This is a genomic window from Spirosoma panaciterrae DSM 21099, assembly GCF_000374025.1.
Lineage (GTDB): Bacteria > Bacteroidota > Bacteroidia > Cytophagales > Spirosomataceae > Spirosoma > Spirosoma panaciterrae.
Genome location: NZ_KB893186.1, coordinates 1 through 57671 on the forward strand (window position 1 = coordinate 1; position 57671 = coordinate 57671).

Consider the following 57671-nt stretch of genomic DNA (forward strand, 5'->3'; position numbering starts at 1 on the left):
AGCATGGCGGAAGCTGATAATCCCTATCAAAACGCGCATGCTGAGTCTTTTTGGGGACGCTTAAAAGCCGAGTTGCTGGAGGATGGCTGTTTTATGAGTCTAGATGATGCCCGTGCTGAGTTGTTTAACTATATTGAAGGGTATTATAACGTGCGTCGGCTGCACTCGTCGTTAGGCTACCGTTCACCGATTGACTTTGAAAACCAATTTTATCAAACTGTTTTGTCAAACTCTCATAAGTAAAGTGTCCGGCTAAACGGGACCACCCCACATTGCCCCCCAATGACTTGAAAATTCCCCGTCTATTCTGCGTTTTATTAATCCGTTGGTAAATGAGCGATCAACTGGCTGTCGAGCTTCTCGCAGTTGAATTTCCTGACGAATTACTTCTTTTTCTTCTGAAGAGCTTATTGACCATAACATGTATAAAGCAGGCAACAAACCCTGAGCACGCTTAAAACACTGGATTGCCTTTTCGTTTTTATCTCCATAGGTATATAGGATTAATCCAGCGTAATAGAGTTCAATTAAATCAATGGGAGCTGGTAAATTCAATATTTCTTCAGCCCCTTCAAGGGCATCTTCCCGTAAGTGTGTAATACTTGAATCATTTATAGATGAAAACAAAGCCGATTGTACATAGTAGTAATGGCCCATCAAACTCAATGGATAAACCTGATCGATCTCCTCATCAAAGATGCGGAAGGACTCAGCGGTATCGCCCATAAAATACTGACATAGGGTTAAAAGGTGTACAAACTGTTTGGGGTTTTGATTAGTCCAACCACGTAATTGACAGAGATCTAGGTAATTTAAAACAGGCTTGCACTTTTCCTCAACCTGTAAAAAAAAACTTTGATAAGATTGAAGATCTTCAAGTGCAGGATATTGCTGCAACAATTTTGTAACCACAAAAGGAACATCAGCATAATCTCGAAAGAAAGAAAGTATTCTTAGTAAAGTTCTAGTTTCAGGCTTATTTAAGAATACATTCCGAACATAATCTGATTGCGCTTGGCTATCTTTACCAATAGTAACAAAAATATCCCCTCGATTAAAATAAGTCCAAGCGGACTGTGGGTCAAGCTCAATCGCTTGTGTATAATCCTTGATCGCTGATGGGTAATTCTTGAGTTCATAATAAACTACTCCTCGATTATTATAAGCTAATGCATCAAGTGGATCAAGTCGAATCGCTTCTGTATAATCTTTGAGCGCTGACGAGTAATCTTTGAGCTTCATATAGACATCGCCCCTATTTGAGTAAACCCAAGCATCTTGTGAATCAAGGGCAATAGCTTTTGTATAGTCCTTAATTGCTAATGAGTAATTATATAGCTTTGCATAGGCATTTCCCCGATTATTATAAGCCACAGCATCAAGTGGATCAACCCTAATCGCTTCTGTATATTCCCTGATCGATGAGAGATAGTCACCAAGCTCTGCATAAACATTTCCCAGATTATTATATGCTCCTGCATAAGTAGGATCAAGCCGAATCGATTCCGTAAAGTCTTTGATTGCTAACTGATATTCCTGGAGGCTTAAGTAAATGTTCCCCCGATTATTATAAGCACTATTTTTAGTAGGATCAAGCCAAATCGATTTCGTATAATCTTTGATCGCTAACTGATATTCCCGGACATCATTATAGAACTTTCCCCTATTATAATAAAATCCTGCATCCTGGGGACTGATCAGAATGGCATTTGTAAAATCCTTTATTGCTGACGGGTAATCACCTAGCTCTCTATAGACATTTCCGCGATTATTATATGCTCCTGCATAAGCAGGATTGAGCCGAATCGATTCCGTATAATCTTTGATTGCTAACTGATATTCGTGGAGATGCTGATAGGCATCTCCACGCTGATTGTAAGCCCAAACGTCTAGTGGATCAAGCCGAATCACTTCTGTAAAATCACGGATTGCATCTTGAAAGTGGCCTTTATTAAATAAATAAAGCCCCCGGTTTTTATAGTATTCTGCGTCAAACGAATCCATTGTCAAGGTTTAGTAAAGTTGAACGCTTGAAAATAAGCAAAATACCTTAGTCCTCTCTTTCACCTTTCTAGATTAATTCTTCGGTTCGGCATTCCGTCTGTTACACGCCTAGCCCCTGCCTAAGCCCAATTTGCCGACCACTTTCTATCAGTCAGACAAATGATCAAGGTGGATGCGATGGTTCGGGAAATGCGTAAAACGGTGGGACTTAAGCAGCCCAAGCCGTTTTCCATCATCTACTGTACCGCCAGCCGCAAACGAAAAACGGGGGGGCAGTTCCGGGAGCTTCACAAAGCTATCCTGCTGACCAAACACATCGCGGAAGACCGCGTGCTCACCCTACAGCCACTGGGCACTAACGAGGCAATAAGCGTCCACCTTGATCTGATTATCTATTTCAACGGGCAACCAGTAGCATGAGCAGCCTTCATTATTTCGCGGGTGGTGGGTTTGACGTGGCCATATTGCCCCAGGTGGGCATCAGTGTGGCCCTGGAAAACGACAAACCTCATCAGGCGAAAGCAGGCCGTTCAGCCGGCTCCCAGCCCGGTGGTAAACCCACAGCCGTCGTTCCGGATTGGACGCAGTACGCCACACCCGATGGCGATATCATGCCCTGGGGAGACGGTAATGATTTCCCCCAGCGCATTACCCAGCTGTACCGTAAAGACCCTATTATCCCCACCACGCTCGGCAAAGTGTCGTCGATGCTGGTCGGTAAGGGCGTTCGGCCCGTGCTGGAAGATATCGACGAGGGGGGCGATGAACTGGACCGGGCACTGCCTAAAAACCATCCCGTTACCAGGGAAATCACGGCTTTTCTGAACAACAACCTGTTTCGGCTCTACCTGCGCGAAATGGCAGGCGATGCAGCCTGGTACTTCAACGGCTTCCCGGAACTGATCGTCAGCAAAGACCGTAAAAAAATTACGCACATCCATCCCTTGAACGCGGAGGAAGTGCGCTACTGCCGGATGACCGATACCGGTGATCTGCCGTTTGTATACCTGAATGCCAATTGGCCCCACGTCACTACCGAGGATCCCCGCACTAAGAAAATAGCGGCCATCGATCCCTACCGCTGGGATCGTACCGATTGGCTGAGGGAGAAAAGTTTTTATAACTGCGTCTATCCCATCTCCTATCCGACGCCCGGCTCTCGTTTCTACAGTCTGGCTCACCACTACAGCATCGTCGAATCCGGCTGGCTGGACGTGCACCTGGCGGTGCCGGCATTCAAGAAGTTTCTGCTCAAAAACCAGATGTCCATCAAATACCACATCAAAGTGGATAAGGACTACTGGAAAGAGCGCTTCGGAGCCGAATACGTGAATGGCAACGATGCCAAAAAAGAGGAACTGCGCCGGCAGTGGATTGCAGAGGTCACCAAGATGCTGACCAATGTGGAGAATGCCGGAGCCATGCTGGTCACCGAAATTCAGCAGTCACTCGACGGCAAAAACGTCAAGGATTTCGTAACGATCACGCCGGTGACCGATGCCATGAAGGATGGCAAATACATCGAAGACAACCTGGAAGCAGCCGCCAATATTTTCTACACCCTGGGCATTGATCCGACGCTGGTTGGCTTTGCGGGTGGCGATAAGATGGGCGCTCGCAGTGGTGGTTCGGACAAACGGGAAGCCTACCTGATCGCTCTGGAGATGCTGGCGCCATTTCGGGACATGCTGATTGAACCCCTTGAATTTGTGGCCGAATACAACGGCTGGAAACAGGCATTCCCTGATCTCCGATTCCGCTTCCGTGATAAAATTTTGACTACCCTGGATACCGGAGCCGGTACCAAAAAAATATTAAGCTAATGGCCCTCTTCGACGGAACGACCGAACAATTTCAAAAGCTGGTACCGGGCCTGACGGCCAGTTTCACCCTGGAGAACGCCATGCCTGAGCTTTTACTGACCCAGGAGGCTATTCTGCCCCGATTTTTGGGCGCAGATGTCGCTGAGCAATTGACTGAACTGGGGGACGAGGTTGCTCAGGAGGATAAAGACCTTCGGCAGGCGCTCTATCTGGCCCAGGTAGCTATCGGCCGCATTGGTTTTGCGGGCTATTTCCCGTTTGCAGAGCTTCAGATTGGTGATGATGGCATCACCACACCAGCCACACCTGACCGAAAAGCGGCCTTTCAGTACCAGACCAATTCGGCAAAAAAAAGCCTGCTGGAGACGGGCTGGCGGTCGCTGGATGAACTCATTCGCCTGGTAGCCAGCAAACCCGATCTGTTTCCCGGCTGGACCGATTCGCCCTACTACCAGGAACATCAACAGGCGATGTTCAAGTCGCCAGCCGAGTTCAGTAGCTACTATCCCATTCAGGACCGTTGGCTTACGTTCTGGGCACTTCGGCCCTTCATTCGTTTTGTTGAAGAAGAGAAAGGCGAACCAGCACAGGCCCGCATTGATGCGCTGCCCGATACGGTTTCTTCTGATCAAAAAAGTAAGCTTCAGCGGAAGCTGCTTCGGGCGCTGGCCTATGAAGCGGTCCTGGAGGCTGCCCCCAAACTCTCGATTGAACTCGATGGCGTCAACGTGAAAGTCAATTACGCTTCTCAGTATGGCCAGACCGATTATTACCAGGCTCCAGGCAAGGATCATCTAAGCTGGGTGATGGACAACCTAAAGTCGACGATCGCTGTGGCCTGGAGTGCGTTTGAAACGGCCTTGGCCCCTCTTGAAAATCCATCCTCCCCCTCAACTGATACCGACAAAGGCACCCTCTACGGTAACGGAGCCGTCGTGATGATCTAACCAACTACCGCTATGACGCTCTCAACCGTACTTCTCGCAGTTCTTGCCAGCTTTCTTTTTCGCCGTATTTGGGCCTTTTTCTTCGATGATGAACTGGTCTTAATCCGGGAAGTCATCAGTTTACTGCTCATCTCGATCATTCTTAATTGCTCCGGTTGTCAGCCCAAAACCAAAGTCGGTAACTCGGCCGTCATTCGTGTCTCTGGTGATGCCAATCGAATCGAGCTGAAGCAAACTGCCGATGGCTCCGCACAGGCTGTACAGGTCGCAAAAGACCATTCGGATTCCGCTAAAACCCAGTTCAAAAAAGACCTTAGTCACTATGATTCGTTACAGATTGATCTGCCTTAAAGCAGCCTGGCTGCTGCTTGCCCTTTTTATTGGCTTGCTGTTATCGGTGCTGCCCGCGGATGGCCAATCGGTACAGGCGATGGTCAAGGCCCAGCCGTTCCCCTACGCTCAGGGTGTGGCCATGGATTCGCCCCTGTACCGTTCCGTTAAAGCTAAACTCGAAGCGGCCGAGGATCTCCGCATCAGTGCCCAGCATACCATCGATGCACTCAGTACGGAAATTGATGCCTCCCGAAAGGCCTATGCCGATCTGCAGGCACTGGATCAATACGATGCAGCCAGGGCCGATTCGCTTCGGCAGGTAACAGCCGTGCTGGAGCAGCAATTAACCGCAGCTCAGGGCAAACTAAACCAGGCTAACCAGGCAACCGATTCCGTCCTGCAGGAATTGCCCCGACGCGTTCGTAAAACCCTGAAAGACGCTTCGCCGGAGCAGATCGCAACGGCCGTCGTCGATTATATCCATACACTTCAGCAGCGCAAATGGACCTGGAGTGCTGCATCGGTGCTGGTTGGCATTGGCGTGACGCTCGTTAAAGTTTTTCTCTAAACCCTTCAATAAAATGGATTACATCGCATCACTTTTACCTGACCTGGCTAAACAGTCCATCACGGCGGCAGTACTGTTTGTCATCTGGGTCATTACCTGGCGCTATTTCACGGCTCGTCAGGAAAAATCGGACGAAATCGCTCAGAAGAAAGACGAGGCTATTTTTGGTCTGGTCAACGATCACAGCGAAAAATTACTGGTCGTTCAGGAAAAAACGCTGGAATCGAATGGAATTCTGAACACCACTCTGGTGAAGCTGGGGGATAAACTAGACAGCAACCACCAGCAGGTCCTGCGTGAACTGGATGATCTGAAACCGAAAAAAAACGGTACGGTTCGTCCCCTCATAAACCGAACGACTGAACCGGCAGAGTCCATCGCCAAAGCCTAATCCAGCATGAAACCGGTTCTTTCACCTATTGATTTCGAACGGGCGGCTGCTTCGCTGGGATGCGAAGTGGCCGTCATTCGCGCGTTTGCTGAAAAGGAATCGAAAGGGGGTGGTTTCATCGCTGGCCAAATCCTGACGGTTCGTTTTGAGGGCCATATCTTTCGCCAGAAAACGGGCGGAAAGTTTGACAAATCGAATCCTACCCTGTCGCATCCCTACATGCGCAATTGCCCCTTCAACCTGGGCACGATCGGCGACTGGAATCGACTCGAACAGGCCCGCAAACTGGGGGGCGATATCGCCTTTGAGTGCGCCAGTTACGGCCGGTTTCAGACGATGGGTTTTCACTGGAAATTGCTCGGCTATGCGTCGGCCTATGCCCTGGTGCAGGCCTTCAATGCGGGTGAAGCCGCTCACCTGGAGGGCTTTGTTCGATTCTGTCAAAAACAGGGGCTTGTCCCCTACTTAATCGCTAAAAACTGGGCAAAACTGGGCCTGCTCTATAACGGTGTCGACAACCAGGGAGCCAACAACTACCCGGCTGAGCTTCAGACGCTCTATGAATTCTTTCGTACTCACCCTTAATCCACCCCGGGCGAAGGCTGAAAAGATCAGTCTGAACGGCCCTTCCTGCTGGAAGGAGCTTACGGATCCGCAGTCGGTGGCCATGATGCGCTTCCGGCAGAAGGTCGAAGCCAATCCCGCTACGCAGTTTGCCGTTTTGAAACTGCTCTATAATCTAAAGCCCCGCCATCAGCAGTGGTTATTCGACATCAACTTCTTACGCCGTCAGGGCATTGATCCTGCCGATCAACTCCTGTTTCTGGAGTATGGTCAGCAGATCCTGGACACCATCGCCTGGCTTGGTCAGGATGACCCTGATGCGACGTTCGTTCAACGCTTTAACGCGTTTGGTAAAACCTTTCAGGGGCCACAGGCCGCTCTGGGCGACTGCAACTTTGATGAGTTCATGGCGGCCGATAAAGCCTTCCGGGATAACAACCTGCCGGTGCTGGCGGCCATTCTCTACCGAACTCGAGATGGTTCCGGTAAACGCGTAGCTTTCGACCACAAAGAGGCCAAACAGGTGGCTACCCGGTTTGCTAAACTGGACAAGGCGATCCTGGAGCGGATTGCTTTTAGCTTTGGCTGTACACTGCTCCGTCTGGGTAAACTCTTCAAACATGTCTTTAAACCGGGGCAGGACGACCAGACCCTGACGGGCAAAAAAGGCAAAAAAGCGCCGGGTACCTGGCTGGATGTGGTGATTGGTATGGCCAAATTCGATGCCACCAAGATTGTCCAGATTGAATCGATTAATCTCTATCTGGTCCTCAAAACGCTGGATAGCCAGGTGCAGCAGGCGGCCGAAACGGAAGCCAGGCTAAACGCCCTAAAACAGAACGGTCATGTCTGAAAGTGAATACGTCGATTACTTTGAAGAGCTGGCCCGCCAGCATGTGGCCATCAAACACACGGCCACTGTTCCCCGCTTTCTGGTCGCTCAGGACAACAACAAAACCGTTGTCGATAAGCAGATGAGAAACGCAAAATTCCCGCTGGTGCTGCTTGATCAGTACTATGATGACATCGACCGGACGAACGATAATTACCGGCTTAACGTGATGGGCGGCATTTCGGTCGTTGTCAAGTGCAAAGCCGAAGACCCGACCGATGTGCGCCGGGCCCGCACGGAGGCCCGTTCGATTGCCCTTCAGTTTATCAATCGTATGTTTTTTGACTGCCGGGATTCAACTGGTTTACTCTTTAGTAAACGCATCACACCCTCTACTCAGTTTGAAGGGGAACCAACCCCCATTTTTGGCGGAACGGCCGCTGGCTGGGGCTATCCCTTCGAGTGGAAATTACCAACTACGGTGGCCGTCGATAGGTCGGTTTGGGGGGATTTAGCCCTGTAGCGGCATTCCGTTTGTTACGGGATTAGCCCATCGCCCACGGCAATTTCGTGGCTATGGCCGACGTCACCCTTGTTTCTCATCCAGATCTGCACGCCCTGACCAAAGGGGGCCGAATGGATTTCCAGTTCGAGGGAGCAGGCCAGTTCATCACCCAGGGTGCCAAAGCCCAGGCCGTGCTTTTTTTCTCCAGTGCGATTCCCGATGGGTTTACCCTTAACCTGCGCTGGAACGGCAAAACCGTTCAGCTCGTTTTTCGCACCTCACCAACTCAGGTCAATGAGTTCCCCTCGGGAAATGGTCTTTCCGCCTACGTCGATCAGCTGGTTGAATGGCTGGCAGGCTACTATCCCCTCAAAAAGGATTTTGTCGTAACCCGCTACGATCCAACCCAGCTTCCCGGTGTTCTGCTGACGGCCCGCCAGCCTGGTACGGCCTTTAATTTAAGTGTACCCAACCCGCCCGTTGGCAGTCCCATTACCATTGCCAATCCCGTCAGTGGTGCCGACCCCATCAAGCGGATCAAGTACAGCATTTACACCGAGGTGTATCTGCAAACGCCCGGTAACGATGGCTCTGACCTGGACGCGCATTACCAGCTCGTTTACGCCAATCCCAACGAAACTGATTCGGATGGAGGAGTTCGGTTTAACGTGGGCAACATCCTGCATTCCTTCCTGACACCCGACTGGCCCGCCTGGGGCTTCTTAAATCCGTCGGGCGGACCAAACAGCCACCGAAAATATTATGTGGCCTACGGGGAGGCCTGGGGTTCTCCCATTCAAATCGGGCGGCTCAAACGGGATTCCGTGCGGCACGCCTACCTGGGCGGAGCCGATTTTCGCCACCGTTCGTCGAGCGGCTATTTTTTGAACCGCTTCGATTCATCAGCAGGGGAAAATAAGGCCCTGCGTTTCGGGAGTCAAACGCGCTATGTACTGCCGGATGAACCTCAGTTCCTTACGTTCGTCAATCAGCGGCCTACTGTCCTTTCGAATCTGAAGCTGGTCTGCACACTCACGTTCTCCGACAATTCGATTCAGGTTTTCGACGATAGCTACGCCCCCCAGAATCTGCCGGTGGGTGAAAAAATATGCTTTGCAGTAGGAGCCACCCAACTTAACCTGGCCACCCGGGCAGGCAATAAGGTGCTGAAGGAGTATTCAGTTAAACTGGTAATTGGCGTTGATGACTGGAGCTTATCCTACCGTTACATCCTCAACGCCAATTACCAGCCCTACACCCGGCATTTTGTTTATCTGAATTCGTTGGGTGTGGTCGAAACGCTGACCACCTACGGAAAAGGCTCTCATGAGCTTTCCCTGTTTTTCGAGCAGGCAGAACGTTACCTGCCCATCCATTACCAGGTGCAGGATGGCCAGTTTGTCAATTATGATCTCTCCCTTCAGCAGCAGGTAACGGTAGCCACGGGCTTCTGGCCCGAAGCTGTAGTCCAGACCTGGAATGATTTCTACCGGTCCCCTTTCCGGTTCCGACTCGTCGATGGACAGGCTCTGCCTATTGGTGTTGTGTCCAAATCCATCAAGCAGGCAAAGGACGGTGATACCCTGTTCGGACACCAGTTCGAATACGTCTACCTATATAAGGACGACTTCTATACCGGCCAGGAATCCGATGAAATTGGGGATGGCACCCCGCCCCTAAATTTCAAAATGATGGGTGGTACCGTCGTGATCAATCAACCCACCGTTACCCGCAACATCGACGATACCGTGCCTAATGTCGTCCGGGCCATTACGCCGGACGACATAAATGCCTGGACGCAGGCGGCCCTTCGACCCAACCCACAAAACCTGGGCTTTCTCACCCAGGGCACCGGCAATACACTCTATCGCCAGAAAACGCAGCTCATCGACTGGCTGGCTGATGTGGGGGGTAAACCCACCACCCGCGACCAGCTGGGCATTGCTGAACTGGCCACCAAGCCTGAAGCCCTTCAACTCATTTTTAACTCGCTGAGCGTAAAGCCCAAACTCTCCAGTTGGACTACGGCTCAGGAACCATCGTAACTATGGCTGGAATTCGTGTAAATACCCCCACCGGGGCTGGCTGGAAATACAGCCTCGACAATGACACCTGGCAGGACAGTCCCGTCTTCGCCACCCAGATCGGGGGCGCTGCGTTCGTAGTCGGCATGACCTATTTGATTTACTGCTGGCACCAGGCCGCAAACGTCATCGCCATTGCCCCCATCGAGTTTGGTAAACCTACCAACGAAGACGATCTGCAAACCGTCGCTTCACGGGGCGCTAAAACCAACATCATGCTCAGCCTACTGGGTGGGCTGATGCTGGGCAATATTCCTGTCACAACGCAGGATTTGCCTGTTTTAGTGATCGACACCGCGACAGGCCGGGTCTATCAGAAAGGCGGCACGGTGGTGCTACCGCCTGAGAAAACGATTGTGTCGATTGGCGATCTGTATACCCTCTCCGAGCTTCAATGGATGATGCGCTTCGATGTTAACAACTGCGTCGATATGCGTGGCTGGGCATTTGACCCCAGCAATCCATCCACTCCTCCGCAGGTAGTCATCAAACGGGATGGTGTGGCCGTGGGGACGATTACCTGCAACATTGAGCGGGCTGATGTACGGGACTACCTCATTACGCAGGGCAAACTGCCTGCGGGTAGTACGTTTGCGACCTACGGCTGGGCGTACATCAAACCGTCGGGCGATCAGGATGGCCAGGAGCATACTTACCGGGCCTTTAATCCGGCAGGGAGTGTGCAGGCTACCTCCGACGTGGGAGCACTCAACACCGTGCGCTGTAATGCGGCTGTTAATCCCCCGCCGGTGCTGGTCAACGCCCAGGGGCCTGTACTGATCACTCAACTGGGTACCCAGACTATTCCGGCACCCAACAACGAGTTCGTCGATAATGCGGGGGATACCGGGCATCTGCTCGGTTTCCGCCACGTTTCCGAAACCAATACTGACTGGCCATTGCCGCTGGGTGTTTCCTTCGATGAGACGACAGGCATCTTTACGATAACGACAGATTGCGTCGATCAAACCTTTATGCTTCGTCGTCAGTATGTAGACAGTGCCAATCAGGTTGCCAATGACGACTTTACGGTTGTCGTAGCACGCAATCTGGCCTACGCGGTCGATTACGACGTTATTGCGGGGTATCAGGCTGGCTTCTACTTACGGTGCCCAGCCGATTGGCAGTATAAGTTCAATAATGGTCCCAACTGGAATAACCTGGTGGCTTTGTCGGGGGGAACGGATAGCAACGGGTTTGCCTATGGCGCGTCGATTGGCTCCCTCAGCAACGGAGCCACGGTCACGCTGAACCTGAAAACCAGCAACGGCACCCAGATCGATCTGCCGGTAAATATTTCGGGTACCCGTGCCAGAGCCAACCTGAAAACCTGGAATGACCTGGCCCTCTCTACCGTGTACGGGGCAGTGGCCAGTGCGAGCACCAGTTACGATTCGAATTATTCTGCGCTGAGGACAAACGACGGCAACGTGAGTGATTTTGGCCAGCCCTACTGGGCCTCAGCCTACGTCTCCGGCACGCCCAACGAGCATGTGGACATTGATTTTGGTCGAACCTGGCCCATCCGGCGCGTGGTCGTACACATGATTCCAGACAATTATGCGGGCCGTACAACTCCGCTCACCAATACGGAAACCTTCACCCAGAACGGTCTGACGGCCTTCCGCATCCAAGTTCCGAATGGTTCGGGCGGGTGGACTACGGTTACGGGTGGTACGGTAACGGGGAATACCCTGACCAAAAAAACGGTCAGCTTCGATACGGTCACCACCCAGAAAATACGGGTTCAGATCGATGCGACAGCACCGAGCCAGAACTATGCACAAATCATGGAAATCGAAGCCTTCTCTACCTCAACCGACGCTCTACCGTAATGCCTTCCCCAACCTTATCTCTGCTCGGTTATAAATACCTGGCCTGTACCATGTCTGATGGTACGACCCAGTACCTGCCCGTTTCACCCGATATGACCTGCGAACAGCGGCCCAGTGTGGCTCAGGCCCAGGCCCAGGTAAGTCTATTGCTACCCGCTTCGTTTGTGCCATCGGGGTATTTCCTTGACAGTATGGGCTGCCTGCTGCCAGGGGGCGGCTCAGGCGATCCCGATACCACCGATCCGGGGTCGGGCGATCCCGGCAGTGGCTCGGGCAATTCCCTGGTCGACACCGACGTATCGGGCGCTACTTCTGTCTCCGTTAAAGAACCCTCGTAACGACTATGAACCGATTCCTGCTTCTTCTCTTTCCTCTTTTGTGGAGCCTGGCTGGCTCCGCGCAGACGATTTCCACCTACTGGAGCCTCACCCAGCCTAATTCGTCCACGGTCGGTTTTGCCGCCTACAGCGATGGGCATATGGAGGTGGTGAATACCATCCCATCGGGTCTGGTCAATTCCCGAAAAGGTGGTCGGCTGGTGCTGAATTATGCCCCCGAAGCCAAACGGGTATTCAATCCCGGCCAGTTCGGATCGGGTAAATACTACGCGCCACCCAGCACATTCCGGTTTATTTCCGACTGGAATCCGGGGGGCTTGACCGTTGCCCAGCGCAAGGCTTTAGGGGTCAATAGTTTTAATCACTGGTCGCTCTCCAGTACCGATAAGCAAAACCTCAGCTACGGCGATGGCGTGCTGTATTTGACCGAATCGGGCTTCCATCAGGAGTACGAAGGCGCGCTGTACTACGAAAAATCGCTGGCCGACTACGAAGCCAAAATCTGGTCTACGCTACCCAGTGCGGGTTACGGGGCTGATCCGGGCGTTAGTCTGATCATTTTCAACATCGAGCAATCCAACGGCTGGGGAAGGGGCAACTATGGCGCTAATTCGCACTGGCCCAGCTGGGAATCCTCGAAGGGCCATAAGGTGCAAATGGAGTCGGTCTCGGGGGAAATGACCCTGGAGCAGATCGACAACACGCCCGGTCTGTGGGCGCAGGAAACGGCCGTCCGACGGGCCAACCGGCTGCACATTCTGTTTCAGGCGGCTAGAGCCAAAGGAAAGCCCGGCCTTCAGATCAGTTACGGGGCCAGCATGTATCAGGGATTGCCCCGAATGGATTTTGCTGATAACTCGCACGGTATTTTTCAGGATGGGTTTGCCGACGTGAGCCGCATTGGGGGCAGTGGCGGTACGATCGTGCTCAACGGGCGCACCTATACGGGCGTTACCGGATCGCACTGGAGCAAAGAAGACATTATGGACGGGTATTACTACCTGTTCGGAAAGGACATGCCCCAGAGCGAGTATCAGAAGATCTTCGTCGATAAGGTGGATAGTACCCAAAACTATCCCTACCTATGGAAACAGGTGCGCACCCGCCACATTGTAGCGGATGAAAAAGGCTACTGGCAGCTAAACTGGAAACGGCAGATCGACCGGCAGGGACAGAAGCGCGGCATCATTCGCCAGATCGAGCCGCAGTACGAGAGCGATCAGATTTTCCTTTATTCGGGCGATACCTGGACGGGGCAATCGGTAAATTCCCGCATCACCTGGAATGATTTGCAGCCAGGCATTACCGGCGACGGGGAAGCCCCCAAGCAATGGCAGGAGCCCTATCTGAACTATTCGCGGTATGTCGTCGCCCGGATGATGGCAGGCAATAATCCCGGCAACGGATTTTATCTGTTTCCTCCAGCTAACCCCAACTGGGTGAATCTGGACCTGAGTGCAACGCCGGTGTTCAATCACCACCTGCACAGCATCACCGCGATCTATCAGGCCAGAGCCGATATGCAGCCCTACGAAGCCTGGTTCAGTGGCTCTACGCTGGTCGAAGATCCGGATGTGCAGCTGAACCAGACGGGTAGTTTTCTAAACTACAACGGTACGGAGGCTTATAATTACAACGGGGGTGTGCAGGGTACTCAGAAACCGGCCTACATCCTGCGCTATAAAGCGCAGACCAACGGCGATATCCGGGTGCTGATCGTGGGGGGCATGAATCAATCCTGGACGAGTGAACGCACCGATATCGTACGGGCCCCATCCAGTTTTACCGCATTACGGGGCAATCAGTTCAAAATGAAACTGCGCGGCCCCTCGGCCCAGATGGCCGAGTTTTTAGTCCGGGCGTCGGATTCAAATCAGACCTATGAAGCCGTATTTTCGGCCAACCCCAGCTGGGAGCGGCCGGGCTACGGAGGGCGGGTCGCAGCATCGACGCCCACCTCGACGACGACTGGTACCGTCTCCACCACGACCGTTACCATTGCGGCCTTTAGTCAGAATATTCCCTATTCGGCAGCCGCCAAATCGGACTTTCTCTCCACGTCGGGCGGGGGTTCCCATCCCAACCAGTTTATCACCTCGGCCGACTGGGCGGATTATACCATTACGGGCGCACCCATCACGGCTGGTGATTATACGTTAACGTTTAACTACCAGACCAATTACGACTGCTCGGGCTGTGGATCGGGGTCGTATAAGATCAACGGCGGGTCGATGGTCAATTTTACCATGGACGGGGCGGCTGGCGGCACGCGCACCAAAACGTTTACGGGTATTAGCTTGAATGCGGGTACCAATACGATCCGCTTCCAGGGTAACGGTGGGGGCACCTATTTTCAGAACTACGTTACAGTAGCCAGAGCCTAATCGACGACAACGATCTCCACAACGGTTTCGTCGGGTACCACCTGCGCGTTCACGGTATCAGCCGGATCGAACGTCACTGTCAGTTGTGGCGGTTCTGTTACCCTGTCAGCCTCCGCTTCAGGCGCAGGCGCCACGGGCCTTGCCTACAGCTGGAGTCGTCCCAGCTACTCCGCATCGGGCCAGTCGGTGACGCTGGTTGCTCCTTCGACCTCGGGCACGTTCGATTATATGGTCTCGGTCAGTAAATCGGGTTGTGCCACTCAATCAGCTACGAAGCTGGTCAGCGTAACGGGCTGTAGTAGTCAGCTGGCTGTAACGAATAAGCCCTCATTCGATACCTTCGACTACCAGCCGATTACCAGCAACCTCAACGCCTGGCCTGAATACGACAATACGGTTCACCGGGGCGTTGCCATTGGCGAAAAAGTAACCCTCAGAAACAGTCAGATCGAAATTCAGGTCTGGAAGAATTTCGGGGGAGCCGTCGCGCATGTGTCGGTGCCCTATGGCCCCAACAAGATCAACCAGAACGACTGGGGGCGTGGGCTGGCCACAACGATTTACCGGGGTGGCCGCACCCGCCAGATTGAAAGCCAGAACAAGGATATTCAGACAGCCTGGGCGCAGGCCTGGGGCACGACAGCTTCGGGGGGTGGGGTCGGCAACAACCCCATTCAGATCGGGGATACCTACGATAACCCGGCTGTCGTCGTGCAGATGGGCTATACAGCCAATATGATCTACACCAAAAGTGTGATGATGAACTGGGCGGTTAGGAATGACCCCACCGATGTGATCCTGGAGCAGTGGGTATGGCTGGATGGCCCGGCCGCTCGCGTGAAAGTCAAGATGACCCATAACCGGGTAATGGATCAGACGGCCTACGAAGCCCGGAGCAATGAGTATCCCAATTTTATCGTCAATGCCGCTTATAAGTATAACGCGCACGTGGGACCATCGGGTAACATTGAATACCTGACGGGCTGGAACCAGACGCCCGTGCCCAACGGGGAGAACTGGTGTGCAATGGTGACCGATGCCAGCCCAGCCGCGCAGGGCGTAGGCCTGTGGCGACCCGGCTTTTATTCGACGAGTCAGTTTCGCTACGCGCCTTCCGATCATGACGGCGAAGACCCCAACAGCCCTTATGCGTTTCTAGCGAATCCGGCGGTGTATTCAGTCGCTAACCAGAGTATCATCTGGGACTGGAACGGTACCTACTATAACGAATATGCGGTGCTGGTGGGCAGTGCCCAAACCATTCGGAGCTGGGCCAATGCGCAGGCTGACCCCCGCAATACGCTGGCCTGGAAGTTTAACTCGAAAAACGGAAGGGGCTGGTTCCACTACGGCAAAGCGGTCGATACGGGTTATCCCACTCCGGATACGGGTATTGAAGTGACACCCATCTCGGGCGGCACCTTCGTCGATATCCACTGGCCCCGCGTGGCCATTGCCGCCAGCAGCGTTTCCAGCCTGTACATCCGTTACAAAGCCTCGTCTACCTGGCCGACTTCCAATGTACTGAAGGCAGGTCGCATTGGTCAGGCTGCCAATGAGTATGATGGCCAGCAGGCAGCGGTGAACCTGGTCTGCGACAATACCTGGCGCACCGTGCAGATTCCGGTGAGCAGCATATCGGGCTGGAGTGGCAAAATTCAGAACGTTCAGCTGACCACCCTCAGCGTACCCGCCGGGGCGAAACTGGCTATCCAGTGGATTAATACCGTAAACGCTGACCCTGAACCGTAATGACTACCAAAGCCCCCATTCTTCGCTTTCGGGAACAAAACCCGAACCAATTCCAGCTTCAGCTCAGCCGGGCCAATACCCCTGTAGTGCCGGGTGTTGATCTGGCCCTGAAGCTGGAGTTTCGTACCGATCCCAAAGGCCGCGTGCTCTCCGTGCTGGAGCTAACTAAACCTACGGCCAGCGCAGTCCTGGTGGCCACGATCTCAGCCTTGACGGCGGGTCTGTACTACGTCGATCTGGTGCAGGTGCCCACGAACTCACCTGCGCACCGATCCGGTTTGTGCCTGGTAGAAATTCTGCCGATCGGCAGTCTGGAAACCCTGTCGGATGTGGTGGGCCTGACGGCTACCCTCGACGAATCGAGCCAGATCCTGAGCGGTGTCCTCGATGCTTCGCCCAGTGCGCAACTGGCCGCTGCTTACGCCAATCAGGCCCAGGCGGCTCGGGATGCAGTACTGGCCGGGCAGCAGGTTCTTTCGGATCAGCTGGAGCAGGCCAATCAGTCGGCAGCCCTCATTGCGGACTCAATCAGCGATGCCCTGGCTGCTGCTTCGGCCAGTGCCGCCAGTGCGTCAGCCGCCAGTGGTTCAGCTACCCAGGCCGGTGCCAGTGCCACCTCAGCCGCTAACTCCGCCACCGCTGCTGCGGGGAGTGCCAGTACGGCCAGCGGCTCGGCTACCCAGGCTGATACGAAAGCTACGGCAGCGGCTACCTCAGCCACGGCAGCGGCCAGTTCAGCCTCGAACGCCAGCAATAGCGCCACAGCGGCCGCTAACTCGGCTACGGCCGCTGGTACCTCGGCTACCAACGCCAGTACCAGCGCCAATGCGGCAAATACCTCCGCGACCAATGCAGGCAACAGTGCTACCGCTGCTGCGGGGAGTGCCAGTGCGGCAAATACCTCCGCGACCAATGCCAGTAACAGCGCTACAGCCGCCAGCACGTCGGCCATCAATGCGGGCAACTCTGCGACCGCAGCAGCCAACTCTGCGACAGCGGCCGCCAATAGTGCCCTGAGCGCCAACCGGGTTATCCGGCACGACAATCAGGGAGGCTATGACTACATGGGCGTAGCTCCGGGCGGCTCGGCCGATACGACGCCTGCCTTTATCATTACCCGTACCAGCCGCAATCCAGACGGCAGTACGGCCAGTAAACTGAAGGCTACGGGTGTAGCCTGGACTTCTCGTTTAACCGCAACGTATTTGTAAGACAATGACAAACCCTTATCCCTTTGAGCTTGGCGGAAAATACTGGACCGAGTTCACCATGCAACTGGTTATCAATAAGGCCATTCGGCCCAACGACCAAAACCCGAACGAAGATTTCCTGTCTGCATCGATGGTGCTGGTTTTAATTCCGATGCGCCGGGAGGATGGCAAAATCATCGAATTGCTGGAGCCTGCCTACTATCAGACCTTTATCGTTAGCGATCTTTTTCGGTCAGTAGATCAGAATTTGCTACAGGGCGTAGGTACTGCCCAACAGGCAATTCAACTATTCATCAACGCTCAGCCCAAACCCTCATGGCTTTAGTATATGCAACAAAAGCAGGGAACTGGTCGGATACGACGGTTTGGAACACAGGAGCCTTACCTGGTTCGGGTGACGACGTTTTCGCGTCAGGCTGGGCTGTAACGATCAATCAGAACATTTCGGCACGTAGCCTGAATACCTATGCGTCTGGTTCTGCCAGTGCAGGTGGTGGGTTCACGAATGCAGGAGGGTATACGGTCAGTGTTACCAATGGTTATAATGGCGGAACAACGACGTGTTTAACGCTTGGGGCGTTAGGTTGTTCGGTAACAGGTGATTCTACAGGTGGCCCTACAGGTGGGGCAATCGGTATAAACGTGGCTTCGTCTCTGGTGGGCACTGTAACCTATGTGGGTAACGCAACTGCGAACGGCACAGCAAGTTACGGCCTACAAAATCTGGGAACCGCGACCGTAAACATGACGGGCAACGCAACAGGCTCAAACAACACTACAGGCACAGGGGTGAATAATGCCAGTACGGGAACGATCAATATGACGGGCAATGCCTACGGGGGAACCGGGAATGGAGCGCACGGTGTCAACAATGGGGCTGGTGGTATCGTAAACGTTACAGGTACGGCAACGGGCGGAGGCTTTAGCAATGCCTATGGTGTTAATAATGCCAATACAGGCACCGCGACCATTAATGGCATTGCTATTGCTGGGTCTGCTGCCCCAGGTGCAGTTAACGTTAGCACTGGCACAATGCGAGTAACCAGGGCCGTAGCGTCTACAGGTTCTTCTATTAGCATTGCGGGTGTTACTGGTTCGGTTGTAGGGGGCTTAACCGTGGTGAAAGAACTCGAATTTGGCACAGGTGGTCAGGTTCCTGTTTCGGGCTTTGTCAAATTCGATAACTCGACGGCAATCAAAGCACAGGTTCGTAGGGAGAATAACACCAACGTTAACCTGATTGATACGGCTTCAGGTGGTTATCCTGCCAACTCAGACGTTCGGTACGGGGTTACGAACGGTTCAGGGACCGGAACAATGCGAGTGCCATTACCCAATCAGACACAGGCCGGGATATTAGTTGATAATACAGTTGGTACAGCCGCGAACCTGACTACTGCCGACATCGTATCCGCTGTTCAGAGCGCCTTGCCCCGTTTTGTTCATGCTGCCACCGAGCAATCGGTAGGCGATCAATTAGCCGCTACCTTCTCAGCCTCATGAAGCACCTGATCAACTTTGGTCTGCTGATCGTAGCGATCGGGCTGGCCATTCCGTTTTTTCCACTAGGTTTTGTGGTTGCGGTTGGTCACGCCTGCTGGCAGGTTGATTTTTTTAAGGTGGTCGAGGCTTTGTCGACCTTCTCGCTTAGTCTCGCCTATGTGATCGACGTAATGGGCAACGTGATCTGTGGTCCGCTGCTCAATCTCATCCTGAAAAAAAATGGTGGCTATGCCTTCGGTCAGTTTCCCGACACGATAAGTCGCTGTTTAGGCAAGAATAAGCAACTGGGCACTTTAACGAAGACTGGCCTGGCCCTGGCCGCTCTCTTAAATTTTATTCAGCCGAACCACGTCGAGCTGGCGGCTGCTGATTATTAATTATGCTTGCTATTACCAACGATACCGGCGATACCCTGCATCTGGATCCTGATCAGAATCTGGTCACTGAACAGAATGCCCCCTGGCTAACCGACGACGAGTTACCAGGGGAGTATTCCTATTCGATCGATGCGCCACTAAGTGATAACAATAAGCGCTTTGTCCGTCACGCGTACCGGCCTGATCTGGCTCTACCAGTCTCATCGATGCCGGTGCACGTAGCCATGGACGGCGTGCTGTATCGACAGTGTACGTTCTGCTTTCGGATTAACGGTGGAAAATTAAGTGGGTACCTGAAAATCGACGCCAGTGAGTTTTACGATAAAATCCGGAAAATGAGTTTGCTGGATCTGCTCAGTGAACCGTTTTACCTGGGCGATGGGCTGATGCATAACCCACCCATTAACCTGGCGGGTCGGCTTAAGCAGATCGCCCAGATGAAACCGGGCGAGTTTCCCTGTACGTTCTTTCCCATCCGGGATGACATTTTCCTGGAAGATGATTTTACCATCACCTCGACAGTGCCCACCGATCCGGCCCAAATTGGCGGTGCGGCCGGTATGACGGATCTGGGCTTTCAGCGCAAAGCCTACGTCAACAACTGGACAAAGCTACCGGATGGTAGTTTCGGTTTTCTGGTCGACGATCAACTGCCCGCCCGGTATGGCTACCTGATTTGCCCCCAGTTTTATTTAGCCTGGGTACTCCAGCAGATCATAACCAAGGCTGGCTTTAGCATCGAATCGGACTGGCTGGCCTCAGCCGACGTGCAGTGCATTACCATCAAGAATCTGACGGCCATGAACCAGGCCGCTGGTTCACTGGGGGAGCTGGTGGCGGGCCACAGTGTGGTACCCGGTATGTTTCTGCCCGACATGACGGTTGGGGAATTTCTCAAAGCCGTCAAAGGTCGATTCGGACTGCTGTACACCTACAATTCCAACGACCGGATTTGTTACATCACCCAGTTCACCAGCGCCGTTGCCGCCGGAGCGGCCATCGACCTGACCGACTACCAAACGGGCACCTACAGTACCGATTATCCGGACCTGAAAGGATTTACGGTGTATGATTTTGTGGATGATAAAGACGACCTCTACAAGGATTCGTCAGGCAACACCATCAAACCACCCTACCAGGTCGTTGGCGCAGGCGAAACCGAAATTAACCTGAAGGCGGGCACCTGCCAGCTGGTTCGGGAAACCTCGCCCCTGGGAGCAGGCGCCCTCTGGTTTGTACCCAAGGTGCGCCAGGCCGGCAATGTGCTGGACGCGATGTACAAAAAATCGGATCGCTACCTGACCTCAGAGGGTAAACGGCCTAACAATATCGGTCTGTGTTTTCTTTCCTACCGGGGCATGACCACCGATAGTAAAGGCAACCCGTATCCTTTAGGTACGCCCGGCGTACTGGACGGCCAGCAGGTCAGGGTCGGTTCCCAGGCTCTGACGCTGGGTGGCCGCTACGGGGCCTGGCGTAGCTATCTGAACGCCTATTATCAGTTTCGAAACCAGACGCAGCGGATTACCCAGCCGATGCTTATGCCGGTGGCCACGCTGGCCAGCCTGCAACTCCATCGATCGGTATTTCTCACGCTGGAAGATCAGATCCGCCGGTCGTATCTGATCAGTAAACTACAGGCCGAAATGCCGGGCATCGATGGAAAAGTGCGGGTTCGCCTGGAAGCCCTGACGCTGCCGTCGGGCATCGATCAGGTGGTAGATGTCGATGCACCCATCGTCTGGATTCAACTGGAGCAGATCAATACGGCTAAACAGCCCATTGGCGACACCAACGTATCGGGCTACGAAGTGTATGCCAGCCTGACGTTTCGGGCCTGGAGTAATCCGGCCAAAACAGGGGCTGCATCGGTAGCGAATCTGGTGCTGCAACTGCGTCGCATTCAGAAAGGAAAATCAGTACTGACTGACCTGGCCACACCGGCCGATACCAGTTACACCGAGTCGGTGGAATACTATACGATGAAAGGTAACACGGCCGTCTTTGAAACCAAACTACTCGTCGAAACCAAACTGGTCAACCACGTGCGCGACATCACGCTACTGGATTTTTCACTTGCCTACAGTCTGGATCCAGGCGAGGGCTATACCCTCATTAATTAAATGGAAGAGCCTAAGGTCGATATTCATGCCAGGATCAACATGCGCGGCCTGGTGGCCGACTGGCTGAAATACAACCAGGAACGCTTTCAGGAAGATCTGGACAAAAAAGTGTATGGCCTCCGGACCAATAGAAAAGGGGTTCAGCGGACGCAACTCGGCAAGGATTACAAATTTGGCTCCGGTACCCGAAAATCGTCGCGGACCAATACCCTACGCACGGCCTGGCGCTATAGCCTGGGTGGATCATCCGACCAGGTGCAGGCCGATTACAGTTTTCCCCTTTACGGCCGGTTTGTCGATATGGGCGTCGGGAAAGGCACTGATTATGCCTTATCGAAATACCAGTCGATTCGAAAAAATGGGGAACCCCGCACGCGCAGGCCCGTTCGCTGGTATTCAAAACGCAAAAGTTATGAGCTTCACCGTCTTCGTGAGCTGATGACCAAATACCACATCGATGTAACGCTCGATTCGCTGGAAACAGCCCTGACGGCCAAAGTCGAGGTGATTGTTTAAACACACTTAACTGATTCGCCTGGCTTGCCTAACCGCAAGCTGTATGGCAACCCAAACCGAAAGAGCCGTCGTAGACCTGGTTATCAATGGTCAGTCGGCGAAAACCACCCTCAAGGAAGTCAGCCTGGAGGTAACCAAGACCCGCTCCGCCCTCAATAAAATGAAGGAAACCGATCCGGGCTACAAAGATCGGCTAAAAGAAATGCATGCCCTCATCGACGCGCAGCGGACGATGACGGCCCGTATCAATGATACCTCCACCGCCTGGGGCCGCTTCAAGAAAGAAGCAGCTACCGTGATGACGGGTGTTGTTGGGGGCAACATTGCCACCGCTGGCCTTCAGGCCCTGGTGGGTCTGATTCCCGATACGGTACAGAAAACCCTTAAACTCAAAGATGCCTTTGCCGATATCGAGAAGGCCACGGGTCTATCGACGGCTGGTGTTGAAAAACTCAACAAGGAGCTTAAAGCCATCGATACCCGCACAACCAACCAGGAGCTGCGGGATATTGCCGTCGCCGGCGGTCAGTTAGGCGTGGCTAATGACCAGCTTTTAGGCTTCGTCGAAAACGTCGATAAGGCCGTTGTCGCTCTGGGTGATGAGTTTACCGGGGGCGTCGATCAGGTCGCCAAAGAAATTGGCGGGATTGCCAAGCTGTTCGACGAAACCAAAACGATGCAGATTGGCCCGGCCATCAACAACATTGGTTCGGCCCTCAATGAACTGGGGGCTGCTGGCTCAGCGACCTCGCCAGTTGTTGCCGAGTTCACCACGCGCATGGGCCAACTGGGTGATCTGGCTCCAAAACTTTCCGAAACGCTGGGTCTGGGGGCAGCCCTTCAGGAACTGGGCTTATCGGCCGAGATTGGTGCCAGTGGCCTATCGGGTCTGCTCTTAACAGCCGCCAACAACTCAGATTTGTTTGCCCAGCACCTGGGCATGAGTAAAAAAGCGGTCGAGGACCTGATCAACACCAGCCCAAATGATTTTTTGATGACACTGGCTAAAAGCTTTTCGGGCCTGGCACCCGTGCAGGTCGCTCAGCGTCTGAAGGAATTAAAAGTCGAATCCCAGGAATCCATCAAGGTCATGAGCCTACTGGCTGACCAGACGGATTTCGTTGCCCAGAAACAGGCGCTGGCCGCCAAAGCCATGCAGGAAGGCACAAGCCTGACCGACGAGTTTAGCAAGAAAAACCATCAGCTCGCCAGAGATTTAAAAGACCTCAACGAGTGGTTCAACTCTTTATTCTCCAGCAAGGCCCTTCAGGAATTTCTGGTCTCAGCCACGCACAATACCGTCGAATTCTTAAAAGCACTGCCGCAGCTGGGCCAGTGGCTCAGCAAAAATTCGGAGTATGTCTATATCCTGGTAGCGGCCACGGCCGCCTATTACGGGGCCATCATCAAAGCCACGGTCGCGGCTTGGGCCAATACCACCGCTGAGATTGCCCGCCGGGTAGCCTACCAAGCCGGGTATCGCTGGCTCCTGATTTCGGAGGTGGCCACCAAAGCCTATGCCCTGGCCACGGGTGTACTGACCGGGCAGATCAGTCTTCAGACGGCGGCTGTCACCCTGGCCCGAGGGGCCTGGTCGGCGCTAAGTGCGGTGTTTCTGGCGAACCCGATCGGGCTGGTCATCGCGGGCATCACAGCCCTTGGTTATGCCGTAAAACTGTATTCGGATAATACAAAGGAAGCCCTTCGGCTGGAGCAGCTTCGCCAGCGGCTGCAATTCGACATGAGGCTTTTGACCGAACTACAGACCCGGTCCCTGGAGAAATACAATGAGCAGATGCAGAATTACGCTGGCTTAAGCCAGCAGCAGCGGGCTGAGCTGGTCAAAAATGTAGCCGTTGGTAAACTGGAGATGGAAAGCCGACTCGCCCGGATGCAGGTCCGTCAGAAAGAAATGGAAATGCTGGCCCTGGAGCCCTCGCTTTGGGAAAAACTCTGGGCCGTCATCAAATCAGGCGGTAATCTGGCGGCCGTCCCAACGGGCATCCTGCAGGCGGGCCTTCAGCAAATGCAGGCTGTTCGGGCGCAGTTCGAACAGCAGGTCGCTCCTATTAAAGCCAATATCCAGCAGATGCAGGGTATTCTCAACCAGGTAAGCCAGTTTGAACAGGGCAGCGTCAAACCCACCGGTACCGGAACGCTTAACACCCTAACCGATCCGGAGAAGAAAAATAAGAAAGCGCAGCAGGCCGCTGAGGACCTGGAGAAAATGCTGGCCGAATCCCGTCAGCGTATCATGGCCGGGGAGGAGTCGGATTACGAGCGTGAAGTAGCGGCTTTTGCGGCTAAGTATTCAAAAATGTATGAACTAGCGAAGGATAACCAGGCGAAAATCGACGAGATCCGCCGGCTTAGCCTGCTCGAGTTCGAACAGATCGACAACAAACGGCTGGAAAAAGAAGATGAAGAGCGCCGTAAACGTCAGCAGAAAGAGAATAAAGAGGGCTTCCATGCGTCGTTGAACCTGGCAGAACAGACCCGTACCGATGGGCAGGCCCCCATCGATCAGGGGGTAGTCACCCATAAACTGGGTGAAAACGAAGCCCAGATGATGGAGCTTCAGGCTGACCAGGCTTTTCTGGAGCAGAAATTAGTACTGGAGCAGACGTTTGCTCAGGAATCGGCCGAAACCCAGCGTCAGTTAACTGAAAACTGGAATGCCCAGCTAAAGCTTCGCGCCCAGACCGAATACCAGGCAGCTGAGCAGATGAAGCAGGTTGAATGGGCGCTGATGGATGCCAAACGCGCAGCCTATGCTGAAGGGATCAGCGTACTGAAGGGATTTTTAAAAGAAGGTAGCCTGGCTTACAAAGCGGCCATTATCGCTCAGAAAGCCTTCGCCATTGCCCAGATCATCATCGATACCCAGCGTGAAATCGCCGGACTTCCTGCCAACCCATCGGTACTGGCGTTGCCAATCGGCGTTCGGGAAGCGTATATCGCTAAATCAGCGTTATCCGCCAAAATCCGGGCCGGTATCGCCATTGCGACCATTGCCGGAGCAGGCATTCAGGAAGTAGCGGCGAAGGCTCAGGGTGGTTTTACGAGCGTTCGTGAACTGTATGGGAGTCCATCGGGCTTCGTCGATTCCCCTACCCTGTTTAACCTGGGAAGGCGGTCCTACATCGCCGGTGAAGCAGGCCGGGAATTTGTAATTTCCAACCGGGCGCTTCAGAATCCGGTAATAGCCGACTTCGCCCGGCTCACCGATGTTGCTCAGAAAACGGGCAATTATAGCGTCATGGACTCGGCAACGGGGTATAATCAGGCATTAGGCCCTGGTAGCGGCACGAAAGAAGGAGCCCTGGGTGATAACATGGTAGTGGTAGCCGCTATCGGTCGACTCGAGCAGCGCATAGCTGACCTGGCCAGCCGGAAGATCTCGTTTGACATCCTGGCCTTTGAGCGAAAACAGAACGAAATGCAGTCCATCCGCGAAGAAAACAAGCTGTAGGCCGATGCGGTCGCTGTAGCGGATGGCTTCTGCTCCCTGGAAAGGCCGTTTTTAGCGTTTCGCGGATTTCGCGGATGATCGCGGAGGGTTTTTAGCGCGTTTTTTTAAAAAAAAGTTTTTTTCTCACGCAGGCTATTCTCCCGTAGAAAAGGGTCTCCCCTACCCAAAAAAGTGAGGCAAAAAGCCGTAGCAATGGCTCTAAAATTAACTTTTTTTGAGTATATTTATCTGTAAATCAATAGTTTACAAAACAAAAAAACCCCAACGCTAGGATCTTGGCAGAAGCAGCGAAGGGGCATGTATCACATCTAACCATTACGTCAAATGTCTACGGAGCAAAGCTACGTGGGTGGGGGCAACTATGCAACCCCATCAAACCAACCAGTTAGCGGTCATCTTTACCGCACCCAGGTCTATCTTCTGGTTACCGATATTGCTCGGTTATCGGGTGAATCGGAGCTAACTATCTGGAAGCGGATTTATCAACTTGTACATGCTTATTACGGGGTCTACCTCCCTTGGTTGCCCAGGCGGAAAAACGAATCGATGCTCAGGGTAGCTGAACGGCACGACCATTTGGATAAGGTCTATTCGGTAGCCTATTCGGAGCGATTGCAGTATCAATCGTAAATTAAAAACGGCCACCCTTTAAAGGTGGCCGTTTTTATTATAGGCTCTACAAGGAATCACTTTTGAGACGAGTCTTCTTTACCATTTACGCCCAAAGCTTTATCCAAATACTCACTAGCCAAAGAACTGATAGTAACATTCTTCTCGCCTGCAAGTCTCCTGTCTAATTGAATCTTCAATAACTCCTTGTGGGCTTTTTCTGATATATCAACTGTTGTTTTTGCCATGTCTATAAAAAGCTATGCTGTAAAGGTATTTTTTATTTCAAAAATTATTATTACAACAATTTGATTTTTTAAATCTTTTTACTGTAGTTTACAGTAAAAAAATATATCAATTATGGAAGATCAAATTATCAAGTACGTCTACGAAGATCAGGAGATCGAATTCGATCTAAGCGGCCACACACTGATGGTAAACGCCACAGAAATGGCTCAAGTCTTTGGCAAAAAGACTAATGACTTTTTGCGCCTAGATCAGACAAAGGCATTCATTATAGAGTGTCTGAGTTACGGGAAATCCCGTAACTCAGACATTAGTGAAAGCGAGAATTCACGGCTTTTAGGAATCGAAACTGAAGAAGATATTGTGCGTGTTAACCATCGTCACGGAACATGGATGCACAGAATATTAGCACTCAAGTTTGCCGCTTGGCTAAGCCCTCGATTTGAATTGTGGGTTTACTCAACCATAGACCAAATACTCCAGAACAGAGGCCCCATCAAACCAGAGTCCATAGCTCAGCGCCGAAAAATACTAACAGAGCGAAATGGGTGGCTAGCTCAGAAGCTGAAAGCTCAGGAGCGTATCCAAACCAGCAATGAGGCTGACACAAAGATCATCAAGCAAGCAGAACGAGAAATCAAAAAACTGGATAAGCAACTTAGCGCCCTCAATAAAACAGACACCAACCAGGCAACCTTATTTGCCCAGGAATTAGAAGAATAAAAAAGCCCGGTAGTTCGCATCTACCGGGCCATGAGCAAAACCGAAGTTTCACCCATTTTTGAGTACATAAAACTATGCCGAAAACCGGAGTAATCCAAGACCCCATTCTGGTGAAGAACCCCAGCACGGGACGCCACATCAACATTGCCCCTTTATTTGACACCATCGAAGCTGCGGGCGAAACGCCGGAAGGTTCGGTAGCGGGCCTCAAACACCTGGTGGCCCGGATCATTCGCCGGGTCAATCTCTCCTGGGATGGTGATGCGACCGATCAGAAGAACGTCAACTATGACCTGTACCTGCTGCACGATATGTTCGAAGCCATGGCCGAGTTTAACCGCAACTAATTATGGAAAACAAACCGATGCCATCGCCCGAGCAGATCCGCCAGCGGATTCTGGCTCTTACCCAAAGCCGGATCATCATCGAAGCGAAACTCGAACGGCTCTGGCAGCTTCAAAAGCTGCAACAGACTGAGATCGACAAGCTCACGCAGTTGCTCTAACGATACCTATATATATAGGTAGAAGCCTGGCCAGATGGCCAGGCTTTTTTCGTAGTTTTACTACCATTAATGAACCTGGATGCGCTTAGACAGATTCCTTTGTGGTGTATGAACCAGCAGCGTAACGAACCTCAGCTCTAGGGTCCCAGTTGCTTTCCTTTCTCATGGCCCAACGCACCAAAGCCCAGCGCACCGCCAGCCGCATCGAGCGACTGGAACAAACCAAACTTATTCTGGAGGTAAAAATGAAAGTTTTACAGGTGGGTCTTCAAAAGATAACCGCTGAACTGGAAGAACTGAGAAAAACATAAACTTTGTTTAACACAATGTCTTACAAGCTTTTACAAAAAGAGTGAGGCTACGGTTTATAGACCTTTCATTAAAATACGCCCTTTTGCCTCAGCGTTAGAAATGAATAAGTGTACATATTGAGTATACTTATTTTAATTTTTATTCATTCTTCTATTCAGAATATGAACCATACCTCAATCTGGGTCTTAGACCCGGAATCGGGCCGGGAGTACGACGTTGCTCCTCTTTTTGAGACGCTCAATGTTTTAGATCGGCCAGGTAACACTTCAATCAACACAAGTGGCAGGGTTGTCATTAACCGAACTATACGCACACTTAACGTAACTGTACACGATCCACAAATCACTACACCTTTGCATTTAGCCAATTTATATAGAGACCTCCACCAGCTTGCCGACATGTTCGAACAGATCAGAGAGAAACCGTCGAACTAAGTCTGTTAATCTTTATTCTCAACGGAAGCCTGATCGGATTCGGTCAGGCTTTTTTTACTGTTCCTAAGCGCCTACTAAACAGGTAGAAAGCTTTATGATTAGAGACTGATTAGTATTTTTAGATTTGAAATGTATCCCACTAATGTATAACCTTCCTAAAAACTTACCCTTGTTAACCAGTCTAATGGCGAAAGGGGTCGTTACCTGTGCAACCGGTGATGCCCTGACTGGTGCCGTTACCCTGGCCTCAGCGGCTACCCAGATTGCCAAAGCCTTTGCCCCAGATGTTACAGAGCATTTCATTAGCGTATTGGACTACGCGCAATTCAAAGAGTTTTTGATTAAAACGCATCCGGGTGATCTGAACCATGATCTGGATAAACTGATCAAAGAGTCAATGATCCGGGCGGTTGGCTATATCAAGCGCCTGTATCTGGATAAACTAAAAGCCGACAGTCAGCTCACTTGGCGGGAATCACTCCAAAATCCGTTCGCCGTTATTGAAGACGTGTTAACGACCATGGAGCGGGATTTGAAAGCAGAGCTGAGTTTTACGACCTACCAGAAGACCGATCTGGAAAACTATCTGACAGGTGAACATTCGGATTGTCTGGATCAGTTGACCGATTACCTATTTACGGTTTCCCGAGTTGATCAAACCCATCCTGAATGGAAAAAATTACGGGTCTTTTTTAGGGAACAACTGCCTTTACTGTTTGATGCGTCGTATAAAGAAGCCTTAAAGGCAGAAGACAATCTCAAAGCCTTTAAAGCCTTCCAGATATGGGTTCTGGAAGAAGGACTTAAAAATCAAAAACTGATCCTGGCTGATCAGCAGAAAATACTAGCCGAACTAGAGAAGCTGGCTACAGGGCAGTTCTCACCTACTCAATCGGCGATTCTTCACCAGTTAGACGAAGATATTAAGCAGATTCCTATTCTGTTTACGCAAAAGCTGGACGCAGTACTTGTGCAGCTTAACCGTATCGAAGCCGTTGCCAATCGAACGGAAGACAAGGTCGATAAAGTCATCGACCTTGTCGAATCAGGACTACCGACTAAAAAACTCATTCCTCGCTATCTGACAGCAATCCCCTCGTTTGGTGATGAATTCATTGGTCGGCAAGAAGAGCTTGTTACATTAAAAGAAACCCTACAGGCTAGCTCCAAAGTCGTACTGATGAATGGAACGGGAGGCATAGGTAAAACGACACTTGCCAAACGATTCGTCCAGCTTCATCTCAAAGACTATGATCATATCTGCTGGATCGACGTAACTAAACAGGATGCAACTATAAAAGGGAAGCTGGTATCGGGAAGTCTGAAGGAAGTCCTGGCCGACCATCTTGTGCTTTTTACAAACCTAAGCGTTCCGTATAACCCGAAGGAGGAATCCCTGCAGCATCGGTTTGAGTTAATTGCCAATGCGCTTTCTAATCTGGAGGGATCCAATTTACTCGTTGTTGACAACGCCGGAGCCGATGCCGGTGAGAAAGCCATTCGTAACCATTTACCAAAGCCTCCCAATTGGCAGGTCTTAATTACATCCCGGCAAACTCTAACCGGGTATACCGTTTTACCCTTGGATAGACTTAGTGAAGAAGCAGCTACTAAGCTCTTTACTACGCATTATACCTATAGTTATTCTTCTGAAGAAGTTTCAGCTCTATTAGCAGCTATTGAGTATCATACCTTAACCGTTGAGTTATTTGCCAAAACGCTCGAAGCCCATCATGGCAGTTTAACCATTGCTGATTTACTGCAAAAAATTAAAACGCGGGCCCTTAGTGATCCGGCTTTACAGCGGAAAATTGAAACCGAACACCATCCCGATGAAACGGAGGTCTATTTACATTTAATGCAGGCCTTTGATTGCGCCGAATTGACCGATGAGGAGAAAACACTTTTAAGCCAGATTGCCTTATTGCCACCTGAATCGTATACAGCAAAAGAGCAATTAGCTCCCTGGCTAGGCTTCGAGGATCCAGATAGCCAGCAAATGCTTGATAATACCCTTAATCAATTAGCCAAAAAAGGCTGGCTGATGAGAAGTAATCATAATTTTTCATTACATCGGCTACTCCAGCAGATCATCCACTACCAAGTTCCTTTTGACTGGGATCAGTCAAAAGTTCTTATTGACTCCATTTGTCAACTCTTAGAAATTGTTGAAAATCCAAATGCGCTAGGTGTATATCCACTTAGAAGATATGGGGAGTTTCTGTTAAACACTATTCCTGTAACTTATCAAGATGAACTAGAAGTAGCCCGATTAAAAAATAATTTAGGTCTGGTCTATCAAGCTTTAGGCCGTTTTGAGGAAGCCGCTGTTCTGCTGGAGACAGCTCTGCAAAATACGTGGCAGAACTTGGGCAGCAACCACCCTAATGTGGCCATCAGTCAATCCAACCTTGCGACAGTCTATCAATCTTTAGGCCGCCATGAGGAGGCTGCTGTCCTGCTGGAGACAGCTCTGCAAAATACGTGGCAGAACTTGGGCAGCAGCCACCCCAATGTGTCCATCTGTCAATCCAACTTGGCAATGACTTATAAAGCATTAGGTCACTATGAAGAAGCTGCCGTCCTGCTGGAGACAGCTCTGCAAAGTGCGCTACAGAACTTTGGCCCCAGCCATCCAACTGTGGCCAATAGGCAATCCAATCTAGCAATGGTCTATAAAGACTTAAGCCGCTTTGAGGAGGCTACTGTCCTGCTAGAAACAGCCCTCCAAAGCGATCAGCAGAACTTTGGCAGAAACCATCCCATTGTAGCTACCAGACAGTCCAATTTAGCACAGGTCTATCAAGCCTTAGGTCGGATTAAAGAGGCTGCCGTCCTGCTGGAGACAGCTCTGCAAAGCACCCAGCAGAACTTTGACAACAACCACCCCAATGTAGCCATTAAGCAATCCAATTTAGCAATGATCTATAAAGACCTAGGTCGCAATAATGAGGCCGTAGTCTTGCTGGAGACAGCCTTACAAAGCGATAAGTATACTTATGGCAACAACCATCCCACTGTGACAATCAGGCAGACCAATTTAGCACAGGTCTATCAAGCACTAAGTCGCAACAATGAGGCCGCTGCACTGCTGGAGGCAGTTCTAAAAAGCAATCAGCAAATCTTTGGTGGCAACCACCCGAATGTAGCCATAAGTCAATCTAACTTAGCGCTAGTCTATCAAGCTTTAGGTCGCGATGAAGAGGCCGTTGTCCTACTGGAGACAGCCCTCCAAAGCGATCAGCAAAACTTTGGCAGCAACCATCCAAATGTAGCTTCCAAGCAATGGGATTTAGCTACTTCCCTCTTAAAGTTAGATAGAATTGAGGAAGCAATACAATTATTAAAAACTGCTGAAAAAACTTTTATACAATTTTTAGGCAAGTCCCACCCATATATTGCTAGGGTTCGATCTTGGTTAGATTATGCACAGAGTAAACAATCTCACAATAGCCAGTAAAAAAACAGTCGATTAAATGAATGCTGACAAACCAAACAAAGATCGTTTTAACTTTTCTAACTCAGACAGTAAATTGGTTCAGAAAAAAATGGAATAAACGACCGTTTTGACACTGTTTAAAAACGGCTTAAATCGCATGGCTTTTTCCGGTTGCATGACTCCGGTTTATTTAGTATTTTCAGACTTTCACCGAATCATCTAAAAATGCCTAAGATCTACTCGTATTTACGAGTCTCTACCCAGGAGCAGGACCTTCAGAAAGATCGGCTCCTAGTACTAGAGTACGCCAACCGGCTCGACGTAGGAAAAGTAAACTTTGAAGAAGAAAAGATTTCGGGTAAGAAACCCTGGCGTACCCGAAAGATTGCCTCCATCATCGATCAGCTTCAACCTGGCGACGTGCTTATTGAACCAGAAATGTATAGGCTGGGCCGCTCGACCATCGAAATTCATCAGATGGCTGAAGTCATTAAAAGTAAACAGGCAGTACTACACCTTATTCGGGAGGGCATCATTCTTAATGATTCGCCCATTAGCGATTTAATCTTTGGTGTCCTAGCCTCTACGGGTCAATTTGAGCTACGTATGCTTTCGGAGAGAACCAAGGCTGGTCAGCGCAAAGCAAAAGCAGAAGGTAAACTAATTGGCAGACCTAAAGGGCCAGGCAAATCGAAACTAGATTTTTACGAAGTGGAGATCAAAGCGTTGCTGGCGACAAAGTCTGAAAAGAAATTTATTGCTCAGCGTTATGGTGTAGCAGAAAGTACACTTCACGAGTGGTTAAAAAAGAAGATAGAGTTACCCAAGAACCTATAACGGCCATTTTTTTTCTAATATCAGATCAGTATTGATAATCTAGGGCTCTATCAATACCTTTTCTACATACGTATATAAACATTAAGGAGTTAAAATAAAATTGTCCCCCCATGAAACTTCTAATTAAAAAACAGTTGCATTGCTTTACACCAATTGAAGTTGAATTAGCAAATTTTTCAATCATAACGGGGCTAAATGGTGTGGGAAAAACAATGCTTTTGAAATCAATTGCCACTGGATCTAACTTTCAGCAGCCAATTCAGATTGTTGATTCAGAAAATGATCGACGAATCATTCATTCAAAGTTTGTCCCAATAACAACTTTGATTCCCAATGTGGATATTTCAGCACCTAATGATCCAAATATGATTTCTCGTGGAGTGACTATACAAGAAAATCCTTTGTTGAATCTTGTAAAGTACTATAAAGACAACATTAAATTGGATAGCAAAACACCAATATCTCTTGGCTATATTAAACTAGCAGAAAAATTGCAAAAAAATGTATATGAACTTTCTGAAGAAGACATAATGGAGAATTATGAACTTTCATACGGTCACCCAAGTGGTGATATATTTTCAGTTAAGATTGGAGATTTAATCAGCCATTATGAAAAATTAAAACATGATAATGAGTACAAAGAATTTGAAAATATATATAAACATAGAGATGTCCCTTATTTAAAGGATCACGAGTTTGTATTAAAATACGGTAAGAATCCTTCTATATACATTAATGAAATATTAAAAAGCTGCGATCTACCATATAGAGTCGTAGCAGGCAGGGAAAAGAATGGTGCTTTTCATAGAGTGGCTTTTCGAAATATCATTACAAATGATATTTCAGGAAATATTAATATTTCATCAGGCGAGCAAGTATTACTTGCAATTGCAATTGCCACTTATAATTTGGAGAATAGGACAGTTAATACAGCTACTAATTCTATTCAACGATATAATCTATTATTACTTGATGAACCTGATGCTTCATTACACCCATCAAATGTAAAGATACTACTTGACTCTATTCAAAAAGTTTTCGTTGACCATGGGGTTAATGTTATTATGTCTACACATTCTCCATCGACAATTGCCCTAGCTCCAGAAGAAGCAAAAATATACTTATTAGAAAAAGGTCCGACAAAATTAACTGAACTCAGCCGTGATCAAGCGATTAACAAATTAACGGTTGGTATTCCTACACTTAGTGTAAAAATAGAAAATAGAAAAGTGGTGTTTGTTGAAAGTAACTATGATGCAGAAAACTATCAATCATTATTCACAAAAGTTAAAAACTATCTAAATACGGATTATTCTTTAACCTTTGTAGCATCGGACATAACAGGCAATGGCACTTGTGAAAAAGTTGAGGATATTGTCAATAAACTAGAAGGATTACAATCTGTTTATGGCTTAATTGATCACGATGGAAAGAAGCAGGAAACTGCATTTCTTAAAGTTCTTGGGCATGGAAATAGGAATGGAATTGAGAACTATATCTTAGATCCTGTGATATTAGGCACATATTTACTTAGAACCACTATCATTGCAAAATCAGAAGTAGGCCTAAGTTCCAATGAGAATAGTTTATCAATAGAAAATTTTAACGCGGAAAGGTTACAAGCATTTGCAGACAGTATTATTAGTTTAATACAAAATAGGCCAAATGAGACTAGCCTCCAGACCACAACTTATCTGAACGGAATCTCTATAAAAATTCCCGAATGGTACTGTAAAATGGATGATCATGGACTTCAAGATCTTATTATTACAAACTTCCCTGCTTTACAAAGACTGAACAATCGAAATAAACTCAGTTCTGAAATAATTCAACAAGTAATTGAAGATTCCCCTGGTCTTACACCTATTGACATTGTAACTACATTTCAAAGCATACTTCCAGACTGCCCAAATCCATGAAACTCACCTGGACTTTCTACCCCAAAAACGAACCATCTATTTCGCTGGAAGTGAACTACGTACCTGAACTTGATGGGAAAGACTTAGAAGGTGGAGGCTTCCTGCATATATCTACAAACCGGGCCTTTGTCAACTGGATTACGTTTCGACGATTCGACGAAGCATCTGTTAAATCCCGAAAGGATGCCTTCGCCCGGCTCATACGTATTTCAGATCCAGACCCTAACTGGATAGTTCAGCGGCAAGTCAACTAGAGAATTAAAAAACAGGAAACTTGTGAATCTTATCGTCATCCGCTAGGCGAACGCCTAAATCACGCAGGTATTCAATGGTTTGTTTGATATTGGAATGCCGGGCCTGCTGCCGAACCAGTTCAATATCCTTGGTAGCCGTCCAGAGCGCAATGGCACCCGTATGCTTCCAGGAATACATATCGTGGCCACTATCCAACAGATTCATTTCCTCCAGGACCTTAATGTGCCGACGGTAAAAGAATTTCGGCCCCACCATCACCGGCCCTGGCGTCCCTTCCTGCGAAAACACAAAGTAATGCCCTGGATAATCCCGGATCTTCTGCTCCTGGATCAGTAGCTCCAGCGGCAGGGGAATATCGACGTAATCCCCTTCATTGGTTTTATCGGTATCGCCCGACACGTAAATTACTTTGGTGCGTACGTCCCGCACGCGGAGCCGACGCAGCTCCTCATGGGGCCGCATCAGGGTGTAGTACATCCAGCGGCAGAAAGTTAGTAAATTATCCAGGCCTAATTTTTCGCAGGCCTCGCGGTACTGCTTTTGCTGAGGCAGCGAATAGGACTGGTGTTTGTTCTGCACAAAGGGAAGCATTCTCACGTCCTCATCTTCGAACGGATTGCCCTGTTTCTTAAGCTTTTTACTTCGGTCCAGTTTGGCAAAATAATTAAAGAAGGTGCCGCACGCGCCCTTGATGTTGTTGCGGGTGCGGTTGGACACCCCCTCGACGGTGATTAGCTCGTTTAAAAACTCATTCACATCGGCTACCTCCAGCTTGCCCAGCGCCAGGTTCCCCCGCCGGTGCCGCTCCAGATACCCCAGCAGTTTCATAACGCCCGTCCGGTAGGACTTAAACGTATTGGGCGCTAAGGCTTTTTTACAAAACGCGATGTAGATGTGAGCGGCCTTGGCGATGGGTAGCGAGGGCGAGACCTCAATGTCCGATCCGGGTTTTAGGGTAACCCTAAGTTCAGGAAGGCCCTGGGGCCGGGTGCCGACCCAGACCTTTCCGGCCACTTCCTTTAGGGCTTTGATGATCCGCTCGGCCTTGGCCAGCCGAATATCGACCGTTGGCCCGGTGATGGTTATCCGTTTGCGAACGATTTTGTGATCATCGTACGACCAGACGCCGTAGACGACGGCCCATTGCTTGGAGAGGTCATTGTCGGTAGGTTTGGACAGTTTAGGGTCCTTCCAGGGGAATTCACCCAGCTCAAAATCCCCAATCTTGGTTTTGTCCAATTCGTTTTGCCACGATTTTGCCATACAGAATTCTAAATACAGAAAAAGGCCTGTAACTCATTGAATTACAGGCCTTTAATAGGTGGAGACGGAGGGATTTGAACCCTCGTCCAGTCAAGGAAACCGACGCGCTTTCTACATGCTTAGGTACACTTAAGATTGTCGGGAATCGGCCCGGTGTGTACCAAACCAAACCTCATCCGTAGGTGCTTGTTTCTCACTCGGCCGTTAACACCATAAACCGAGCCAGCGCTGCGTTTCGATGCCTCCTGATCCAGCCGGCAGCACGTAGACCGGGGAGACAATGGCTATTGTTTAATCCTCCGGATTAAGCAGCCATGGCGTAGTTATACTCGCCAGTTATTGTTTTGACGATTTGTTTGGGTCGGGAAATTCCGCCAACTCCCGGCATGCTTACACGCGACCTCAGCAAGCTGTCAATTCCGGTCGTCCCCAAAATCGACTCCCTAAAGGGCGTGTATGTTCTAACCCACAACAAGGGCAGATAGTTCGCATTGGCTGGTCGCTATCCGTTCTCTCCGATTAATCATGGCGTATCCGAACGTCTGAATGGCTCAGTTTCAGTCGCTTTCCAGTTTCCCACTCAATCAGATATATTGCTTTTATTCATTTTTTTAAGCGAATTTTACTAACAAATCTCTGAATGATCCGTTATCGGGTTAGGCGTTTACCCGAATCGATTAGCCTGCCTGTCAACCATGACGATTACTTCGTTTGAAACGAACCTGTACCAGCATCTGGCCCCCTTCTTTTCGGACCATGCCTACTCCTTACTGACGGAAAAGAAACAGTTCCGCCGAGTGACCAGTAATGGCTTTCAGAACATTATTTTGTCTTCGGTTTTTTATCCGGACGATACCACCCTGGACGTTAATTTTGGCTGCCGTCACGAACAGGTCGAACAGATTGCCCAGCAATTTTTGAACAATCAGCCGGATCTTCGGTCGGATGCCAACACCCTGATTCTGTCCATGTGCCGATTTGCTGGCTTTCAAAAAGCGCGGTACAAAATTCATTCTGAAGCGGATCTTACGCCGGTATGTACGCAGATCGAGGATTTTTTCAGTACGCAGGGGTTCGACTTTCTGGCGACAACGGCTTCGCTCCCAACCCTTGACCGGCTGCTGAACGAGTTTCCCGACGAACCTTGCCGGTATGTGTATAATCAGACCCATCGCTGCTACAAGGGTTTGATTGCCGCCCATCTGAATCACAACCCGAACTTTGATAATCTGGTCGACCACTACCGACATTTGCTCATCTACCAAACCCAGAATCCATACGAACAGATGCATTTTGAACGATTGATAGCCTATCTGCAGCATTATTCGGCAAATTAGGGGTCACGTTTGTTAGTAAGTAGCCTGTTTAGTTGCTGGAGGTCATTGGCGGCTCTGTATGAGGCAGGCCTCAATGTTTATTTTTTCCATTGATAAACTGGGCCAGGATTGTCGCCAGACCGGAGGTTATGGGTAAGGCAGGATCAGAATACGTTTTAAAATTCTCCAGTTTATCCGTCCCGGCAACGTCTTTCAAAATATGGTTCATCTGGTCGAAGTACACAAGCTGGGCATCGGGACAGGCAGCTTTCAGAAGCTCGGCATCAGTCACCGCTACCTGTAGATCTTTTTTTCCCTGCACAATCAGCACTGGCCCCCGAAATTTTTTGAGTACTTGTGCCGGATCGTACTGCATCCAGGAAATTAGGGCGGGCTGTGATTTCGGAGAAAGCTGGGCTCTCAGTATCGGGTGTTTCGGGTGAACCGACTGTCCGGCCCGTAGCGAATCCAGTGCGCTATCGACTTCAGCCTGTAACTCCTTTGGATTACCGGCCATTCGCCCCTGCTCTTTCATCACATCAGCAATCGTACGTCCGGCACCGGCGATGGATATAAACCCGGCGGCTTTGGTTTCCTCAGCCGCCAGCATACCCACCAGCGACCCTTCCGAATGACCAGCCACATATACTTTAGTGAATCGCTTGTCGGCCTGTAGTTGCCGAATAAACCCAACGGCATCGCTGACATAAAAAGTAAATCGATGATCTTCCGGCTTGATGACCCTGGCTGCTGCCTGCAGATTTGTACCCGAGCCCCGTTTGTCGTACCGGGCTACGGCGATCCCCTTCTGTACCAGACTGTCAGCCAGCATTTTAAACGCATTTGATTTTAGTCCATATGCGCTATTGCAATCCCGGTCGGTAGGGCCTGAACCTGCAATCAGTAAAACAACCGGAATCGGTTTTTTGGGCTTCTGGGGCAAGGTGAGTGTTCCATCGAGCGTCAGCTCCACGCCAGTGGGTACTGTGATTTTATACTGTAATGGTTCTTCTGTTTGCGCAAACACGTTTGAAGCTACACAAAGCAGGCAATACGTTACGATGCAAAAACGGTTCATAAGCTTACTTCTGGATAGGGTGAACAAATACATTATGGAATGGCCAGGTAATAAACGTTGGCTGCTAATCACTTTTCGGCAGCCTTAGTTCAACTGATGGCTTTTTTCCTGACGATAGTAGATATACGAATACACTACCGGGATAAGTGATGCCAGCAGAGTGATTCCGGTAACGACCCACAGACCACAAGGCATAGGAAGCACCAGCGCTAATACGGCACTCAGCAAACCACCCACAACCATCAGGCGGCCACCCATCCGATGTGTTTTCCGCCAGACCGTCTCGTTTTCCAAAGTCCAGGGGGTACGTATACCCACAACCCAGTTTGGTTTTACGGTGGTGATGTAGTTCCCGATACCTGCCAGCATAACCCCCAGAATGGCAAACAGAGGAATCAGAGCTGATTGCTGCGCCACTTTATGCTGAGCCGTATACCACATCCAGCCTACGATGGTGGCAAGGGATAGCATCACCACAAACCGCAGTTTCTCATAATTCGCCGTTTGCAGATGCCCTTTGGGATCAATTCGTGGTAAGAAACGAAGGGCTAGATAAAGAACCAGTGACAAAGCGCCCATCACGGCCGCTGCGGTTTCCTTCGGCATCGAACCATTGGGATGACCGGCAAAATCATAGTGGGTAATCACCTGAGCCGGAAGCTGGTTCCAGATCATAGCCAGATAGACGAAGGGGGCCAATAAAGTCCCGACCATCAGAAGTTCAGTGGAGGTTGAAGTTGGTTTCATGGTCATCAAAGGGGGTTAACGTGTCGTATAGAAATTGATTCAGGGAGTATGTTTAACTGGCGTTTTCTCAGCCTCAGGCGCTTTTTGAAAACTGAGCAACCAGGCCAGCAATTCATCCATTACCGTCGTGTTCAAGGAATAATTCACAAACTGCCCCTGCTTAGTGGCCTCGACCAAACCCGCTTGCCGCAGCAGATCGAGATGGTGGGATATACTGGGCTTGGTCATGTCGAACCGCTCGGCAATTTCTCCGGCATTCAGGTCTCCCCCGCGCAACAGGTCCAGTATCTGTCGGCGAGTGGGGTCATTCAGGGCTTTAAACAGGTGATTCATCAGCAGTCGATTATATAATTAGACAAATATCTAATTAATCATTTAGACAACTATCTAAATATATGTAAATAATCCATTTTAATGATAGATGGACAAAAAGGCGGATGAATGGTAATTTCACTTTTTAATCACACTGATATTTCCACTGCTTTCCATATAACAGGACTTCACTTCATAGATTTGCTCAACCCCCTGCTCCCGTAGCATACCAAGTAGTTCCGATGCGGTAATGAGTTCTTTTTTCATATTCTGCCGCAGCATAACCCCATCTTTTACCAACAATACGGGGTCCGGTTCGCCTATTTTTGAAAAGAAAACCGACCGATACCCCAGCCAGTTGATGGCATAATCCCACAAAACCAGGCTCCCAACCAGGATGAACCCTTCCGTAACGGATGTATAGTCTCCGGCCATAGCGTTCTGAGCAGCGTCGGAAATCAGAGTAATCAACAGCAAATCACTAATTCCTAATTGGCCCGCCCCACGTCGGAAAAAGCGGATATACAGGAAGCAAAACCAGTAGGTCAGCGTACCCCGGATGATAATTTCCCAGAGCGACATACCAGGCACAAACATCTCATGCCAGTTAATGTCGGTCAGCAGTAGGGTTGTCATGGTGAATTGAGAGCCAGTTTGTACGCTCTATAAAACGGTTTTGAGCGTCTACGGTTTCGGGGCATCGCTTCGTCTTTCTACGGGTCTGCCTACACCCCTACCGCCTGTTTGCCCCATCCCTTCTTTTAAAGCAACGCGTCATCGTATCCGTTTTGGCGTTACCTTTGCAAGCATCCGGTAAAATAGGGCCGTTTGGCCTAATGCCGGTATGTTTGCATTCGATCATTAATCGCTGATTATACGCTGATGAAGCCGCTCCAGATTCGACTGACTACCCTTTCGGTCCTTGTTCTTACAACTGCCTTGTTCCGCTTGCTGCCTCACTGGCCAAATTTTACGCCAGTAGCAGCCGTCGCCCTTTTCGGTGCGGCAACTTTTGAGCGGAAATGGCTGGGGCTGGTCGTTCCGCTGGTTGCCATGTTACTGAGCGACGCGCTCATCGGTTTTCACGGGAGCATGGGAGCGGTCTACACCAGTTTTCTACTGACCTGGCTGTTGGGTCTATGGGTAGGTCGGGGAACAGAAACCCAACAACCGGCGGTCAGTCGCATTGCGGTTGCTTCCGTAACGTCGTCGATCCTGTTTTTTCTGATTACTAACTTTGCTGTCTGGTATGGTAGTACCTACTATCCCCAAACCATGCCGGGTCTGATGAGCTGCTACGCAGCCGGACTGGCTTTCTACGACGGTAGTTCGTTCTTTTTGAACGGTGTGTTTGGCGACCTGTTTTTCAACACGGTTCTGTTTGGCGGGTATTATCTGCTTCAGCAACAGTTTACGGTTCTTCGTCCGGCCCGGCGCTAACCGCTCAAAACTCATTTCATGAAACGTCTCGCTGAGAACCAGCGAGACGTTTTTTATGCACCCACTGGCCTGTGTGGGCGACCAACGTCCACAAATGCATCGTTGTTCAGGATTCCGCTTTATCTTTAATGCCTTTTGGACGCGCGCTTTTTTAACCCGTACCTCATCAACGCTCTACCCATTTTCCTGTATGCGATTTCCTTATTTCCGAAAAAAAGCCCTCCTTATTCTGGTACTACCCAGTCTTGTAGCCTGTCATCGCCCCCCAGCAACCCAATCCGCCTACTATCCTTCCAGGGGCAACTGGGAACATCGCGCTCCCGAAAAAGTAGGCATGGATGCCGACCGGCTGGAGCAGGCGGTTGCTTTCGCCAAAACGATGGAAACAACCCAGATGACCCCCAACTTTTCAACTCAGGAAGAAATTTTCGGCAAATTGCTCAGGCCAATGCCGGACAGCCGGGCAGCTACCAACGGGATCATACTCCGGCATGGTTACATCGTTGCTGAATGGGGCGATACCCAACGCCCTGACCCTACCTATAGTGTTGCCAAAAGCGTGCTATCGACCGTAGCGGGTATTACGATTGAACGGGGTATGATTCCAGACATCCACGATCCGGTAGGCAAGCTCATTCACGACGGTGGGTATGACTCTGAGCAGAACAAGGCGATCACCTGGGAGAATCACCTCACCCAAACCAGCGAGTGGGAAGGCAGTCTGTGGGGAAAAAACAGCGATTTTGTGGGCAAAGAGGCATTTGGTAAAGGGGAGCGCAAGCCGCGCACCCTCCAGAAGCCGGGCACTTACTATGAGTACAATGATGTTCGGATCAATCGGCTGGCTCTGTCGCTGCTACGGCTCTGGAAAAAGCCAATTCCTGAGGTTATCCGGGATGAGATTATGAATCCAATCGGGGCTTCCGATTCCTGGCAATACGTTCCTTACCCAAATGCAGTGGCCGAGGTCGACGGCAAACGGTTGCCTTCCGTGAGCGGTGGTACTCGCTGGGGGGGCGGCCTCTGGATCAACACCCGCGACGAAGCCCGGTTCGGCTACCTGTTTCTCCGCCAGGGTCGCTGGGCCAATCGGCAGATCGTTTCATCGAACTGGGTTAAGCAGGCTACTACGCCCAGCCCCTACGGCCCTGATTATGGGTATCTGTGGTGGCTCAATACCGGCACCAGCTCCACAGGTAAAAAAGCCTGGCCCGATGCGCCTGCTACGAGCTTTGCCGCCATCGGCGCCGGTTCCAATACCATTTGGATCGATCCGGAACACGACATTGTGATTGTCTGGCGATGGCATAATGGAAACCCGAACGAATTAATTAAACGTGTGCTGGCGGCTGTAAAAGACTGATTCTGGAATGAAGTTTGCCTGTGCTTGACAGATTGCAAATCGTTATGAATGTTGGGATGGACACAGCGTATACGCCTTCTACCCATTTGTGATCTGTTCCATTTAATCCTGCCGAAGTAGATGAACCGATATCGTTTTACACTCTTTCTGTTCTTTCTGGGATTGCGTTACAGCTTTGCGCAGCCACTCTATCAGGGCCCGCAACCGGAATCCCTGTTTACCAACCCCGTTGAAAAAGAGTTTCTGACGGCATTCGCAACCAAATTTAAAGCCGATTTTGATGCCACCAGTCAGTATGCCAAATTACAGGCTACGGGAATCGACGTTTGGGAAATGAACCTGTTCGACGCCCGTAAAGCGCAGTTGGCTTTTTATAAAGCTTATCCGCAGGCCGATCAATTTTCGACCGCCTTCCGGCAGTATGCCGAAGCCAGCATTCGCTGGAATTACTGGCATTTGTTGCTGGCTTATCCAGTAATCCGTGGCAATGCCCAGACCAGTCTGGCTAGTCTGAACGCGCTCCCCTCCGTTATGATCGAGGAACTGGCGGGTCTTAATATCAACGATGAAGCCGCTTTGCCCGCCGAATCCTACCAGAACTTTCTGTTTTATTACATCACCTATTTTAATGCCAAAGCCCGGAACTTCGTCAAATACACCACGACCGATATACAAACCAGCCTGCCGGATAAAGCGTCGTTTGCTCGTCAGCATTTAACAGGTAAGCCTTATCAGTATGCGCTGGCCCGCCTGCTGGTCGAAAACTGCGAGAAGGCAACCCCGTCTTCGGTACGGGACGTATTTACCCTGCTCAATGCTACCCCCAATTCGGCAGGCTATGCCAATGCCGTAAAAGCCCGTTGCGGAGAGGTAATGGCCCGGAAAGATGAGCCTGTAGTGGCAGCCGCGAAAAAAAAGTCCATCAGTCCCAACACCTTTTCGTTTGTCAACCAGGCGGGTGAGCCCGTAACCCTCGATGAGTTTAAAGGTAAAGTTGTTTATCTGGATGTGTGGGCCAGTTGGTGTGGCCCCTGTCGGGCCGAATTTCCTTTCTCAAAACAGCTTCAGGAACGCCTGACCAAAAAACAGAAAGAACAGATCGTTTTCCTTTATCTGTCGATCGACGATAACGAAGACATCTGGAAACGCGCCCTTAACAGCCTCCAGCTTCAGGGTGAGCATGGGCTGTCGACAGGCGGCTGGAAATCGCGAACGGTTCAATATTTCGGGATTCAGAGTATTCCCCGCTACATCCTGATCAACAAGAATGGGCAAATCGTGGACGATAATGCCAAACGACCCAGTATGACCGACGCGCTGCTCCAGGATATTCTCAAATTAACGGCTGAATAGCCCAAGCGCTATCAGCGGTCCATCCATTGCAGATACAGGTCTTCTACCTGTTTTCTGGCCCAGTCGGTTTTCCGTAAAAACGTCAGGCTGGATTTGATACTGGGATTGTTGACAAAACAGTTAATCCTGATTTTACGCCCCAATCGCTCCCAACCGTAGTAGCTTACCAGCTCGGTTAAAATGGCTTCCAGGGTTTTGCCGTGCAACGGATTATTGGGTTGAGGGTTCATTTGACCAGGGTTTCGATGACCCAAATATACGCCAGGAATATCATACCGGCGTTTCACAGTCCAGACCGCTACTCGACCCTTCCTCCACCTGATGCAGGAAGGGTCAAACATCTTCTTCAGACGGTTGGTTACCAAATCGCACGAACCAAACCCACTTACCTGGTAGTATGTGACAAATTTGGCGTTTTTTACGTCTAAAAATTAGATTTTTGCTTGCTTTACCGACTATATGACTACCAAATTGTAGGCATATTACCCGTTTAACCAATTTGTATGTACCTGATTCAGAAAGCCGGACTACCCGAAAGTCGAGTCAACGATTACAAAATTTTTCTACCATATACTCGGCACGCATACTATATTTGACGCTTATATCTACCGTGACGTTTATGTACCCACCACAAGGGTGAACATTCTGACGACCTGACTATGCCTACTGCCGAACGCGAACGCATTTACGAACGAGCCGATAACAAAGGCTGGAAAAAATGGGGACCTTATCTTTCTGAACGTGCCTGGGGTACGGTTCGCGAAGATTATAGTCCGTATGGCGATGCCTGGAATTTTGTGTCGCACGACATGGCTCGCTCACGAGCCTACCGATGGGGAGAAGAAGGCATCGGTGGTATTTCAGATAACAAAGGGCACATTTGCTTTGCGCTGGCGTTCTGGAACCATAAAGATAACATCCTGAAAGAACGGATGTTTGGCCTTACCGGACCGGAAGGCAATCATGGCGAAGACGTAAAGGAGCTGTATTATTATCTGGACAGCACCCCTACCCACTCGTACATGAAAATGCTGTACAAATACCCCCAGCAGGAATACCCTTACAATCGACTGATTATCGAAACCATGCGCCGGGACCGGCAGGCCCCCGAGTTTGAGTTAACCGATACCGGGATATTCGACAAAAATGAATACTTCGATATTTTTGTTGAGTATGCCAAAGCCGATCAAAACGATTGGCTGGTCACTGTAACGGCGCATAACCGATCCGAAAGAGAGGCTCCGCTGACGCTTTTGCCAACCATCTGGTTTCGGAATACCTGGGCGTGGGGATACGAACAGTACAACACCCGGCCCATGCTGAACGGCATTGCCAACAACCAGATCGAGGTCAATCATAAGCAGTTGGGTAAGTACAAACTTTACTGCGAAGAGGCCGATGCCCTGCTTTTTTGTGATAACGACACGAATACCGAACGGCTGTATGGCCGACCCAATGTGGCGAAATACCCGAAAGATGGCATCAATAATTACATTGTTTCGGGGGGTAAAAAAGGATTTATCAATCCCAATCAGATCGGGACCAAAGCATCGGCCCAATACACCCGGAAGGTTCCGGCGGGTGGACATGTTCAGATCCGTCTTCGCTTTAGCGATCAGACCCACCTGACTCAGCCTTTCGCTGATTTTGATTCGATCTGGAGCAAAAGACTGGAGGAAGCCGACGCTTTTTTTGCCGAACTGCAGAAAAATGTAAAGGATACCGAATTGCAGGCCATTCAACGGCAGGCGTATGCGGGGATGCTCTGGAACAAGCAGTTTTACTACTACAACGTCAATGAGTGGCTCAAGGGCGACCCCAAAATGCCCGTACCGTTTCAGGGTCGTGTGTATGCCCGCAACGAGACGTGGCGGCATATGTACACCGCCAACATTCTCTCCATGCCCGACAAGTGGGAATATCCCTGGTTTGCGGCCTGGGATCTGGCCTTCCATACACTCACGCTGGCCCGACTGGACCCCCACTTTGCCAAACGCCAGCTAGCGGTTATTCTGCGGGAGTACTATATGCACCCCAACGGACAAATTCCGGCTTACGAATGGAATTTCAGTGATGTGAACCCACCTGTACATGCCTGGGCAACCTGGAAAGTGTATGAAATCGACCGGGACATGAACGGCGTGGGCGATGTCAATTTTCTAGAACGGGTTTTCCATAAACTCCTGCTCAATTTTACCTGGTGGGTCAACCGCAAGGACGTATCTGGCAATAATATCTTCGGTGGTGGCTTCCTGGGGCTGGATAATATTGGTGTATTCGACCGGAGTCAGCCGTTGCCTATGGGAGGCCGCATCGAACAGGCCGATGGCACAGGCTGGATGGCGATGTATACGCTCAATATGCTCCGAATTGCGTGCGAAATTTCCCTGACCCGGCCCAGCTATCAGGATATGGCCAGCAAATTTTTCGAGCACTTCCTGCACATTGCCTCCGCCATGAATAACCTGGGCGGCAAAAATATCAGCCTCTGGGACGAAGTGGATCAGTTCTATTACGACGTCCTGCATATGCCCGACCATAATGCCCGACTCCTGAAAATCCGGTCGATGGTTGGTTTGATTCCCTTATTTGCCGTCGAAATCCTGGATGAGGCTTTACTCTCCAAACTTCCTGATTTCAAACGTCGGGTAGAATGGGTACTCACCAACCGGCCAGACCTGGCATCGCTGGTATCGCGCTGGCACGAACCAGGTAAAGGCGAAACTCACTTGCTTAGCCTGCTACGGGGCCACCGGATGAAGATGATTCTGAAACGGATGTTCGACGAAACCGAATTTTTATCGGACTATGGCATCCGGGCCTTATCGAAACACCATGAAAAAAATCCCTACCAGTTTGAACTGAATAGCGAAATCTTCCAGGTCCGTTACGTAGCAGCCGAGTCGGAAATGAGCATGTTTGGTGGCAACTCCAACTGGCGCGGCCCGATCTGGTTCCCGCTCAACTTTCCCCTGATCGATTCTCTGCTGAAATTTTACCAGTATTATGGGGATGATTTCGAAGTGGAATACCCCACCAATTCAGGACAGGTCATGAGCCTGAAAGAGGCCGCCATGCATGTTACCGAACGGCTCATCAACATTTTCCGACGGGATGAAAACGGACGGATTGCCGCCTATGGAGCAGACAAAACGTTGCAGTATGACCCTAATTTCCAGGGCCTTTACCTGTTCTACGAGTACTTTAATGGAGACAATGGTATGGGGCTGGGTGCCAGCCACCAAACCGGCTGGACGGGGCTGATAGCCGATTTAATCGAGTATTGGTATAAATTCAAAGCCGAACGGGTTACCGCTGGTGTTGAGAAATAACTGGAAAGCCGGATCACCGTCCGGCTTTCGTTTTTTGATGTCGGGTAAAATCGTTTGTAAAGACCTATGCGCGTCTGTGTAGCCCAAACAAAACCAAAAGCGGGCGATATTCCACAGAATATCGAAGCTCACCTAACGCTAATTGACCTGGCGGTTGGGCACAACGGCGACCTGATCCTTTTTCCAGAGCTTTCTCTAACTGGCTATGAACCAACACAAGCCAGCCAGCTAGCCACTACGCCCGACGATACCCGGCTGGATGTCTTTCAACAACGCAGTACACTGCATAACCTGACCATAGCGGTTGGAATCCCCACCAGGGTCCCGGACGGGATTTGTATCAGCCTGGTTGTTTTTCAACCGGATACCCCCCGACAGGTTTATTCGAAACAGTATTTACATGCCGATGAAGAGCCTTATTTTGTGCCTGGCCAACCGTTGACCGAGTTAAGTGTATGTACTCATTCAGTAGCGCTGGCCATTTGCTACGAATTATCCGTTCCGCAACATGCGCAGGCTGCGGCCGACCGTGGCGCCAATCTCTATCTGGCCAGTGTAGTCAAATCCGTGAACGGGATCGATAAAGCCCTGACCCGATTAGCGGCTATTGCCCAAACGTATTCCCTGCCCGTATTGATGGCCAACTCAGTGGGTCAGGCCGATGGAGACGAATGTGCCGGGAGATCATCCGTCTGGAACGCGTCAGGAATTTTGATCGGTCAACTCAACGGTACAGACGAAGGACTACTTCTGTTCGACACCTACACCCAGGAAGCCATGGCCCTGCCGCTTCCATCTGCCCGCGAATAAAAAAAACGGGCGACCCGTACTGGCCGCCCGATGAGCTAGAGGATCAATCCGCTTCGCCGGAGCATTGCTTTGGGGGATGGTTCACGACCCCGGAATTTCTTATAAAGTTCCATTGGTTTTTCACTACCGCCTTTTTCCAGTACATTCTTACGGAAGCTATCGGCAGCTGCTTTATTTTCCAGGCCACCTTTTTCCTTGAAAAACTCAAACGCGTCGGCATCCAGTACTTCACTCCATTTATAGCTGTAATAGCCGGCCGAATAGCCTCCCGCAAAAATGTGCGAGAACGCCGGACTAAAGGCTACTCCATCTACATGTGGAAACAGATTAGCTACCGAGTCGATCTTGTTTTCTACCTGCGAAATGCTTTCGCCCGTTGGTTTCTGACTGTGATAATACATATCGACCAGCCCGAACCGTAACTGACGCAGGTTAGCCAATCCGGCCAGAAAGTTCTGACTGGCCCGAATTTTTTCGATCAGTTTGTTCGGAATCACTTCTCCGGTTTGGTAGTGTTTGGCAAAGAGCTTTAGTGCTTCAGGATCGTAACACCAGTTTTCCATGACCTGCGAGGGCAGTTCTACGAAGTCGCGGGGAACACTCGTACCGCTCAGACTTTCGTAGGTTCCATTGGCCAGCATGCCGTGTAGGCCATGTCCAAACTCATGAAACAGCGTAGTCACTTCGTAGAAGGTCAGCAGCGAAGGCTTGGATTCGGTAGGCCGGGTGAAGTTACAGACATTGACAATATGCGGACGGATGTTTTCTCCATTCTCCACTTTTTGTCCCTGCACGTCGTTCATCCAGGCACCGCTACGCTTCCCCGGACGCGGGAAATAATCCCCATAGAACACGGCCAGGAATTTCCCGTCTTTGTCGAACACGTCGAAGGTTTTCACTTCAGGGTTATAGACCGGAATATCCTTGCGCTCCTTGAAGGTGATGCCATAGAGTTTGTTGGCAACCGTAAATGCTCCGTTTAGCACATTTTCCAGTTTGAAATATGGCTTCAGGGTTTCGTCGTCCAGATCGTATTTCTCTTTCTTCAGTTTCTCAGCATAGTAACTGTTATCCCAGGCCTGCAATTTATCCTCGTTAAAGCCATGCGCTTTGGCATAGGTTGTCAATTCGGCCAACTGACGTTCGGCGGCCGGGCGGGCATAGGTTACCAGCTCATTCAGGAAACTCTGAACTTTATCCGTCGATCCGGCCATACTTTCTTCCAGCACAAAATCAGCGTGGGTCTTGTAACCCAGCAGGTTGGCCCGTTCGTAACGAAGGTTTACAATCTTCGCAATGATGGCTGAGTTGTCGTTTTTATTGCCCTGAAAGCTGCGGCTGTTGAAGGCCATAAACAGCTTTTTCCGCAACTCCCGGTTATCGGCATATTGCATGAACGGTCCATAGCTGGGAGCCTGCAAGGTAAATACCCACCCCTCTTTCCCTTTCTGTTTGGCCGTCGCTTTAGCGGCTTCCCGAACATAATCAGGCAACCCGGCAAGGTCTTTCTCGTCGGTGACCTGCATCAGGTATTCGTTGGTTTCGTTCAGTACATTCTCGCCAAACTCCAGCGACAATTGCGACAGTTCTTTATCGATTGCCCGTAGGCGTTCTTTGGCTTTTTCATCCAGATTGGCCCCATTGCGCGAAAAGCGTTTGTACGTTTTTTCAAGCAGCATGTCCGCTTCTGGATTGAGTTTCAGGCTGGCCCGTTGGTCATAGACGGCCTTAACGCGGGCGAACAGCTTCTCATTCAGGGCTATGTCGTTTCGGTATTCGCTCAGCATGGGCGAAGCTTCCTTCACGATTTTCTGCAACTCTGGGGTGGTTTCGGCACTATTCAGGTTGAACAGTACCGAGGTGACCTTACTAAGCAAATCGCCCGAACGTTCAAGGGCAACGATCGTATTGTCGAAGGTCGGCTTAGCAGGGTTATTCACAATGGCGGTTACATCCTTACGGCCTTCAACCATGCCTTCTTTTATGGCTGGCAGGTAGTCGGCATTGGTGATTTTGTCGAATGGGGCCGTCTGATGAGGGGTTGTGTAGGGTACTAAAAATGGATTCTGCGACATTTTAGGTTGAGGGGGCGATGGCTGAGCAAACGCAATGGATGCGCTTACCGCCAGAAACATGCCCGTTAGTTTCATCTGTTGATGGTTAAACATATAGATTTGCCAAATGAGTTTCCGGGAAAAATACAAAATAAAGACACATTTGTCAACGCGATGTTGCATGAGCGGTGTGCGGGCTGGAATAGCGGAATGAGGAGCAGCGCTGAATCGATGGGTCCGTTTTTTGCCACCCTTACCCCACAAAAAAAGCCGACCAAACTGATCGGCTTTTTCAACACTCCCTTCCTATACTCAATACCCATAGGGTCCATTACCGTAGCCATTGTTATACCCTCGTCCGCGACCAGCCGAACGCTCATACGGACGCATACGAGCCATGACCTGGTCGCGCTGGTCGGGCCGAAGTACGGCCATCATATCAAAAAACTGCCGTTGACGGGCCTCCCGGAAGAATGCCCGCTGGCGTGGATTGCGGGGGTCAAGGCCCTGAGTTTGCTGGTTGAAGCGATCCCGTATCCGACGAATTTCGCGCTCCTGCCGACGATTCAGCCCCAGTTCACGATCCCACCACTCCAGGTGACGGTCGAACTGGTAGTCGTCATAATCATAGTTGTAATTGGGCTGACCATATCCCTGTCCATATCCTGGCTGATTATATCCTGGTTGCTGCGGAGCATTCGGATCGGGGTAGCCATAGCGCTGGGCAAACGAACCAGTGGCGAACAGAGCAATCAGGGTAGCGGTGGTGAACAGTACTTTTTTCATGGCAGTTACTTGTTTTCAGGTTGTATTTGTCCCTTTGAGCAACTCCCCACGAAATGGTTTAATTTTTTCTCTAAAAAAGGCTAAAATCTTTCAGATAAAGGTTAGCCCTCAACGGCTATGGCTGATAAAGGCCTGTGCCTCAACCTTCATCCGGTTCAAACAGATTCTGTGTAGAGGTTATTAATAGTTGTACTCGGCAACTTTCCCTTTTTTCTGCTGCGTCAACACCTGAGTGTATTTTTCCCGATCGAACTCGTTCTCATTGTTGGCAATAAAAATCGTAGCCACTGTATTCCCGATGATGTTGGTAATCGAACGGGCTTCCGACATAAACCGATCAACTCCCAACAGCAGCGCCAGGCCTTCGACGGGGATAACCTTTATGGCCGTAAGGGTACTCGCCAGCACAATAAACCCGCTGCCTGTCACGCCTGCAGCCCCTTTTGAGGTTACCATCAGAATCCCGATAATGGTTAGTTCCTGGCCGAGCGTAAGGTCTACGCCAAATACCTGCGCCAGGAAGATGGTGGCCATGACCAGATAAATGGTGGTTCCATCCAGGTTAAACGAGTAGCCCGCCGGAACCACCAGGCCCACCACCGATCGGGAACACCCCAGCGTTTCGAGCTTATCCATGATCTGTGGCAGGGCTGATTCCGACGACGATGTACCGAGAACGATCAGCAGTTCTTCCTTAATAAATGTCAATACGGCCCACAGGCTGATTTTGTAATAACGCATCAATAGATTCAATACCACAAAAATGAACAGGATCATGGTGGCATATACCGTCCCCATGAGTTTGGCCAGGGGGAGCAGTGTGCTCAGACCGTATTTCCCAATAGTAAACGCCATCCCACCGAAAGCTCCCAGGGGAGCCAGTACCATGACCACACTCAGAATATTGAAAAACACTTTTGAAAGCCGTTCAAAACTCTGAATCAGCGGTTTTCCGGTTTCTCCCATACGGGTAAGCCCAACACCGAAAAGGATAGAAAACACCAGCACCTGCAAAATATCGCCCTCGGCAAAGGCTTTGATGGCATTGCTGGGCACGATGTGCAGAAAGAATTCGGTCCAGTCCATTCCGGCCCCCTGCTCAGCGTATTTACTAATATCTCCTCCTTTCACAGCCGTTGTCTGAACCCCTTCGCCCGGGCGAATCAGGTTGGCGAGTATCAGTCCGATGGCGAGCGCCCCCGTTGTAACGATCTCAAAATAGAGCAATGCCTTTCCGCCTACCCGACCCACTTTTTTCAGATCGCCCATGTTACTGATTCCTAACACGATGGTCAGAAAAATAATGGGTGGAATCACCATCTTGATCAGGCTGATAAACAGGTCGCCCAGGGGCTTGAGTTTGGCGGCCGTTTCAGGAAAGAAATAGCCTGTCAGAATACCGAACGTGATGGCAATCAGAACGCGAAAGGTAAGATTATTGAGAAGTTTCATAGAAGATAGGGAGAAAAAGAGCAACGGAAGGCGGCAGAGAAGTCGGCGTCCTATAGCTTCAACACCTGATGTTTGATATCCCGGATACGGTCGTTGAAGTTCAGATTCGGGAAATCGATGTGGGGAACCAGAATGGTTTGAAGGAGTTCGGTGACCCGCTCATCGTGCGGAATACGCTTGCCCGAAAGGACACTTACGTATTTCGACGTAACCCAGAGTACATTTTTGAGCTGTGTTTTCCCATCGTCGGTCATGATGTACTCCGTAACGGTGGTATCTTCATTAAAATAGATGAGCCGGGACATGATCCGAATCCATTCACTCACCAATGCGGGCCGGATGTAGGCAATCTGATGCTGGTAAACGACCCAGCTTGTTTTTAACTCCCGAAACAACTGTCCAGGACTGAAATCGTAAAGTTTAGCAACCTGGTCTTCGCGTGCATTAAAGTAATAATCGAAGTATTTGGCATTGTTGAGGTGTTGCAAAGGATCACAGTCCTGAAACCGAATAATTACACGCGATTCGGTTTCGGTTGGGTAACTGCGATTGGGGTCACGATGAAACATAGTCTACATGGCACCGGCCACCCGGCGGGATTTGTATGATTTTATGGATTGCTTTGATTTTTGTTGTAAAGAATGGCCTGAAGCATCATCCAGAGTCAATGTTAAACAAAATCCGGCAAATCAGTTTATTCATACAAATCCCGGTACAGAATTTTTATGCAATATTTACGTTAGTACAGCAAAAAATACTGATTTCATCAATTCCTAAGCACTTATGAAGATTTTGCGTTCTCTTCTGTCGCTGGCCATACTGGTATTCAGTCTCACTGCGTTTACCCCTGCCGACGATTCGGAAGCGGTGATCGGCACCTGGCTCAATGGCACAAAAAAAGGACATGTTCAGATTTATAAACAGGGGGGCACCTATTTTGGCAAGCTCGTCTGGCTAGGGCAACCTACCGATCCGGCAACGGGCAAGCCCCGCACCGATGAAAAAAACACGGATGCTTCCAAGCGCTCTCGTCCACTAATGAACATGGTCCTGATGTACAATTTCAAGTACGATGGCGGCAACGTATGGGCTGATGGCAAAATTTACAATCCCGAAGATGGGAAAGAGTACAACTGCAAAATGACCCTTCAGGACCCCAATACGCTCCTGGTTCGCGGCTATGTGGGTATTTCGCTACTGGGCAAAACCCAAACCTGGACACGGATAAAATAGTCATTGATTGTCATTGGCGGTCATTCGCTTCGCGTCGTTACCAGTCAGCAATACCCGATTGGTGGTGGTTAGGGCATGACGTAAAAGACTATGAATGACCGTTGATGACGCCAAGCAAATGGCCAACTCTACGCTTATCATTGGTGCCGGCCCGGCTGGATTAGCCATAGCCGGACGACTGGCACAAAAGGGTATTTCCTGTACCCTACTGGAAGCCAGCGACCATATTGGATTTTCGTGGCGAAACCACTATGATCGGCTGCATCTGCATACGGTGAAAGAATATTCGGCCTTACCCCATATGCCGCTTCCGGCCCGTTATCCGACGTACGTTTCGCGGCTGGAATTCATTGAGTATCTCGAACAATACGCCGAGCGGTTTTCCATTCAACCGCTTTTTAATCAGAAAGTAGTCAGTATTCAACGCAATCCTACACCGGATGGTCTCTGGCGGGTTCAGACCGAAACGGATACGTTTACGGCCGATGAGGTGATTGTAGCAACCGGTTATAATCGATCCCCCAATATTCCTGACTTACCAGGTCTGCGCAATTTCCGGGGTATCCTCTGGCATAGCCATGAGTACAGAAACGGGGCTGCTTTTCGAAACGAGCATGTTCTGGTCGTAGGCATGGGCAATACGGGTGCCGAACTGGCGTTGGACTTACTTGAACATGAAGCCTTTCCGGTTATATCCGTACGAAGCCCGATCAACATTATCCGGCGTGATATATTCGGTCGGCCAGCACAGAAGACGGCTGTTCTGCTCAGTAAACTCCCGAACTGGCTCTGCGATCGGATTGCTGGTTTTACCCAGAAACTGACCGTTGGCGATATGTCGGCCTACGGGTTGGGCAAACCCGCACACGCCCCTACGTACGACAACCGGCGTGGGAAAACCCCCGTAATTGATATTGGGACCATTGACCAGATCAAAGCGGGAAAAATTACGGTAGTATCTGGTATCGAACGCATCCATGCCAAAACAGTCACCTTTACCGATGGTCGGGAGCTTCCATTCGACGGGATTATTCTGGCAACGGGCTACAGACCCGGGCTTTCCGCTTTTCTGGATCAATCGATAACGACTAAAATTCTCAATGAACGGGGCTACCCAAAAAACCTCTGGTTCGATGAACCCGATTTGAAAGGGCTTTATTTTCTGGGCTTCACAACGCCCCGTGCAGGGGTTCTTTTTCACCTGAACATCGACTCGGAACGCATCACTGAACACATTGCTCAAAACAATTCTTAGGCTGCCTAGTTTATACAGTACTATCCGAGTTATCGAGATCAGTAATGAGCAGATTGCTTATCGACTGATTCCGACATCTCAGGAAACTCTCAATTTTACAACGTTATAACCACGGTAATCATGAACGAGACTACATTAAAAGGCTCCTGGAACGAACTGAAAGGCAAAATCAAACAAGCCTATGGCGACCTCACCGACGATGATCTAACCTATCAGGAAGGTCAGGAAGACGAAATGTGGGGCAAAATCCAGCAGAAAACGGGCAAGACGAAAGATGAAATCACGAAAGCAGTAGCCGATCTGTAATTCATACCGCTCTACTCCCCTACATAACCCGATTTTGTTATGTAGTTTTTTACCGCCAGTGGCCAGTAACGTATTCGATAATACGTTACTGGCCACTGGCTTTTTTAGCAATACGTCGATTCGCTCCGAAAAATAGCTCCTATTTAGTAACTTGTCTCCCAGAGTTGACAACCTGTAGGTCATTTGCCTGTTCGGTTCTACTACTAACTACAAGTTAAATAGCCTGTTGGAAACACCTGTTGTCTTTATTATTTATAATCGTCCGAATAAAACCCGACGCACCTTCGAGGCTATTCGGGCCACCAAGCCCGCTTGTCTATATGTGATTGCCGATGGACCAAAAGATGCAGAGGATGCGTTGCGCGTTCGGCAGGCCCGGGCTATTACGGAACAAGTTGACTGGGCGTGTCAGGTTCATCGCATCTACGCTTCAGAAAATCTAGGCTGTGGCCCTCGGGTAGCCAGCGGCCTCGATCTGGTCTTCAGCGAATGCGACAGGGCCATCATTCTGGAAGACGATATTCTGGCGACGCCGGCATTTTTTACGTTTTGTGAACGCATGCTGGCGCGTTATGAGACTGACACCCGAATGATGTCGGTGACCGGCTGGAATGGACTGGTCACGTATCAATCAGACACCTGCGATGCCTTTGTGAGTCAATTTTCGAGCATATGGGGCTGGGCAACCTGGCGACGCGCCTGGGCCATGTATCAATATCAGCCCGATTGGCCGCTCGAGGCATTCGACAAACAGATGCAGGCTTGCTACCCAGACCCTTTTCGACCTAAACTTCAACGGCATAAATACATTCACCGATTCTGGAATCAGTATAAGGTCTGGGATCTTCAATGGGCCATGACAATCGGTATGCATCACGGTTTCGTTATCACCCCCACGGTTAACCTATGCCAGAACATCGGCTTCGATCAAGAAGCCACGAACTTAACCGCGTTTAACCTCCGGGGGCTTTTCCCGGCGTTTAATCCCAATTATGTCCTAAGCCCGTTACGTGTGCAGGAGGATCATGGACCTGTTCAGGACTGGTATGATTATAGCCTGCTGCTCTTGACGCTTTTCACGCAGTATCAGGACATTCGGAAATTAGCCCTGCTGCATAAACACCCCCAATTTATTCCCAAACATCAGAACCGGGTGGGCTGGGAAAGCTTGTTGCAACCCTTCAACGAACCCGAGCGGTGTCTGCAAATCCTAACGCATTTGGAAGGGTACATTACGCATTCTGAATTAACCAAGTGTAAAGACGTTTTTCAACGACTTATTTAGCCAGCATGGTCCTTTCTACCATTATTATTTGTCGTAATGCCCGACCTTTTATTGAAACCTGCCTGAACAGTGTCAGGAGTCAAACTCATACGCCCGACGAAATCCTGGTTGTCGACGGAAATTCTGAGGATGGTACCATGGAATGGCTACGGCAACAGACGGATATCATACGTATATCCCAGACAGGTAAAGGCATAGCCAATGCCCGCAACACAGGTATCCTGGCCGCTGGCGGTGATTACCTGGCTTTTCTGGATGCCGATGATGTCTGGGAACCGGAAAAGCTGGCCCTTCAGCTGGCGCTGCTCCGTCAAAACCCGAATCTTCGGGCCGTTACTACCCTATTAACCAAATCAAATGATCCCGACCGAACCGAATGGGTAGCCATGACGCCCGGCGGCTTCCTGTTCAACCGGGACGTCTTCGATCGCTTCGGACTTTTCAACGAAGAATGGATGGTAGCTTCTGACCATGCGTGGTTTATACGGGCTATTCGGCAGGGGCTTACCTATGAAGTTGTCCCACAAGCGCTTCTCCAGAAAGGTATGCATGACCAAAATCTGTCGATTGCCCAACAGAAACGCTACCGATCCGAACTGTTGACCATCATGCGACAACAGCAAGCCTATTAATGCAATGCTTATGAAGATCCTTTATGTCATTCCAAGAATGACTCATGGGGGCGGAATGCCGGTTGTTCTGACAGAAGTAAAAACGATGCGACAGCTTGGGGCTGACCTCACGGCTACGGTTCTTGTGCTGGAGAAAGGGATCAGCACGCACCTGATGGCTGGAGCGGTAGCTGTGGGAGTAAAAGTGTTGGTGGCCCCGTCGCCGATCCTGGTCAGTAAACTCGTTGGTCAGGCCGATGTTACGGTGGTTCATTACTGGAATTGCCCCTCTATGTTCCGGTTTTTCCGGCTACTAGCCGACACACAGGTTCCCCATCGTCTTTGCCTTAGCGTACGCGTAAACGGGTGTACATTACCTCAGGTTGTACCCCCGTGGGTGTATGCCACGGCTGATGGCCTGGTACGGCTTCACCCCCGTACGCCAACCTCTGCCCTTCGGCCGGGGATCGAAACGCTCACCATTCCAAGCTTAATTCGGTTCCCTGATCTTGATACGCCACCCGCACCGCCCGATTTTAGTACCTTCCGGTTATTTCATGCCGGAACGCTCAACTATTTCAAAACTCACCCGCAGCTAATTGCCCTGCACGAGGGTTTATCTATCGATTCGTATGGATTCGATATTTGGGGGAGCGGCATGGATACGCTGTTTGAACGCGATCTGGCGATGGCCCAACATGCTGTTTTCAGGGGATTTTCGGCCAATCTGTATGCCGATATGGCTCCTTACCATTTGCTTTGTAATCCACAAACGACCCTCTCCTACGGGTCATTCGACAAAATCATGTGCGAAAGCCAATGGATGGGCAAACC

General features: G+C 50.2%; 56 protein-coding genes and 1 other RNA gene (1 of these 57 running past the window's edge). 43 read left to right on the plus strand and 14 right to left on the minus strand.

From position 1 onward, the window contains the following. Positions 1 to 243, plus strand: a 243-nt coding sequence (locus B153_RS35335; protein ID WP_020597861.1) for an integrase core domain-containing protein, incomplete at its 5' end; no start/stop codon positions are given. 9 nt (positions 244 to 252) lie between these two features. Here B153_RS35335 and B153_RS36715 read toward each other — a convergent pair. Continuing rightward, positions 253 to 2004, minus strand: a complete 1752-nt coding sequence (locus B153_RS36715; RefSeq protein ID WP_020597862.1) for a tetratricopeptide repeat protein — start codon at positions 2002 to 2004, stop codon at positions 253 to 255. Positions 2005 to 2163: 159 nt separating this feature from the next. Here B153_RS36715 and B153_RS0116615 point away from each other — a divergent pair, with 159 nt between their 5' ends. From B153_RS0116615 to B153_RS0116675, 13 genes are read left to right on the plus strand one after another with little or no spacing between them, the layout of a single operon-like run. Beyond that, positions 2164 to 2424, plus strand: coding sequence for a hypothetical protein (locus tag B153_RS0116615; RefSeq protein ID WP_020597863.1), 261 nt, complete (start codon positions 2164 to 2166; stop codon positions 2422 to 2424). Then, entirely contained in the window at positions 2421 to 3827 is a 1407-nt protein-coding gene (locus tag B153_RS0116620; protein ID WP_020597864.1) for a hypothetical protein, read from the plus strand. The genes B153_RS0116615 and B153_RS0116620 overlap by 4 nt, the downstream gene beginning before the upstream one ends. Next, positions 3827 to 4774, plus strand: a complete 948-nt coding sequence (locus tag B153_RS0116625) for a DUF6712 family protein (protein WP_020597865.1) — start codon at positions 3827 to 3829, stop codon at positions 4772 to 4774. The genes B153_RS0116620 and B153_RS0116625 overlap by 1 nt, the downstream gene beginning before the upstream one ends. 12 nt (positions 4775 to 4786) lie before the next feature. Then, entirely contained in the window at positions 4787 to 5125 is a 339-nt protein-coding gene (locus B153_RS0116630; protein WP_020597866.1) for a hypothetical protein, read from the plus strand. After that, positions 5097 to 5675 (plus strand): hypothetical protein, encoded by a 579-nt coding sequence (locus B153_RS0116635; protein ID WP_157634728.1) that lies wholly within the window; start codon positions 5097 to 5099, stop codon positions 5673 to 5675. The genes B153_RS0116630 and B153_RS0116635 overlap by 29 nt, the downstream gene beginning before the upstream one ends. Positions 5676 to 5688: 13 nt before the next feature. Beyond that, entirely contained in the window at positions 5689 to 6066 is a 378-nt protein-coding gene (locus tag B153_RS0116640; protein WP_020597868.1) for a hypothetical protein, read from the plus strand. 6 nt (positions 6067 to 6072) lie between these two features. Then, complete coding sequence (locus tag B153_RS35345) at positions 6073 to 6651, plus strand: N-acetylmuramidase domain-containing protein (protein WP_020597869.1); 579 nt, start codon at positions 6073 to 6075, stop codon at positions 6649 to 6651. Further along, on the plus strand, positions 6626 to 7483 hold the full coding sequence (locus B153_RS0116650; RefSeq protein ID WP_020597870.1) for a hypothetical protein: 858 nt from the start codon (positions 6626 to 6628) through the stop codon (positions 7481 to 7483). Before B153_RS35345 ends, B153_RS0116650 begins: the two co-directional genes overlap by 26 nt. Further along, the gene (locus tag B153_RS0116655; RefSeq protein ID WP_020597871.1) at positions 7476 to 7985 is read left to right on the plus strand and encodes a hypothetical protein; all 510 of its coding nucleotides are present in this window, start codon (positions 7476 to 7478) and stop codon (positions 7983 to 7985) included. The genes B153_RS0116650 and B153_RS0116655 overlap by 8 nt, the downstream gene beginning before the upstream one ends. A 53-nt stretch (positions 7986 to 8038) precedes the next feature. Continuing rightward, the gene (locus tag B153_RS0116660; protein WP_020597872.1) at positions 8039 to 10012 is read left to right on the plus strand and encodes a hypothetical protein; all 1974 of its coding nucleotides are present in this window, start codon (positions 8039 to 8041) and stop codon (positions 10010 to 10012) included. A 2-nt stretch (positions 10013 to 10014) separates the two neighbouring features. Continuing rightward, entirely contained in the window at positions 10015 to 11886 is a 1872-nt protein-coding gene (locus B153_RS0116665) for a discoidin domain-containing protein (protein ID WP_020597873.1), read from the plus strand. Then, a complete protein-coding gene (locus tag B153_RS0116670; RefSeq protein ID WP_020597874.1) occupies positions 11886 to 12224 on the plus strand; it encodes a hypothetical protein in 339 nt (112 codons plus the stop codon). Before B153_RS0116665 ends, B153_RS0116670 begins: the two co-directional genes overlap by 1 nt. 5 nt (positions 12225 to 12229) lie before the next feature. Beyond that, positions 12230 to 14608, plus strand: a complete 2379-nt coding sequence (locus B153_RS0116675) for a carbohydrate-binding protein (RefSeq protein ID WP_020597875.1) — start codon at positions 12230 to 12232, stop codon at positions 14606 to 14608. Here the strand turns inward: B153_RS0116675 and B153_RS37690 are convergent. Then, positions 14605 to 14742, minus strand: coding sequence for a hypothetical protein (locus B153_RS37690; RefSeq protein WP_157634729.1), 138 nt, complete (start codon positions 14740 to 14742; stop codon positions 14605 to 14607). The two genes, B153_RS0116675 and B153_RS37690, sit on opposite strands and share 4 nt — an antisense overlap. A 52-nt stretch (positions 14743 to 14794) precedes the next feature. Here B153_RS37690 and B153_RS0116685 point away from each other — a divergent pair, with 52 nt between their 5' ends. The 9 genes from B153_RS0116685 (at position 14795) to B153_RS0116725 (ending at position 26192) form a co-directional block, all read left to right on the plus strand. Next, positions 14795 to 16360 (plus strand): hypothetical protein, encoded by a 1566-nt coding sequence (locus B153_RS0116685; RefSeq protein ID WP_020597876.1) that lies wholly within the window; start codon positions 14795 to 14797, stop codon positions 16358 to 16360. After that, positions 16360 to 17571 carry a hypothetical protein gene (locus B153_RS36720; protein WP_020597877.1) on the plus strand — a complete coding sequence of 404 codons (1212 nt, stop codon included), beginning with the start codon at positions 16360 to 16362 and terminating at the stop codon, positions 17569 to 17571. Before B153_RS0116685 ends, B153_RS36720 begins: the two co-directional genes overlap by 1 nt. Positions 17572 to 17575: 4 nt before the next feature. After that, complete coding sequence (locus tag B153_RS0116695) at positions 17576 to 17896, plus strand: hypothetical protein (protein WP_020597878.1); 321 nt, start codon at positions 17576 to 17578, stop codon at positions 17894 to 17896. Further along, on the plus strand, positions 17887 to 19074 hold the full coding sequence (locus B153_RS0116700) for a hypothetical protein (protein WP_020597879.1): 1188 nt from the start codon (positions 17887 to 17889) through the stop codon (positions 19072 to 19074). The genes B153_RS0116695 and B153_RS0116700 overlap by 10 nt, the downstream gene beginning before the upstream one ends. After that, complete coding sequence (locus B153_RS0116705) at positions 19071 to 19451, plus strand: hypothetical protein (protein ID WP_020597880.1); 381 nt, start codon at positions 19071 to 19073, stop codon at positions 19449 to 19451. The genes B153_RS0116700 and B153_RS0116705 overlap by 4 nt, the downstream gene beginning before the upstream one ends. A gap of 2 nt (positions 19452 to 19453) precedes the next feature. Further along, on the plus strand, positions 19454 to 21574 hold the full coding sequence (locus tag B153_RS0116710; protein WP_020597881.1) for a hypothetical protein: 2121 nt from the start codon (positions 19454 to 19456) through the stop codon (positions 21572 to 21574). Next, positions 21575 to 22090: a hypothetical protein gene (locus B153_RS0116715; RefSeq protein ID WP_020597882.1), complete on the plus strand. Its 516-nt coding sequence runs from the start codon at positions 21575 to 21577 to the stop codon at positions 22088 to 22090. 43 nt (positions 22091 to 22133) lie between these two features. Beyond that, positions 22134 to 25562, plus strand: a complete 3429-nt coding sequence (locus B153_RS0116720; RefSeq protein ID WP_020597883.1) for a hypothetical protein — start codon at positions 22134 to 22136, stop codon at positions 25560 to 25562. Positions 25563 to 25886: 324 nt separating this feature from the next. After that, positions 25887 to 26192, plus strand: coding sequence for a hypothetical protein (locus tag B153_RS0116725; RefSeq protein WP_020597884.1), 306 nt, complete (start codon positions 25887 to 25889; stop codon positions 26190 to 26192). 56 nt (positions 26193 to 26248) lie between these two features. Here the strand turns inward: B153_RS0116725 and B153_RS37695 are convergent, their stop codons facing one another. Further along, complete coding sequence (locus B153_RS37695; RefSeq protein ID WP_020597885.1) at positions 26249 to 26419, minus strand: hypothetical protein; 171 nt, start codon at positions 26417 to 26419, stop codon at positions 26249 to 26251. A gap of 112 nt (positions 26420 to 26531) precedes the next feature. Here B153_RS37695 and B153_RS36725 point away from each other — a divergent pair, with 112 nt between their 5' ends. The 8 genes from B153_RS36725 (at position 26532) to B153_RS0116775 (ending at position 34840) form a co-directional block, all read left to right on the plus strand. Beyond that, positions 26532 to 27140 (plus strand): KilA-N domain-containing protein, encoded by a 609-nt coding sequence (locus B153_RS36725; protein ID WP_020597886.1) that lies wholly within the window; start codon positions 26532 to 26534, stop codon positions 27138 to 27140. A 74-nt stretch (positions 27141 to 27214) separates the two neighbouring features. Then, positions 27215 to 27487, plus strand: a complete 273-nt coding sequence (locus tag B153_RS0116740; RefSeq protein ID WP_020597887.1) for a hypothetical protein — start codon at positions 27215 to 27217, stop codon at positions 27485 to 27487. 2 nt (positions 27488 to 27489) lie between these two features. After that, the gene (locus B153_RS37700) at positions 27490 to 27645 is read left to right on the plus strand and encodes a hypothetical protein (RefSeq protein ID WP_020597888.1); all 156 of its coding nucleotides are present in this window, start codon (positions 27490 to 27492) and stop codon (positions 27643 to 27645) included. A gap of 164 nt (positions 27646 to 27809) precedes the next feature. Next, positions 27810 to 27956, plus strand: coding sequence for a hypothetical protein (locus B153_RS37705; RefSeq protein WP_020597889.1), 147 nt, complete (start codon positions 27810 to 27812; stop codon positions 27954 to 27956). Between the two features lie 619 nt (positions 27957 to 28575). Continuing rightward, positions 28576 to 31851 carry a tetratricopeptide repeat protein gene (locus B153_RS0116755; protein ID WP_020597890.1) on the plus strand — a complete coding sequence of 1092 codons (3276 nt, stop codon included), beginning with the start codon at positions 28576 to 28578 and terminating at the stop codon, positions 31849 to 31851. 204 nt (positions 31852 to 32055) lie between these two features. Beyond that, positions 32056 to 32667 carry a recombinase family protein gene (locus B153_RS0116765; RefSeq protein WP_020597891.1) on the plus strand — a complete coding sequence of 204 codons (612 nt, stop codon included), beginning with the start codon at positions 32056 to 32058 and terminating at the stop codon, positions 32665 to 32667. Positions 32668 to 32777: 110 nt separating this feature from the next. Further along, positions 32778 to 34586 (plus strand): AAA family ATPase, encoded by a 1809-nt coding sequence (locus tag B153_RS0116770; protein ID WP_020597892.1) that lies wholly within the window; start codon positions 32778 to 32780, stop codon positions 34584 to 34586. Then, a complete protein-coding gene (locus B153_RS0116775) occupies positions 34583 to 34840 on the plus strand; it encodes a hypothetical protein (RefSeq protein ID WP_020597893.1) in 258 nt (85 codons plus the stop codon). The genes B153_RS0116770 and B153_RS0116775 overlap by 4 nt, the downstream gene beginning before the upstream one ends. Before the next feature lie 4 nt (positions 34841 to 34844). Here the strand turns inward: B153_RS0116775 and B153_RS0116780 are convergent, their stop codons facing one another. Both B153_RS0116780 and ssrA read right to left on the minus strand, forming a co-directional pair. Beyond that, a complete protein-coding gene (locus tag B153_RS0116780) occupies positions 34845 to 36104 on the minus strand; it encodes a phage integrase N-terminal SAM-like domain-containing protein (protein WP_020597894.1) in 1260 nt (419 codons plus the stop codon). A gap of 56 nt (positions 36105 to 36160) precedes the next feature. Then, positions 36161 to 36535: a transfer-messenger RNA gene (gene ssrA / locus B153_RS37105) on the minus strand. 264 nt (positions 36536 to 36799) lie between these two features. On the opposite strand from ssrA, the gene B153_RS0116785 reads away from it, so the two are divergent. After that, on the plus strand, positions 36800 to 37441 hold the full coding sequence (locus tag B153_RS0116785) for a hypothetical protein (RefSeq protein ID WP_020597895.1): 642 nt from the start codon (positions 36800 to 36802) through the stop codon (positions 37439 to 37441). 70 nt (positions 37442 to 37511) lie between these two features. Here B153_RS0116785 and B153_RS0116790 read toward each other — a convergent pair whose 3' ends face one another. The 4 genes from B153_RS0116790 to B153_RS0116805 form a co-directional block, all read right to left on the minus strand. Then, complete coding sequence (locus B153_RS0116790; protein ID WP_020597896.1) at positions 37512 to 38498, minus strand: alpha/beta hydrolase family protein; 987 nt, start codon at positions 38496 to 38498, stop codon at positions 37512 to 37514. An 84-nt stretch (positions 38499 to 38582) separates the two neighbouring features. Further along, positions 38583 to 39245 carry an SdpI family protein gene (locus B153_RS0116795; protein WP_026262222.1) on the minus strand — a complete coding sequence of 221 codons (663 nt, stop codon included), beginning with the start codon at positions 39243 to 39245 and terminating at the stop codon, positions 38583 to 38585. A gap of 39 nt (positions 39246 to 39284) precedes the next feature. Continuing rightward, positions 39285 to 39578 carry an autorepressor SdpR family transcription factor gene (locus B153_RS0116800; protein ID WP_020597898.1) on the minus strand — a complete coding sequence of 98 codons (294 nt, stop codon included), beginning with the start codon at positions 39576 to 39578 and terminating at the stop codon, positions 39285 to 39287. 117 nt (positions 39579 to 39695) lie between these two features. Further along, positions 39696 to 40193, minus strand: coding sequence for a DUF421 domain-containing protein (locus tag B153_RS0116805; protein WP_020597899.1), 498 nt, complete (start codon positions 40191 to 40193; stop codon positions 39696 to 39698). Positions 40194 to 40439: 246 nt separating this feature from the next. Here B153_RS0116805 and B153_RS0116810 point away from each other — a divergent pair, with 246 nt between their 5' ends. The 3 genes from B153_RS0116810 to B153_RS0116820 all read left to right on the plus strand — a co-directional run bounded on the left by B153_RS0116810 (position 40440) and on the right by B153_RS0116820 (position 43713). Next, positions 40440 to 40997 carry a DUF6580 family putative transport protein gene (locus B153_RS0116810; RefSeq protein ID WP_020597900.1) on the plus strand — a complete coding sequence of 186 codons (558 nt, stop codon included), beginning with the start codon at positions 40440 to 40442 and terminating at the stop codon, positions 40995 to 40997. Positions 40998 to 41187: 190 nt separating this feature from the next. Further along, the gene (locus tag B153_RS0116815; RefSeq protein WP_020597901.1) at positions 41188 to 42360 is read left to right on the plus strand and encodes a serine hydrolase domain-containing protein; all 1173 of its coding nucleotides are present in this window, start codon (positions 41188 to 41190) and stop codon (positions 42358 to 42360) included. Between the two features lie 120 nt (positions 42361 to 42480). After that, positions 42481 to 43713, plus strand: a complete 1233-nt coding sequence (locus B153_RS0116820; RefSeq protein ID WP_020597902.1) for a TlpA family protein disulfide reductase — start codon at positions 42481 to 42483, stop codon at positions 43711 to 43713. 11 nt (positions 43714 to 43724) lie between these two features. Here B153_RS0116820 and B153_RS0116825 read toward each other — a convergent pair whose 3' ends face one another. Then, positions 43725 to 43943 carry a VF530 family protein gene (locus tag B153_RS0116825; RefSeq protein ID WP_020597903.1) on the minus strand — a complete coding sequence of 73 codons (219 nt, stop codon included), beginning with the start codon at positions 43941 to 43943 and terminating at the stop codon, positions 43725 to 43727. Positions 43944 to 44372: 429 nt separating this feature from the next. Here B153_RS0116825 and B153_RS0116835 point away from each other — a divergent pair, with 429 nt between their 5' ends. Together B153_RS0116835 and B153_RS0116840 are read left to right on the plus strand one after the other, a co-directional pair. Further along, positions 44373 to 47045, plus strand: coding sequence for an MGH1-like glycoside hydrolase domain-containing protein (locus B153_RS0116835; RefSeq protein ID WP_020597905.1), 2673 nt, complete (start codon positions 44373 to 44375; stop codon positions 47043 to 47045). Positions 47046 to 47111: 66 nt separating this feature from the next. Further along, the gene (locus B153_RS0116840; RefSeq protein WP_020597906.1) at positions 47112 to 47855 is read left to right on the plus strand and encodes a carbon-nitrogen hydrolase family protein; all 744 of its coding nucleotides are present in this window, start codon (positions 47112 to 47114) and stop codon (positions 47853 to 47855) included. 35 nt (positions 47856 to 47890) lie between these two features. On the opposite strand, the gene B153_RS0116845 is transcribed toward B153_RS0116840, so the two are convergent. From B153_RS0116845 to B153_RS0116865, 4 genes are all read right to left on the minus strand, one after another. Next, positions 47891 to 49990: a M3 family metallopeptidase gene (locus B153_RS0116845; RefSeq protein ID WP_051097302.1), complete on the minus strand. Its 2100-nt coding sequence runs from the start codon at positions 49988 to 49990 to the stop codon at positions 47891 to 47893. A 231-nt stretch (positions 49991 to 50221) separates the two neighbouring features. Then, a complete protein-coding gene (locus tag B153_RS0116850; protein ID WP_020597908.1) occupies positions 50222 to 50695 on the minus strand; it encodes a hypothetical protein in 474 nt (157 codons plus the stop codon). A gap of 180 nt (positions 50696 to 50875) precedes the next feature. Beyond that, on the minus strand, positions 50876 to 52147 hold the full coding sequence (locus B153_RS0116860) for a dicarboxylate/amino acid:cation symporter (RefSeq protein WP_020597910.1): 1272 nt from the start codon (positions 52145 to 52147) through the stop codon (positions 50876 to 50878). Positions 52148 to 52197: 50 nt separating this feature from the next. Then, positions 52198 to 52716, minus strand: coding sequence for an acyl-CoA thioesterase (locus B153_RS0116865; protein WP_020597911.1), 519 nt, complete (start codon positions 52714 to 52716; stop codon positions 52198 to 52200). A gap of 214 nt (positions 52717 to 52930) precedes the next feature. Here B153_RS0116865 and B153_RS0116875 point away from each other — a divergent pair, with 214 nt between their 5' ends. The 6 genes from B153_RS0116875 to B153_RS0116900 all read left to right on the plus strand — a co-directional run. Further along, positions 52931 to 53380, plus strand: coding sequence for a DUF2147 domain-containing protein (locus tag B153_RS0116875; RefSeq protein WP_020597913.1), 450 nt, complete (start codon positions 52931 to 52933; stop codon positions 53378 to 53380). 94 nt (positions 53381 to 53474) lie between these two features. Continuing rightward, positions 53475 to 54635, plus strand: coding sequence for a flavin-containing monooxygenase (locus tag B153_RS0116880; RefSeq protein WP_020597914.1), 1161 nt, complete (start codon positions 53475 to 53477; stop codon positions 54633 to 54635). A gap of 120 nt (positions 54636 to 54755) precedes the next feature. Then, a complete protein-coding gene (locus B153_RS0116885) occupies positions 54756 to 54941 on the plus strand; it encodes a CsbD family protein (protein WP_020597915.1) in 186 nt (61 codons plus the stop codon). 226 nt (positions 54942 to 55167) lie between these two features. After that, positions 55168 to 56226: a hypothetical protein gene (locus B153_RS36730; protein WP_020597916.1), complete on the plus strand. Its 1059-nt coding sequence runs from the start codon at positions 55168 to 55170 to the stop codon at positions 56224 to 56226. A gap of 5 nt (positions 56227 to 56231) precedes the next feature. Then, positions 56232 to 56858, plus strand: coding sequence for a glycosyltransferase family A protein (locus B153_RS36735; protein ID WP_020597917.1), 627 nt, complete (start codon positions 56232 to 56234; stop codon positions 56856 to 56858). A gap of 10 nt (positions 56859 to 56868) precedes the next feature. Further along, a protein-coding gene (locus tag B153_RS0116900; protein ID WP_157634730.1) for a glycosyltransferase family protein crosses the window boundary here: on the plus strand, positions 56869 to 57671 show its 5' portion. 472 nt of this gene lie beyond the right edge of the window; only the first 803 of its 1275 coding nucleotides appear in the window; it begins with the start codon at positions 56869 to 56871; the stop codon falls past the right edge of the window.

Excerpts from the sequence above, each read along its gene's own strand:
- B153_RS0116790 (WP_020597896.1), bottom strand. The coding sequence starts at position 38,498 with ATGAACCGTTTTTGCATCGTAACGTATTGCCTGCTTTGTGTAGCTTCA.
- B153_RS0116675 (WP_020597875.1), top strand. The coding sequence starts at position 12,230 with ATGAACCGATTCCTGCTTCTTCTCTTTCCTCTTTTGTGGAGCCTGGCT.
- B153_RS0116795 (WP_026262222.1), bottom strand. The coding sequence starts at position 39,245 with ATGAAACCAACTTCAACCTCCACTGAACTTCTGATGGTCGGGACTTTA.
- B153_RS0116630 (WP_020597866.1), top strand. The coding sequence starts at position 4,787 with ATGACGCTCTCAACCGTACTTCTCGCAGTTCTTGCCAGCTTTCTTTTT.
- B153_RS36725 (WP_020597886.1), top strand. The coding sequence starts at position 26,532 with ATGGAAGATCAAATTATCAAGTACGTCTACGAAGATCAGGAGATCGAA.
- B153_RS36720 (WP_020597877.1), top strand. The coding sequence starts at position 16,360 with ATGACTACCAAAGCCCCCATTCTTCGCTTTCGGGAACAAAACCCGAAC.
- B153_RS0116695 (WP_020597878.1), top strand. The coding sequence starts at position 17,576 with ATGACAAACCCTTATCCCTTTGAGCTTGGCGGAAAATACTGGACCGAG.
- B153_RS0116815 (WP_020597901.1), top strand. The coding sequence starts at position 41,188 with ATGCGATTTCCTTATTTCCGAAAAAAAGCCCTCCTTATTCTGGTACTA.
- B153_RS36735 (WP_020597917.1), top strand. The coding sequence starts at position 56,232 with ATGGTCCTTTCTACCATTATTATTTGTCGTAATGCCCGACCTTTTATT.
- B153_RS36715 (WP_020597862.1), bottom strand. The coding sequence starts at position 2,004 with ATGGATTCGTTTGACGCAGAATACTATAAAAACCGGGGGCTTTATTTA.
- B153_RS0116840 (WP_020597906.1), top strand. The coding sequence starts at position 47,112 with ATGCGCGTCTGTGTAGCCCAAACAAAACCAAAAGCGGGCGATATTCCA.
- B153_RS35345 (WP_020597869.1), top strand. The coding sequence starts at position 6,073 with ATGAAACCGGTTCTTTCACCTATTGATTTCGAACGGGCGGCTGCTTCG.
- B153_RS0116850 (WP_020597908.1), bottom strand. The coding sequence starts at position 50,695 with ATGAAAAAAGTACTGTTCACCACCGCTACCCTGATTGCTCTGTTCGCC.
- B153_RS0116820 (WP_020597902.1), top strand. The coding sequence starts at position 42,481 with ATGAACCGATATCGTTTTACACTCTTTCTGTTCTTTCTGGGATTGCGT.
- B153_RS0116710 (WP_020597881.1), top strand. The coding sequence starts at position 19,454 with ATGCTTGCTATTACCAACGATACCGGCGATACCCTGCATCTGGATCCT.
- B153_RS0116780 (WP_020597894.1), bottom strand. The coding sequence starts at position 36,104 with ATGGCAAAATCGTGGCAAAACGAATTGGACAAAACCAAGATTGGGGAT.
- B153_RS0116805 (WP_020597899.1), bottom strand. The coding sequence starts at position 40,193 with ATGACAACCCTACTGCTGACCGACATTAACTGGCATGAGATGTTTGTG.
- B153_RS0116810 (WP_020597900.1), top strand. The coding sequence starts at position 40,440 with ATGAAGCCGCTCCAGATTCGACTGACTACCCTTTCGGTCCTTGTTCTT.
- B153_RS0116670 (WP_020597874.1), top strand. The coding sequence starts at position 11,886 with ATGCCTTCCCCAACCTTATCTCTGCTCGGTTATAAATACCTGGCCTGT.
- B153_RS0116700 (WP_020597879.1), top strand. The coding sequence starts at position 17,887 with ATGGCTTTAGTATATGCAACAAAAGCAGGGAACTGGTCGGATACGACG.
- B153_RS0116640 (WP_020597868.1), top strand. The coding sequence starts at position 5,689 with ATGGATTACATCGCATCACTTTTACCTGACCTGGCTAAACAGTCCATC.
- B153_RS0116765 (WP_020597891.1), top strand. The coding sequence starts at position 32,056 with ATGCCTAAGATCTACTCGTATTTACGAGTCTCTACCCAGGAGCAGGAC.
- B153_RS0116650 (WP_020597870.1), top strand. The coding sequence starts at position 6,626 with ATGAATTCTTTCGTACTCACCCTTAATCCACCCCGGGCGAAGGCTGAA.
- B153_RS0116755 (WP_020597890.1), top strand. The coding sequence starts at position 28,576 with ATGGCGAAAGGGGTCGTTACCTGTGCAACCGGTGATGCCCTGACTGGT.
- B153_RS0116880 (WP_020597914.1), top strand. The coding sequence starts at position 53,475 with ATGACCGTTGATGACGCCAAGCAAATGGCCAACTCTACGCTTATCATT.
- B153_RS37705 (WP_020597889.1), top strand. The coding sequence starts at position 27,810 with ATGGCCCAACGCACCAAAGCCCAGCGCACCGCCAGCCGCATCGAGCGA.
- B153_RS0116740 (WP_020597887.1), top strand. The coding sequence starts at position 27,215 with ATGCCGAAAACCGGAGTAATCCAAGACCCCATTCTGGTGAAGAACCCC.
- B153_RS0116655 (WP_020597871.1), top strand. The coding sequence starts at position 7,476 with ATGTCTGAAAGTGAATACGTCGATTACTTTGAAGAGCTGGCCCGCCAG.
- B153_RS0116885 (WP_020597915.1), top strand. The coding sequence starts at position 54,756 with ATGAACGAGACTACATTAAAAGGCTCCTGGAACGAACTGAAAGGCAAA.
- B153_RS0116835 (WP_020597905.1), top strand. The coding sequence starts at position 44,373 with ATGCCTACTGCCGAACGCGAACGCATTTACGAACGAGCCGATAACAAA.
- B153_RS0116620 (WP_020597864.1), top strand. The coding sequence starts at position 2,421 with ATGAGCAGCCTTCATTATTTCGCGGGTGGTGGGTTTGACGTGGCCATA.
- B153_RS0116615 (WP_020597863.1), top strand. The coding sequence starts at position 2,164 with ATGATCAAGGTGGATGCGATGGTTCGGGAAATGCGTAAAACGGTGGGA.
- B153_RS37695 (WP_020597885.1), bottom strand. The coding sequence starts at position 26,419 with ATGGCAAAAACAACAGTTGATATATCAGAAAAAGCCCACAAGGAGTTA.
- B153_RS0116635 (WP_157634728.1), top strand. The coding sequence starts at position 5,097 with ATGATTCGTTACAGATTGATCTGCCTTAAAGCAGCCTGGCTGCTGCTT.
- B153_RS0116660 (WP_020597872.1), top strand. The coding sequence starts at position 8,039 with ATGGCCGACGTCACCCTTGTTTCTCATCCAGATCTGCACGCCCTGACC.
- B153_RS0116865 (WP_020597911.1), bottom strand. The coding sequence starts at position 52,716 with ATGTTTCATCGTGACCCCAATCGCAGTTACCCAACCGAAACCGAATCG.
- B153_RS0116770 (WP_020597892.1), top strand. The coding sequence starts at position 32,778 with ATGAAACTTCTAATTAAAAAACAGTTGCATTGCTTTACACCAATTGAA.
- B153_RS0116800 (WP_020597898.1), bottom strand. The coding sequence starts at position 39,578 with ATGAATCACCTGTTTAAAGCCCTGAATGACCCCACTCGCCGACAGATA.
- B153_RS0116860 (WP_020597910.1), bottom strand. The coding sequence starts at position 52,147 with ATGAAACTTCTCAATAATCTTACCTTTCGCGTTCTGATTGCCATCACG.
- B153_RS0116725 (WP_020597884.1), top strand. The coding sequence starts at position 25,887 with ATGTCTACGGAGCAAAGCTACGTGGGTGGGGGCAACTATGCAACCCCA.
- B153_RS0116720 (WP_020597883.1), top strand. The coding sequence starts at position 22,134 with ATGGCAACCCAAACCGAAAGAGCCGTCGTAGACCTGGTTATCAATGGT.
- B153_RS0116665 (WP_020597873.1), top strand. The coding sequence starts at position 10,015 with ATGGCTGGAATTCGTGTAAATACCCCCACCGGGGCTGGCTGGAAATAC.
- B153_RS0116625 (WP_020597865.1), top strand. The coding sequence starts at position 3,827 with ATGGCCCTCTTCGACGGAACGACCGAACAATTTCAAAAGCTGGTACCG.
- B153_RS37700 (WP_020597888.1), top strand. The coding sequence starts at position 27,490 with ATGGAAAACAAACCGATGCCATCGCCCGAGCAGATCCGCCAGCGGATT.
- B153_RS0116775 (WP_020597893.1), top strand. The coding sequence starts at position 34,583 with ATGAAACTCACCTGGACTTTCTACCCCAAAAACGAACCATCTATTTCG.
- B153_RS0116825 (WP_020597903.1), bottom strand. The coding sequence starts at position 43,943 with ATGAACCCTCAACCCAATAATCCGTTGCACGGCAAAACCCTGGAAGCC.
- B153_RS0116705 (WP_020597880.1), top strand. The coding sequence starts at position 19,071 with ATGAAGCACCTGATCAACTTTGGTCTGCTGATCGTAGCGATCGGGCTG.
- B153_RS0116875 (WP_020597913.1), top strand. The coding sequence starts at position 52,931 with ATGAAGATTTTGCGTTCTCTTCTGTCGCTGGCCATACTGGTATTCAGT.
- B153_RS0116715 (WP_020597882.1), top strand. The coding sequence starts at position 21,575 with ATGGAAGAGCCTAAGGTCGATATTCATGCCAGGATCAACATGCGCGGC.
- B153_RS0116845 (WP_051097302.1), bottom strand. The coding sequence starts at position 49,990 with ATGTTTCTGGCGGTAAGCGCATCCATTGCGTTTGCTCAGCCATCGCCC.
- B153_RS0116785 (WP_020597895.1), top strand. The coding sequence starts at position 36,800 with ATGACGATTACTTCGTTTGAAACGAACCTGTACCAGCATCTGGCCCCC.